The 57,011-nt window shown below is 58.5% G+C and carries 55 protein-coding genes and 1 other RNA gene (2 of these 56 only partly in view); 17 read left to right on the top strand and 39 right to left on the bottom strand.

What is annotated here, in order from left to right; all coding sequences use genetic code 11:
- The 5 genes from cyoB to hmpA all read right to left on the bottom strand — a co-directional run.
- On the bottom strand, window positions 1–1,058 hold the 5' portion of the coding sequence (gene cyoB, locus AC19YQ_RS05120) for a cytochrome o ubiquinol oxidase subunit I (RefSeq protein ID WP_019823753.1). Its footprint begins 967 nt before the window's first position; only the first 1,058 of its 2,025 coding nucleotides appear in the window; the start codon lies at window positions 1,056–1,058; the stop codon falls past the left edge of the window.
- 3 nt (window positions 1,059–1,061) lie between these two features.
- On the bottom strand, window positions 1,062–2,000 hold the full coding sequence (gene cyoA / locus AC19YQ_RS05125; protein ID WP_133078937.1) for a ubiquinol oxidase subunit II: 939 nt from the start codon (window positions 1,998–2,000) through the stop codon (window positions 1,062–1,064).
- Window positions 1,997–2,191: a hypothetical protein gene (locus AC19YQ_RS05130; RefSeq protein ID WP_019823758.1), complete on the bottom strand. Its 195-nt coding sequence runs from the start codon at window positions 2,189–2,191 to the stop codon at window positions 1,997–1,999. The genes cyoA and AC19YQ_RS05130 overlap by 4 nt, the downstream gene beginning before the upstream one ends.
- Before the next feature lie 616 nt (window positions 2,192–2,807).
- Window positions 2,808–3,317 carry a disulfide bond formation protein B gene (locus AC19YQ_RS05135; protein WP_046808694.1) on the bottom strand — a complete coding sequence of 170 codons (510 nt, stop codon included), beginning with the start codon at window positions 3,315–3,317 and terminating at the stop codon, window positions 2,808–2,810.
- Between the two features lie 117 nt (window positions 3,318–3,434).
- Window positions 3,435–4,607: an NO-inducible flavohemoprotein gene (gene hmpA, locus AC19YQ_RS05140; protein WP_500594715.1), complete on the bottom strand. Its 1,173-nt coding sequence runs from the start codon at window positions 4,605–4,607 to the stop codon at window positions 3,435–3,437.
- A 153-nt stretch (window positions 4,608–4,760) separates the two neighbouring features.
- Between hmpA and norR the strand changes: the two genes are divergently transcribed.
- The 3 genes from norR to AC19YQ_RS05155 all read left to right on the top strand — a co-directional run bounded on the left by norR (window position 4,761) and on the right by AC19YQ_RS05155 (window position 7,851).
- Entirely contained in the window at window positions 4,761–6,305 is a 1,545-nt protein-coding gene (norR, locus tag AC19YQ_RS05145) for a nitric oxide reductase transcriptional regulator NorR (RefSeq protein WP_500594716.1), read from the top strand.
- 167 nt (window positions 6,306–6,472) lie between these two features.
- Window positions 6,473–7,372, top strand: a complete 900-nt coding sequence (locus tag AC19YQ_RS05150) for a chemotaxis protein (RefSeq protein WP_133078934.1) — start codon at window positions 6,473–6,475, stop codon at window positions 7,370–7,372.
- A gap of 5 nt (window positions 7,373–7,377) precedes the next feature.
- Window positions 7,378–7,851 carry a GNAT family N-acetyltransferase gene (locus AC19YQ_RS05155; protein WP_500594717.1) on the top strand — a complete coding sequence of 158 codons (474 nt, stop codon included), beginning with the start codon at window positions 7,378–7,380 and terminating at the stop codon, window positions 7,849–7,851.
- Between the two features lies 1 nt (window position 7,852).
- On the opposite strand, the gene AC19YQ_RS05160 is transcribed toward AC19YQ_RS05155, so the two are convergent.
- Complete coding sequence (locus tag AC19YQ_RS05160; protein ID WP_219260904.1) at window positions 7,853–8,098, bottom strand: hypothetical protein; 246 nt, start codon at window positions 8,096–8,098, stop codon at window positions 7,853–7,855.
- 249 nt (window positions 8,099–8,347) lie between these two features.
- On the opposite strand from AC19YQ_RS05160, the gene AC19YQ_RS05165 reads away from it, so the two are divergent.
- The 7 genes from AC19YQ_RS05165 (at window position 8,348) to AC19YQ_RS05195 (ending at window position 18,204) form a co-directional block, all read left to right on the top strand.
- The gene (locus AC19YQ_RS05165; RefSeq protein ID WP_339473521.1) at window positions 8,348–9,493 is read left to right on the top strand and encodes an efflux RND transporter periplasmic adaptor subunit; all 1,146 of its coding nucleotides are present in this window, start codon (window positions 8,348–8,350) and stop codon (window positions 9,491–9,493) included.
- Window positions 9,490–12,594, top strand: a complete 3,105-nt coding sequence (locus tag AC19YQ_RS05170; protein ID WP_133078931.1) for a multidrug efflux RND transporter permease subunit — start codon at window positions 9,490–9,492, stop codon at window positions 12,592–12,594. The genes AC19YQ_RS05165 and AC19YQ_RS05170 overlap by 4 nt, the downstream gene beginning before the upstream one ends.
- Entirely contained in the window at window positions 12,575–13,252 is a 678-nt protein-coding gene (locus AC19YQ_RS05175) for a heavy metal response regulator transcription factor (RefSeq protein ID WP_133078930.1), read from the top strand. The genes AC19YQ_RS05170 and AC19YQ_RS05175 overlap by 20 nt, the downstream gene beginning before the upstream one ends.
- Window positions 13,227–14,624: a heavy metal sensor histidine kinase gene (locus AC19YQ_RS05180; protein ID WP_500594737.1), complete on the top strand. Its 1,398-nt coding sequence runs from the start codon at window positions 13,227–13,229 to the stop codon at window positions 14,622–14,624. The genes AC19YQ_RS05175 and AC19YQ_RS05180 overlap by 26 nt, the downstream gene beginning before the upstream one ends.
- 233 nt (window positions 14,625–14,857) lie before the next feature.
- A complete protein-coding gene (locus AC19YQ_RS05185; protein ID WP_338649192.1) occupies window positions 14,858–15,082 on the top strand; it encodes a hypothetical protein in 225 nt (74 codons plus the stop codon).
- Window positions 15,083–15,273: 191 nt separating this feature from the next.
- A complete protein-coding gene (locus tag AC19YQ_RS05190; protein WP_500594718.1) occupies window positions 15,274–16,593 on the top strand; it encodes an OprD family porin in 1,320 nt (439 codons plus the stop codon).
- A gap of 132 nt (window positions 16,594–16,725) precedes the next feature.
- Window positions 16,726–18,204, top strand: coding sequence for a sensor domain-containing diguanylate cyclase (locus AC19YQ_RS05195; RefSeq protein ID WP_339473517.1), 1,479 nt, complete (start codon window positions 16,726–16,728; stop codon window positions 18,202–18,204).
- A 79-nt stretch (window positions 18,205–18,283) separates the two neighbouring features.
- On the opposite strand, the gene lpxC is transcribed toward AC19YQ_RS05195, so the two are convergent.
- The 18 genes from lpxC to rsmI form a co-directional block, all read right to left on the bottom strand.
- Window positions 18,284–19,195: a UDP-3-O-acyl-N-acetylglucosamine deacetylase gene (gene lpxC / locus AC19YQ_RS05200; protein ID WP_019823785.1), complete on the bottom strand. Its 912-nt coding sequence runs from the start codon at window positions 19,193–19,195 to the stop codon at window positions 18,284–18,286.
- Window positions 19,196–19,307: 112 nt separating this feature from the next.
- Window positions 19,308–20,522, bottom strand: coding sequence for a cell division protein FtsZ (ftsZ, locus tag AC19YQ_RS05205; protein WP_019823786.1), 1,215 nt, complete (start codon window positions 20,520–20,522; stop codon window positions 19,308–19,310).
- A gap of 73 nt (window positions 20,523–20,595) precedes the next feature.
- Window positions 20,596–21,855: a cell division protein FtsA gene (gene ftsA, locus AC19YQ_RS05210; RefSeq protein WP_326398459.1), complete on the bottom strand. Its 1,260-nt coding sequence runs from the start codon at window positions 21,853–21,855 to the stop codon at window positions 20,596–20,598.
- Window positions 21,856–21,870: 15 nt separating this feature from the next.
- The gene (locus AC19YQ_RS05215) at window positions 21,871–22,737 is read right to left on the bottom strand and encodes a cell division protein FtsQ/DivIB (RefSeq protein WP_019823789.1); all 867 of its coding nucleotides are present in this window, start codon (window positions 22,735–22,737) and stop codon (window positions 21,871–21,873) included.
- A gap of 4 nt (window positions 22,738–22,741) precedes the next feature.
- A complete protein-coding gene (locus AC19YQ_RS05220) occupies window positions 22,742–23,698 on the bottom strand; it encodes a D-alanine--D-alanine ligase (protein WP_500594719.1) in 957 nt (318 codons plus the stop codon).
- Window positions 23,695–25,155, bottom strand: a complete 1,461-nt coding sequence (gene murC, locus AC19YQ_RS05225; protein WP_326398460.1) for a UDP-N-acetylmuramate--L-alanine ligase — start codon at window positions 25,153–25,155, stop codon at window positions 23,695–23,697. The genes AC19YQ_RS05220 and murC overlap by 4 nt, the downstream gene beginning before the upstream one ends.
- Complete coding sequence (murG, locus tag AC19YQ_RS05230) at window positions 25,148–26,218, bottom strand: undecaprenyldiphospho-muramoylpentapeptide beta-N-acetylglucosaminyltransferase (protein WP_326398461.1); 1,071 nt, start codon at window positions 26,216–26,218, stop codon at window positions 25,148–25,150. Before murG ends, murC begins: the two co-directional genes overlap by 8 nt.
- Entirely contained in the window at window positions 26,208–27,422 is a 1,215-nt protein-coding gene (gene ftsW / locus AC19YQ_RS05235; protein WP_405046739.1) for a putative lipid II flippase FtsW, read from the bottom strand. The genes murG and ftsW overlap by 11 nt, the downstream gene beginning before the upstream one ends.
- Window positions 27,419–28,765 (bottom strand): UDP-N-acetylmuramoyl-L-alanine--D-glutamate ligase, encoded by a 1,347-nt coding sequence (gene murD / locus AC19YQ_RS05240; RefSeq protein WP_339473515.1) that lies wholly within the window; start codon window positions 28,763–28,765, stop codon window positions 27,419–27,421. Before murD ends, ftsW begins: the two co-directional genes overlap by 4 nt.
- Window positions 28,766–28,770: 5 nt before the next feature.
- The gene (gene mraY, locus AC19YQ_RS05245; RefSeq protein ID WP_133078920.1) at window positions 28,771–29,853 is read right to left on the bottom strand and encodes a phospho-N-acetylmuramoyl-pentapeptide-transferase; all 1,083 of its coding nucleotides are present in this window, start codon (window positions 29,851–29,853) and stop codon (window positions 28,771–28,773) included.
- Complete coding sequence (locus AC19YQ_RS05250) at window positions 29,853–31,220, bottom strand: UDP-N-acetylmuramoyl-tripeptide--D-alanyl-D-alanine ligase (protein WP_500594720.1); 1,368 nt, start codon at window positions 31,218–31,220, stop codon at window positions 29,853–29,855. The genes mraY and AC19YQ_RS05250 overlap by 1 nt, the downstream gene beginning before the upstream one ends.
- Entirely contained in the window at window positions 31,213–32,676 is a 1,464-nt protein-coding gene (locus AC19YQ_RS05255) for a UDP-N-acetylmuramoyl-L-alanyl-D-glutamate--2,6-diaminopimelate ligase (RefSeq protein ID WP_500594721.1), read from the bottom strand. The genes AC19YQ_RS05250 and AC19YQ_RS05255 overlap by 8 nt, the downstream gene beginning before the upstream one ends.
- Window positions 32,676–34,424 (bottom strand): peptidoglycan D,D-transpeptidase FtsI family protein, encoded by a 1,749-nt coding sequence (locus AC19YQ_RS05260; RefSeq protein WP_500594722.1) that lies wholly within the window; start codon window positions 34,422–34,424, stop codon window positions 32,676–32,678. Before AC19YQ_RS05260 ends, AC19YQ_RS05255 begins: the two co-directional genes overlap by 1 nt.
- Entirely contained in the window at window positions 34,421–34,714 is a 294-nt protein-coding gene (gene ftsL, locus AC19YQ_RS05265; protein WP_133078916.1) for a cell division protein FtsL, read from the bottom strand. The genes AC19YQ_RS05260 and ftsL overlap by 4 nt, the downstream gene beginning before the upstream one ends.
- Window positions 34,711–35,658 carry a 16S rRNA (cytosine(1402)-N(4))-methyltransferase RsmH gene (gene rsmH, locus AC19YQ_RS05270; protein WP_019823810.1) on the bottom strand — a complete coding sequence of 316 codons (948 nt, stop codon included), beginning with the start codon at window positions 35,656–35,658 and terminating at the stop codon, window positions 34,711–34,713. Before rsmH ends, ftsL begins: the two co-directional genes overlap by 4 nt.
- Window positions 35,655–36,110 (bottom strand): division/cell wall cluster transcriptional repressor MraZ, encoded by a 456-nt coding sequence (gene mraZ, locus AC19YQ_RS05275; protein WP_019408593.1) that lies wholly within the window; start codon window positions 36,108–36,110, stop codon window positions 35,655–35,657. The genes rsmH and mraZ overlap by 4 nt, the downstream gene beginning before the upstream one ends.
- A gap of 356 nt (window positions 36,111–36,466) precedes the next feature.
- Window positions 36,467–36,820, bottom strand: an RNA gene (rnpB, locus tag AC19YQ_RS05280) — RNase P RNA component class A.
- A gap of 140 nt (window positions 36,821–36,960) precedes the next feature.
- Complete coding sequence (gene rsmI, locus AC19YQ_RS05285) at window positions 36,961–37,842, bottom strand: 16S rRNA (cytidine(1402)-2'-O)-methyltransferase (protein ID WP_374105684.1); 882 nt, start codon at window positions 37,840–37,842, stop codon at window positions 36,961–36,963.
- 208 nt (window positions 37,843–38,050) lie between these two features.
- Between rsmI and AC19YQ_RS05290 the strand changes: the two genes are divergently transcribed.
- The 4 genes from AC19YQ_RS05290 (at window position 38,051) to AC19YQ_RS05305 (ending at window position 41,495) form a co-directional block, all read left to right on the top strand.
- Complete coding sequence (locus AC19YQ_RS05290; RefSeq protein WP_326398464.1) at window positions 38,051–39,823, top strand: penicillin-binding protein activator; 1,773 nt, start codon at window positions 38,051–38,053, stop codon at window positions 39,821–39,823.
- Window positions 39,823–40,188, top strand: coding sequence for a YraN family protein (locus AC19YQ_RS05295; protein WP_500594723.1), 366 nt, complete (start codon window positions 39,823–39,825; stop codon window positions 40,186–40,188). The genes AC19YQ_RS05290 and AC19YQ_RS05295 overlap by 1 nt, the downstream gene beginning before the upstream one ends.
- 135 nt (window positions 40,189–40,323) lie before the next feature.
- A complete protein-coding gene (locus AC19YQ_RS05300) occupies window positions 40,324–40,917 on the top strand; it encodes a phosphoheptose isomerase (RefSeq protein ID WP_019408589.1) in 594 nt (197 codons plus the stop codon).
- The gene (locus AC19YQ_RS05305) at window positions 40,914–41,495 is read left to right on the top strand and encodes a BON domain-containing protein (protein ID WP_133078914.1); all 582 of its coding nucleotides are present in this window, start codon (window positions 40,914–40,916) and stop codon (window positions 41,493–41,495) included. The genes AC19YQ_RS05300 and AC19YQ_RS05305 overlap by 4 nt, the downstream gene beginning before the upstream one ends.
- Before the next feature lie 54 nt (window positions 41,496–41,549).
- Here the strand turns inward: AC19YQ_RS05305 and AC19YQ_RS05310 are convergent, their stop codons facing one another.
- From AC19YQ_RS05310 to rplM, 7 genes are all read right to left on the bottom strand, one after another.
- Window positions 41,550–41,963, bottom strand: a complete 414-nt coding sequence (locus AC19YQ_RS05310) for a ClpXP protease specificity-enhancing factor (protein WP_133078913.1) — start codon at window positions 41,961–41,963, stop codon at window positions 41,550–41,552.
- 17 nt (window positions 41,964–41,980) lie between these two features.
- Window positions 41,981–42,598, bottom strand: a complete 618-nt coding sequence (locus AC19YQ_RS05315) for a glutathione S-transferase N-terminal domain-containing protein (RefSeq protein ID WP_016779514.1) — start codon at window positions 42,596–42,598, stop codon at window positions 41,981–41,983.
- Between the two features lie 186 nt (window positions 42,599–42,784).
- Complete coding sequence (locus tag AC19YQ_RS05320; protein WP_019823826.1) at window positions 42,785–43,564, bottom strand: cytochrome c1; 780 nt, start codon at window positions 43,562–43,564, stop codon at window positions 42,785–42,787.
- Window positions 43,564–44,775, bottom strand: a complete 1,212-nt coding sequence (locus AC19YQ_RS05325) for a cytochrome b (protein ID WP_019823828.1) — start codon at window positions 44,773–44,775, stop codon at window positions 43,564–43,566. Before AC19YQ_RS05325 ends, AC19YQ_RS05320 begins: the two co-directional genes overlap by 1 nt.
- Window positions 44,775–45,368: a ubiquinol-cytochrome c reductase iron-sulfur subunit gene (petA, locus tag AC19YQ_RS05330; RefSeq protein ID WP_019823829.1), complete on the bottom strand. Its 594-nt coding sequence runs from the start codon at window positions 45,366–45,368 to the stop codon at window positions 44,775–44,777. The genes AC19YQ_RS05325 and petA overlap by 1 nt, the downstream gene beginning before the upstream one ends.
- A 253-nt stretch (window positions 45,369–45,621) precedes the next feature.
- Window positions 45,622–46,014, bottom strand: a complete 393-nt coding sequence (gene rpsI / locus AC19YQ_RS05335) for a 30S ribosomal protein S9 (RefSeq protein ID WP_003216038.1) — start codon at window positions 46,012–46,014, stop codon at window positions 45,622–45,624.
- A 14-nt stretch (window positions 46,015–46,028) separates the two neighbouring features.
- Window positions 46,029–46,457 (bottom strand): 50S ribosomal protein L13, encoded by a 429-nt coding sequence (gene rplM / locus AC19YQ_RS05340; protein WP_007917032.1) that lies wholly within the window; start codon window positions 46,455–46,457, stop codon window positions 46,029–46,031.
- Window positions 46,458–46,703: 246 nt separating this feature from the next.
- On the opposite strand from rplM, the gene AC19YQ_RS05345 reads away from it, so the two are divergent.
- The gene (locus AC19YQ_RS05345; RefSeq protein WP_133078912.1) at window positions 46,704–47,744 is read left to right on the top strand and encodes an NADP(H)-dependent aldo-keto reductase; all 1,041 of its coding nucleotides are present in this window, start codon (window positions 46,704–46,706) and stop codon (window positions 47,742–47,744) included.
- A 325-nt stretch (window positions 47,745–48,069) separates the two neighbouring features.
- Entirely contained in the window at window positions 48,070–49,005 is a 936-nt protein-coding gene (locus AC19YQ_RS05350; RefSeq protein ID WP_219261008.1) for a GlxA family transcriptional regulator, read from the top strand.
- 95 nt (window positions 49,006–49,100) lie between these two features.
- Here AC19YQ_RS05350 and zapE read toward each other — a convergent pair whose 3' ends face one another.
- From zapE to AC19YQ_RS05365, 3 genes are all read right to left on the bottom strand, one after another.
- A complete protein-coding gene (zapE, locus tag AC19YQ_RS05355) occupies window positions 49,101–50,195 on the bottom strand; it encodes a cell division protein ZapE (protein WP_133078910.1) in 1,095 nt (364 codons plus the stop codon).
- A gap of 91 nt (window positions 50,196–50,286) precedes the next feature.
- On the bottom strand, window positions 50,287–51,642 hold the full coding sequence (locus AC19YQ_RS05360) for a tryptophan--tRNA ligase (protein WP_133078909.1): 1,356 nt from the start codon (window positions 51,640–51,642) through the stop codon (window positions 50,287–50,289).
- A 24-nt stretch (window positions 51,643–51,666) separates the two neighbouring features.
- Window positions 51,667–52,302, bottom strand: a complete 636-nt coding sequence (locus tag AC19YQ_RS05365) for an alpha/beta hydrolase (protein WP_133078908.1) — start codon at window positions 52,300–52,302, stop codon at window positions 51,667–51,669.
- 139 nt (window positions 52,303–52,441) lie between these two features.
- Between AC19YQ_RS05365 and AC19YQ_RS05370 the strand changes: the two genes are divergently transcribed.
- Window positions 52,442–52,876, top strand: coding sequence for a Z-ring associated ZapG family protein (locus AC19YQ_RS05370; protein ID WP_133078907.1), 435 nt, complete (start codon window positions 52,442–52,444; stop codon window positions 52,874–52,876).
- A 102-nt stretch (window positions 52,877–52,978) separates the two neighbouring features.
- Here AC19YQ_RS05370 and AC19YQ_RS05375 read toward each other — a convergent pair whose 3' ends face one another.
- From AC19YQ_RS05375 to AC19YQ_RS05395, 5 genes are all read right to left on the bottom strand, one after another.
- On the bottom strand, window positions 52,979–53,701 hold the full coding sequence (locus AC19YQ_RS05375) for a YiaD family glycine zipper/OmpA-like lipoprotein (RefSeq protein WP_133078906.1): 723 nt from the start codon (window positions 53,699–53,701) through the stop codon (window positions 52,979–52,981).
- 171 nt (window positions 53,702–53,872) lie between these two features.
- Window positions 53,873–54,781: a MurR/RpiR family transcriptional regulator gene (locus AC19YQ_RS05380; RefSeq protein ID WP_133078905.1), complete on the bottom strand. Its 909-nt coding sequence runs from the start codon at window positions 54,779–54,781 to the stop codon at window positions 53,873–53,875.
- 133 nt (window positions 54,782–54,914) lie between these two features.
- A complete protein-coding gene (locus AC19YQ_RS05385) occupies window positions 54,915–55,679 on the bottom strand; it encodes an ATP-binding cassette domain-containing protein (RefSeq protein ID WP_133078904.1) in 765 nt (254 codons plus the stop codon).
- An 18-nt stretch (window positions 55,680–55,697) separates the two neighbouring features.
- The gene (locus tag AC19YQ_RS05390; protein WP_133078903.1) at window positions 55,698–56,810 is read right to left on the bottom strand and encodes a succinylglutamate desuccinylase/aspartoacylase family protein; all 1,113 of its coding nucleotides are present in this window, start codon (window positions 56,808–56,810) and stop codon (window positions 55,698–55,700) included.
- A gap of 9 nt (window positions 56,811–56,819) precedes the next feature.
- Window positions 56,820–57,011 carry the 3' portion of an ABC transporter permease gene (locus tag AC19YQ_RS05395; RefSeq protein WP_133078902.1) on the bottom strand. It continues 507 nt past the right edge of the window, so the window shows 192 of its 699 coding nt (coding positions 508–699); its start codon lies off the right edge, out of view; the stop codon is at window positions 56,820–56,822.

The following is a 57,011-nucleotide window of genomic DNA, read 5'->3' on the forward strand; positions in this document are numbered from 1 at the left end:
ATCGTCGCCAGACCGAAGAAGGCGTTGACGCTTGCACCCGAACCCATGGTGAAGAAGTGGTGCAGCCAAACCATGAAGCCCAGTACCGAGATCGCGCCGGAGGCGTAGACCATCGAGTGGTGACCGAACAGACGCTTGCCGGTGAACGTGGAGATCACTTCGGAGAAGATACCGAACGCCGGCAGAATGAGGATGTATACCTCAGGGTGACCCCACGCCCAGAACAGGTTGACGTACATCATTGGATTGCCACCAAGTTCATTGGTGAAAATGTGGAAATCCATGTAGCGGTCAAGCGTCAGCAGCGCCAGGGTAGCGGTCAGGATCGGGAACGAAGCCACGATCAGAACGTTTGCCCAGGTGCAGGTCCAGGTGAAGATCGGCATGTCCATCAGCTTCATGCCAGGAGCGCGCATTTTCAGTACGGTCGCCAGGAAGTTAACCCCGGTTAACGTCGTACCTAGCCCCGACAGCTGGAGTGCCCAGATGTAGTAGTCCATCCCCACGCCAGGGCTGTACTGCAAGCCCGACAGCGGCGGATAAGCAACCCAGCCGGTCTTGGCGAATTCGCCGACGCCCAGGGACAGGTTGACCAGCACAACGCCGGACACCAGCAGCCAGAAGCTCAGGGAGTTCAGGAACGGGTAGGCCACGTCACGGGCGCCGATCTGCAGCGGCACTGCAAGGTTCATCAGGCCGGTGAAGAATGGCATCGCCATGAAGATGATCATGATCACACCGTGAGCGGTGAAGATCTGGTCATAGTGCTCAGGTGGCAGGTAGCCAGGCGAACCCTCGGTGGCCATGGCCAGCTGGGTACGCATCATGACGGCGTCGGCGAAGCCGCGCAGCAGCATGATCATGGCAACGATGATGTACATCACGCCGATTTTCTTGTGGTCGACTGACGTTAGCCATTCGGTCCACAGGTAAGTCCACTTCTTGAAGTAGGTGATTGCCGCAAACAGCGCCAGACCACCGAGCGCGATCATGGCAATGGTGACCATGACAATCGGCTCGTGGAACGGGACCGCTTCCCAACTTAATTTACCAAACATCGTTTACTCCTCTGCCCCGGCAGCTGAATGCGAACTTGTGTCCACGCCATCGATCACGGCTACTTCTTTCTTCTCGTGCTTGACCGGCTTGCCTGGCGTCATACCTTCGTACTTGTCGACGATTTTCTGAAACAGGTTCGGTGTGTACGAGGAGAACAGCTCAACCGGGTTGTTCTGGCTTGGTTTGCTCAAGGCTTCGTATTCAGCTTGGTCAAGCTGTTTAGGTGATGCTTTGACTTCACTGACCCAGGCATCAAAGTCAGCCTGAGTAGTCGCGATCGCTTTGAATTTCATGCCGGTGAAACCAGCGCCGCTGTAGTTGGCAGAGATGCCTTCCATTTCAGCGTTGCGGTTGGCAATCAGATGCAACTTGGTCGTCATACCGGCCATGGCGTAGATCTGACCGCCCAGGCCCGGAATGAAGAACGAGTTCATGACCGTGTCAGAGGTGATACGGAAATTGACCGGGGTATTGGCCGGGAACACGATCTTGTTGACGGTGGCGATACCCTGTTCCGGGTAGATGAACATCCACTTCCAGTCCATTGCCACCACTTCGATGGTAATCGGCTTGACGTCAGATTCGAGCGGACGATACGGGTCCAGCGCGTGGGTCGATTTGTAGGTGATCACGCCCAGGGCGATGATGATCAAAATCGGCACGGTCCAGATCACAACTTCGATCTTGGTGGAGTGCGACCACTTCGGTGTGTAGGTAGCGCTGGTGTTCGACGCACGGTATTTCCATGCGAAAACCAGGGTCATAATGATGACCGGCACTACGACCAGAAGCATCAGCAATGTTGCAGTGATGATCAGATTACGCTCTTCGACCCCGACCTGCCCCACCGGATCCAGTAGTGTCCATTTGCAACCTCCCAGCAGCAACATGCCGAAAAGTGGCAAAAAGCCAAGGAGTCTGGGGTACCTTTTTTTAGTCATCTCACGACCTCTAAAACAGCTTGCACAATGCAGTTGGTTTTTTTCGCCAACACTTCGCCCTGCCAAGGGTTGGCTCTTTTCCGGAATTGAATAAAAGCCTGCTCTATCACCATCAGGCGAACGGGCAAATTCCGGGTTAGCAGTGATTTCTTATTCGATACGTGGTCAATGGCCTTGTCGACCAATTCCATTTGGTGCGGAACTTAGAAGGGTTGCCAGTACCTGGGAGTCGCATGGGACGCCTGTATTGAACAACCCAGTCGGCCTTCAACTTCCCGCTTTGGCTCAGGGATGAGCAGGCTGGACGTTCAGTGCGGGCGATTGTAGTTAGGTAGCTCTCTATAAACCATGTCTCATCCGGAAATAATTCATCTCGGCACCGGTAACAATCCCTACCTATTATTACGCCCCGCGCTTTGACACCCCCCTTACTCGTGGCTGTAGCACGCCATTACCCCTCGATTTCAACGCCCCTTTTTAGCGCACGACAACCACCCCCCTACCCCTCCTGAACGCCCAAATAAAAAGGGCTACAGCCGATTTGCGTTGAGTATCGCCACGTACTTTTCAACCCCGTCATCAGCGTCAAAACGCCTCAGAGCCGTTACACGAAGTCATACGTTTAAAAGACCGTCTGTCAGACGAAGACACGCCCTGCGACAAACTCTCCGTGACAATATGTCGCAGTGCTGCGCACCCATTTTCGACGCCCGGATAACACCCTCTTTACATTTGTGCGCGGACAAAAAAACGCCCCGCACATCCAGAGGAAGAACGAGGCGCCTCATGCCAAATTTAACGCTTTGCTTAGCTGGCTTTTTGACGGTTGCGGTAAATGCCCAGAGGCACCAGCACGGCAGTCATCACAAAGGCCACAAGTGCCCACTGCGCCAGCGACAGGCCGAGCACGGGCGGGTAAGGGGTTGAGCAAAAGCCGTCTACCTGAAACCCCAGCGGGAAGATCGCCGCCAGCGGCAAGCCATCGACAATCGGCTGCAACGCGTCAAGACCGCAGCTGACTGCCGGGTTGGCCAGGATATAGACGTGACGTCCGGCAGCGGCGATTCCACCAATGGCGCTCAGCACCACCAGCACTTCCAGCACCGTAAGGCTGCGCCGGGTAGGCATCGCGGCGCCGATAAAGGCAAAGATCGCGATCAGCAGCAGGGCATAGCGCTGCAGGATACACAGCGGGCAAGGCGCCTCGCCGAGCACGATCTGCATATAGAGGGCGCCGCCAATCAGCGCCAGGCAAATCAGCCCGAGCAGAACCAGGAAGCGCTTCTCCCGGCCCAGTTGCAACATGTCATTCGTCATCCCGCGTCCCTTAGCCTGATTGTGTGTAAGCCGCGCAGTTTACACCCAGACCTGATGCCTGGATGTATCTGAACGTTACCGGAAAGGTCGCGCAAGGGGATTAATGGGGGATTAAGGTTACTTCAGCTCTGCCGCCGGGCCGAAGAACTCGTAGCGGCTTTGCTTCTCAGGCACACCCAGTGCTTTGAGGTGACGCTTGACAGCCCCCATGAAGCCTTTGGGCCCCAGGAAATATGCATCCAGGTCGCGCTCTTGCGGTAGCCATTGCGCCAGCACTTCCTCAGTCAAAAGCCCTACATGATTTGCAGATTCGCCCTGCTCGTCGTAGCAGTAAAAACGCTGCAATTGAGGGTGCTGATCGGCCAGTTCATCTACCCAAGTGCGGAAGGCGTGCACATCGGCATTGCGGGCACAGTGGATAAAGTGAATCGCACGCTTAGTCGCCAACGCAGCCTCAAGCATCGTCAGGGTCGGCGTAATACCCACGCCACCGCTGATCAGCACCAGCGGTTTTTCGCTGTCGGTCAGGGTGAAGTCGCCCGCAGGCGGGAACAGTTCCAGGGTGTCGCCTACGTTCATCCGGTCATGCAGGAAGCTGGAGACGACCCCACCGCTCTCGCGCTTGACGCTGATGCGGTAGCGACCGACCTGGGCCAGCGCAGAAAGTGAGTAATTGCGGCGCACTTCCTGACCATCAATCATCAGCTTGAGGCCGATGTACTGACCCGGAGCAAATTCAAGGATTGGCTGCTGATCGACCGGACGGAAGTAAAACGAGGTGATCTCAGCGCTTTCCTGGATCTTGGCCGCCAGCTTGAACGCTCGCCCGCCGCGCCAGCCGCCGGGGGCAGCCGCTTTTTCGTCGTAGATGGCGGCTTCGGCACCGATCAGGATATCGGCCAGCTGGTTATAGGCCGCGCCCCAGGCACTCAATACTTGAGGGGTCGCGATATCGCTGCCCAGAACCTCCTCAATCGCCCGCAGCAAGCAGCTGCCGACAATCGGGTAATGCTCAGGAAGGATTTGCAGCGCAACATGCTTGTTGATGATCTTGGCCACCAGATCGCCCAACTGGTCGAGCTGGTCGATGTGCCGTGCATACATCAATACGCCGTTGGCCAATGCACGGGGCTGGTCGCCACTGGCCTGGTTGGCCTGGTTGAACAGCGAGCGCACCTGCGGGTACTCCGACAGCATCATGCGATAGAAATGAGTGATCAGCCCCTCACCGCCGCTTTCCAGCAATGGCACGGTGGATTTAACGATGGCACGATCCTGAGCAGTAAGCATAAGGTAACTCCTGGGCACGTAGGCTTTAACAATTACCCTTTATCTATCAGCTTTCGTGCCAACATTTAAACCGTTAAAAATCAACGACTTAAAACATATATAGTCATTTTGACTCAATCTGATTTATAGTCATAACGACTATACGAGGTCAAAATGACTGCAAAACTGCTACTCACCACCTTGCTGCCGCTTGTGGCGGACTTGTCCCGCGATCTGCCCGAAAGCGAACGCTATCGACGCCTGCTGCAAGCCTTGCGCGCCCTGCTCCCCTGCGATGCGGCGGCACTGCTGCACCTGGACGGTGAATGGCTGGTGCCGCTGGCGGTCGACGGCTTGAGCCTGGATACCCTGGGGCGACGCTTTAAAGTCAGCGAGCACCCGCGTTTTGAAGCACTGCTCGCCAGCCCCGGCCCGACACGCTTCCCCAGTAATTGCGAACTGCCAGATCCCTATGACGGGCTGGTAGACGGGTTGGCGGAGCACCTGGAGGTTCACGACTGCATGGGCTGCCCGCTATTCGTGGACGAGCGTCCCTGGGGGCTGCTGACGCTTGATGCCCTGGACCCAAAACGCTTTGAGCCGATCGAACTGGACGACCTGCAGGCCTTTGCCAGTCTGGCCGCAGCCACGGTCAACGTGGCTCAACGTATCGAGCGCCTGGCATTGCGGGTGGAAGATGAACAACAGAAAGCCGAACTCTATCGACAGGCCAACGGTTCACCCAATAAAGAACTGATCGGCCAGAGCAAGATTCACAAACGCCTGCTTGAAGAAATTGCCCTGGTGGGCGGCAGTGACCTGACGGTGCTGATCACAGGCGAAACCGGTGTCGGCAAGGAGCTGGTGGCACAGGCCATTCACGCCGCCTCGCCACGGGCGGATAAACCGCTGATCAGCCTGAACTGCGCCGCCCTGCCCGACACCCTGGTTGAAAGCGAACTGTTCGGTCATGTGCGCGGCGCCTTCACCGGGGCAACCAATGACCGGCGCGGAAAATTCGAACTGGCCAACGGTGGCACCCTGTTTCTGGATGAAGTGGGCGAGCTGTCACTGACCGTGCAGGCCAAGTTGCTGCGGGTGCTGCAAAGCGGGCAGTTGCAGCGCCTGGGCTCGGATCAGGAGCATCAGGTCGACGTGCGGCTGATCGCGGCAACCAACCGCGACCTGGCCGAAGAAGTGCGCAGCGGGCGCCTGCGGGCGGACTTTTATCACCGCCTGAGTGTTTACCCGATCAGGGTGCCGGCATTGCGTGAGCGCGGGCGGGATGTGCTGTTGTTGAGCGGTTTTTTCCTGGAACAAAACCGTTCACGCATGGGCCTTGGCAGCCTGCGCCTGAGCCCGGACGCGCAAGCTGCACTGGTGCAGTATTCCTGGCCTGGCAATGTGCGCGAACTGGAGCACTTGATTGGCCGCAGCGCCCTTAAAGCCCTGGGCAGTTGCAGCACGCGACCGCGCATTTTGACCCTGACCGCCGCCGACCTGGACTTGCCAACCACCCCGCCAAGCGCTGCGGTGATTGAGCCTCAGGGCGCACCGCAGACCATTGGCGACTTGCGCCTGGCGACAGAGAACTACCAGCGCCAGCTGATCAGCGCCTGCCTTGAACGCCATCAACACAACTGGGCCAGTGCTGCGCGGGAATTGGGCCTGGACCGGGCGAATCTGGGGCGCATGGCCAAACGACTGGGCCTCAAGTAAGCCGCTGAACCTGTAGTCGCTGACGAGGTACGAGGCTGCGATGGGCTGCGCAGCGGCCCTAAGCGGTGGTCCTGCGGCCCACATCGCAGCCTCGTACCTCGTCAGCGGCTACAGGAAACTGCGTTAAGGTCGATAACCCTGTATCGCTCCCACCACAGAAGGTTTTTATGTCATCGAACAATGCCCGCGCAGACTCACTCTCCCTTCTGCTCTTCACTCTGCGCAGCGGCAAGTTGTTGGCGATCAACCTGCTCAAGGTCAGTGAAATCATTCCCTGCCCGCCACTGACCAAAATGCCCGAGTCGCACCCTAACGTGAAAGGCATTGCGGTGTTGCGTGGCACGGCGTTGTCGGTGATTGATCTAAGCCGGGCCATCGGCGAGCAACCGCTGCTCGACCCGGATGGCGGCTGTCTGATCGTGACCGATGTCAGCCGCTCCAAGCAGGGCCTGCATGTGCAAGCCGTGAGCAAAATCGTGCATTGCCTGAGCACGGACATTCGTCCACCGCCCTACGGCTCCGGCAAACGTTCGTACATCACCGGTGTCACCCAGGTCGACGGCGTGCTGGTGCAGGTGCTAGATATCGAAAAGGTGATCCACGGCATCGCTCCGGCAAAAGTCGAAGGCGCCGACCAGGACCTCAGCAAGGAAGACTCCAGACTGCTGGCCAACGCCCGGATCCTGGTCGTCGATGACAGTCAGGTAGCCTTGCAACAATCGGTCATTACCCTGCGCAATCTTGGCCTGCATTGCCACACGGCGCGCAGCGCCAAGGAAGCCATCGAACGCCTGCTGGAACTGCAAGGCACACCGGACCAGATCAATGTGCTGGTGTCCGATATCGAGATGTCGGAAATGGACGGTTATGCCTTTACCCGCACCGTGCGCGACACTCCGGACTTTGCACACCTTTACGTGCTGCTGCACACCTCGCTCAACAGCTCGATGAACAGCGAAAAAGCCCGTCTGGCCGGGGCCAATGCAGTGCTGACCAAGTTCTCGTCACCCGAGTTGACACAGTGCCTGATCCTGGCGGCGCGCACCGTTGCCGAGCAAGGTTACTGAGGGACATGAGCGATTACTGCCTGCTGTTGCGCAAAGACCTGACCCGCCCGCTGGCAGCCGCGCCCGGACCTGAAGATGTAAGCCTGGTGCCCCTGAGCGATGACCTGTTGCAACCGGTGCATGCCTTGCTTAGCCAGGGCTACAGCGACGGCAGTGGCCATGTTGATTTGTTCGGGGAGTGGAGCCACAGCCTGCTGCACGACGCCGAATTCGACCCGCAGCTGTGCTTGATCGCACTGCGTTCAGGCGTTGTGGTGGGGGTTGCGCAAGGCTGGACCAGCGCTTATCTGAAGGATTTGGTGGTGCATGCCCGACATCAAGGGCAAGGCATTGGCCAGGCGCTGCTAGCGAAGGTGTTTGCGGTGTACGCACAACGCGGTGAGCCCTGGGTTGACCTGAAGGTCATGGAGGGCAACACCAGGGCCCGCCGTTTGTACGAACGGGCCGGGATGATTCAGGTACAGCGCATCGAGCTATAAATCAGCGCTTGCCCATGGTTTTACGGGTGCCGTGTGGCGGTGCGCCCGGGGTTGTGTCGTGGCCGCCGAGGCCGCTTTTCTGGTAGTACGCCTTGCCCTGGGACTTGGCCTTGGCAAACTCGGAAGGCTTGAACGGGAAAGTGAACGCCGGGATGACCGGTTTTTTCGGGGTCTCCACAGTGGTTTCATTCTCAACCAGTTCAGCGTCCAAGGCATCAGGAGCCGTCGATTGTGTAGGAGTAGTCATGAAAGCTCCGAAATGCGGTAAAAAGTCAGGCCAAGTGGCGCAATGCCGCGCAGTATACCTGCGCGCCCCCTGTGCGTTGCACTCACTGGTCGTAAAAATCATCAATCTGCTCCCACCAAAATGACCAGCAGGGTGTTTTACCCAGGGCTAACTGTCAGCACTGTCAGTTTGCCGTCACCGTGCTGACCGGGTCGACGCGCTATAACTGAATGATCAGCCCCCACTCCACGCACATGGCGTCTATCCGGCATGCCGACCACAACTAGAAAAATCTTGCTGGGCACCCTCGTTGTAGCCCTGATCGGTGCTTCACTCTTTTGGCTCAACCGCCCTGCACCCGGCAAGTCCGCGGGCGCAGCTCCAGTGCCGGTACGGGTTGTTCAAGTGCTGCAACAAGACGTACCGCGCTATATCAGCGGGATTGGCGCGGTGTTATCACTGCACAGCGTGATGATCCGCCCGCAAATCGACGGCATTCTCACCGAGATACGGGTCAAGGAGGGCCAGGAGGTCAAGGCTGGCGATCTTCTGGCAACCCTGGATGACCGCTCGATCAAGGCCAGCCTCGACCAGGCCAGGGCCCAACTGGGACAGAATCAGGCGCAGCTGCAAGTGGCACTGGTCGACCTCAAGCGCTACCAGTTGTTGAGCGTGGACAACGGCGTATCCAGGCAAACCCTCGATCAGCAACAAGCGCTGGTCAACCAGCTCAAGGCGTCGGCGCAAGGTAATCAGGCGGCTATTACAGCGGCGCAGGTGCAGTTGTCGTATACGCAAATTCAATCACCCGTCACCGGCCGCGTGGGGATTCGAACGGTAGACGCGGGCAACTTCCTGCGGGTCAGCGATTCTCAGGGGCTGTTTTCCGTTACCCAGATCGACCCCATCGCCGTAGAGTTTTCGCTGCCCCAACAACAGCTCCCCCTGTTGCACGACTTGCTCACGGCCAAAGACCCGGCCCGGGTCAAAGCCTTTATCGGCAACGCCGACAGCAGCGGCACACCGCTGGGTGAGGGCCGCTTGAGCCTGATCGACAATCAGGTCTCGGCAACTACAGGCACGATCAAGGTCAAGGCCCAGTTCGACAACCCCAAACAAACCCTGTGGCCCGGCCAGCTGGTCAATGTCCAGATCCAGTCAGGGCTGGCAAAGAATGCGCTGGTGGTCCCGCCTCAGGTGGTGCAGCGCGGGCTGGACAACTACTTCGTGTACAGGGTCCAGGCCGACAAGGTCGAAACGGTGCCTGTGCTGCTGGTCTATCAAGACACCGAGCAGAGCATCATCACCGGCGTCAATCCCGGGGACACACTGGTCAGCGATGGCCAGTCGCGGCTCAAGCCAGGCTCGCGGGTTGAAATATTGAGTGAGCCAACGCCCGCTCAGGTGCAGCCATGACCAACAGCCGCTCGCTGTCCGCCTGGTGCGTCGACCACCCCGTCGCCACGGTGCTGCTGACGTTTGCACTGGTGCTCGTGGGGCTGATTGCCTTTCCACGCCTGCCAATCGCGCCATTACCCGAAGCCGAGTTCCCGACCATCCAGGTGTCGGCACAGCTGCCGGGCGCCAGCCCGGACACGATGGCGTCGTCCGTGGCCACGCCGCTGGAAGTGCAGTTCAGCGCCATCCCCGGCATGACCCAGATGACCTCCAGCAGCGCGCTGGGCTCGACCACCCTGACCCTGCAATTCACCCTCGACAAAAGCATCGACACCGCCGCGCAGGAGGTTCAGGCGGCCATCAACACCGCGTCCGGCAAGTTACCCAAGGACATGCCGACCCTGCCGACCTGGAAGAAGGTCAACCCGGCCGACAGCCCGGTGCTGATACTGAGCATCAGTTCATTGCACATGCCCGGCACAGAGCTCAGCGATTACGTCGAAACCCTGCTGGCGCGCCAGATCAGCCAGATTGATGGCGTGGGCCTGATCAACATCACCGGCCAGCAACGCCCGGCGATCCGGGTCCAGGCCTCGGCCGACAAGCTGGCTGCCATTGGCCTGACCCTGGCCGATATTCGCCTGGCTATCCAGCAAACCAGCCTCAATCTGGCCAAGGGCGCGCTGTACGGCCCGTCGAGCATCTCCACCCTGTCGACCAACGATCAGTTGTTTGATGCGGACGAATACGGCCAATTGATCGTCTCGTACAAGGACGGCGCGCCCGTGCAACTGCGCGACGTGGCGCGAGTGGTCAACGGTGCAGAAAACGATTACGTACAAGCCTGGTCCGGGCACCAGCCGGGCCTGAATCTGGTGATCTCCCGCCAGCCGGGGGCGAACATCGTTGAAACCGTAGACCGCATCCAGGCCGCCCTGCCCGGCCTGCAAGCCATGCTCCCCGCCTCCGTCGAAGTGACCGTGCTGAGTGACCGCACCAAGACCATTCGCGCGTCCTTGCATGAAGTTGAAATCACCCTGCTGATTGCCGTGCTGCTGGTGGTTGCGGTGATGGCGCTGTTTTTGCGCCAGTGGTCCGCGACGCTGATTGTGTCGGCGGTACTCGGAGTTTCGCTGATCGCAAGCTTTGCCCTGATGTATGTGCTGGGCTTCAGTCTCAACAACCTGACGCTGGTGGCGATTGTGGTCGCCGTGGGGTTTGTGGTCGACGATGCGATCGTGGTGGTGGAGAACATTCACCGCCATCTGGAAGCAGGCGAAAGCATGCGCGACGCCGCGATCAAGGGCTCCAGCGAGATTGGTTTTACCGTGGTCTCCATCAGCTTTTCGCTGGTGGCCGCGTTTATTCCATTGCTGTTTATGGGCGGCGTGGTCGGGCGGCTGTTCAAGGAGTTCGCCCTGACCGCGACCTCGACCATCCTGATTTCGGTACTGGTGTCACTGACCCTCGCCCCGACGCTGGCGGCCCTGTTTATGCGCTCGCCGGTGCACAAGCCGGATGCCAGGCCAGGCTTTGGCGAACGCTTGCTGGCGGGGTACGAAAAGATCTTGAAGCGCGCCCTGGCGCACCAGCGGTTGATGCTCGGCATTTTTGGCGTGACGCTGGCCATGGCCATCGCCGGGTACGTGCTGATCCCCAAGGGTTTCTTCCCGGTACAGGACACCGGCTTCGTGCTCGGCACCAGCGAAGCGGCGTCCGATATATCGTTCCCTGACATGACACAAAAGCATCTGGCGCTGGCCAACATCATCAGCAACGACCCTGCGGTCCAGGCTTTTTCCCACTCCGTGGGCGTCACCGGCAGCAACCAGACCATCGCCAACGGCCGCTTCTGGATTGCCCTCAAGGACCGGAGCCAGCGCGATGTATCGGCCAGCGAATTTATCGACCGGATTCGCCCGCAACTGGCCAAGGTGCCGGGCATCGTGCTGTATCTGCGCGCAGGCCAGGACATCAACCTCAGTTCGGGGCCAAGCCGCAGCCAGTATCAATACGTGCTCAAAAGCAACGACGGTCCGACGCTCACCACCTGGACCCAGCGCCTGACCGAAAAACTGCGCGCCAACCCGGCCTTTCGCGACTTGTCCAACGACCTGCAACTGGGCGGCAGCATCACCCACATCAGCATCGACCGGAACGCTGCAGCCCGCTTCGGCCTGACCGCCACCGATGTCGATGAGGCGCTGTACGACGCGTTCGGCCAGCGCCAGGTCAATGAATTCCAGACCGAGACCAACCAGTACAACGTCATTCTGGAGGTGGACGCGCAGCAGCGAGGCAAAGCCGAAAGCCTGGGCTACTTCTACCTGCGCTCGCCGCTGACCGGGGACATGGTGCCCCTGTCTGCCGTGGCCAAAGTAGACGCGCCTGCGAGCGGGCCGCTTTCGATCAGTCATGACGGCATGTTCCCGGCAGCCAACTTGTCGTTCAACCTCGCGCCCGGCGTGGCCTTGGGCGATGCCGTGCTGATGCTCAATCAGGCGAAAAACGAAATCGGCATGCCGAGCACCATCAGCGGCAACTTCCAGGGCGCCGCGCAGGCGTTCCAGAGCTCGCTGGCCAGCCAGCCGTGGCTGATCCTGGCGGCGCTGGTGGCGGTGTACATCATTCTGGGGGTGCTCTATGAAAGCTTTGTACACCCGTTGACGATCATTTCGACCCTGCCATCAGCCGGGCTCGGTGCGCTGCTGATGCTGTGGATATGCGGGCAGGACTTTTCAATCATGGCGTTGATCGGGCTGGTGCTGCTGATCGGTATCGTCAAGAAAAACGGCATCCTGATGATCGACTTTGCCCTGGATGCCCAGCGCAATCGCGGCCTGAGCCCGGAAGATGCCATCTATGAAGCCTGTATCACCCGGTTCCGGCCGATCATCATGACCACCCTCGCCGCCCTCCTTGGCGCCTTGCCGCTGATGCTCGGCTATGGCACCGGCGCAGAACTGCGCCAGCCCCTGGGGATTGCCGTGGTTGGCGGGCTGCTGGTGAGCCAGGCCCTGACCCTGTTTACCACGCCGGTCATATACTTGTGGCTTGAGCGGCTGTTCCATCGTTCCAAACCGATCACTGAGGCAGGTTATGCGCGTTCTGATCGTTGAAGATGAAGAGAAAACCGCCGACTACCTGCACCGCGGGCTGACCGAGCAAGGTTATACGGTGGATGTTGCCCGCGACGGCATCGAAGGCCTGCACCTGGCGATGGAGAGCGATTACGCGGTGATCGTGCTCGATGTCATGCTGCCCGGCCTCGATGGCTTCGGGGTACTGAGGGCCCTGCGCGGGCGCAAGCAAACCCCGGTGATCATGCTGACGGCACGGGAGCGGGTCGAAGACCGGATTCGCGGATTGCGTGAAGGCGCCGACGACTATCTGGGCAAACCGTTTTCATTTCTGGAACTGGTGGCCCGCCTGCAAGCCCTGACCCGTCGCAGTGGTGGTGGTCACGAACCGGTGCAGGTCACTGTCGACGACCTGTGGATAGATCTGATCAGCCGCAAGGCCAGTCGCGCCGGAACCCGCCTGGACCTGACCGCCAAGGAGTTTTCGTTGCTTAGCGTACTGGCGCGGCGCCAGGGTGAAATCCTGTCCAAGACGGCCATTGCCGAGATGGTCTGGGACATCAATTTCGACAGCGATGCCAACGTGGTCGAAGTGGCGATCAAGCGCTTGCGCGCCAAGCTCGACGGACCGTTCGAGCACAAGTTGCTGCACACCATCCGTGGCATGGGTTATGTGCTGGAGCGGCGCGGTGATTAAGCGGATCAAGGCCCTGGACTCCATCGCCATGCGCTTGAGTGCGATGTTTGCCCTCGTCGCACTGCTGGTGTTTGTGTTGATTGGCGGAGCGCTTTACCAGCAGGTCGACAAAAGCATCGGGCGCCTGCCCGAAGCGGAACTGGATGCGCGATACAGCGTGCTGGAATCGTCCATCAATCGTTACGGCACGCCTGAACACTGGGCCAAGATCAGCGCCAAGCTCAAGCTGCTCAGCGAAGAGGACAAACGCATCCGGTTCTGGGCCATCAGCGCAGACCCGTCCTATGAATACGGCAACCCCGAGGCCACAGTGCGCGAATTCGCCCAAGGCCCGGTCGGCGTGCGGGACTTGCGGCTGCCTGGCCAGGCTGACCCGTTCAAGGTACTCATCAGCGAGATTGCAGCCAAGGAACAGCGCCCGGCACTGCGCTTTTTGATTGCCATCGATACGCACACCTTTCGCCAGACCCAGCATCACCTGCTCATCGCGCTGGTCAGCCTGGCGGCTGTTGGCGTGCTTCTGGCCTCGCTGCTCGGCTATTGGGTGGCGCGCATTGGCCTCAAACCGTTGAACGATTTATCCCAGGAAGCGCAAAAACTGGCTCCGCCGCGCTTGTCCGGGCGCTTGCACCTTGCGCCGCTGGCGCCGGAGCTGGACCAACTGGTGAGTGCCTTCAATGCCACCCTGGACCGGGTCGAGCAGGCCTACACCCGCCTGGAGTCATTCAATGCCGACGTGGCCCATGAACTGCGCTCCCCGCTGACCAACCTGATTGGCCAGACCCAGGTCGCACTGACGCGGGGACGTTCGGCCGAGCACTACTTCGAGGTGCTGCAATCCAACCTCGAGGAACTGGAGCGCCTGCGCAGCATCATCAATGACATGCTGTTTCTGGCCAGCGCCGACCAAGGGAGCAAAGCGAACAAACTGATCCACGCCTCCCTGGCAAACGAAGTGGCCACGACCCTGGATTACCTGGAGTTTATTCTTGAGGACGCACAGGTTGAGGTGAAGGTCAGCGGCGATGCCCAGGTCAATATCGAAAAAGCCCACCTGCGCCGGGCGCTGATCAACTTGCTGAACAATGCGGTGCAACATACCGAAGCCGGGCAATCGATTGACGTTCAGATCAGCCACACGGCGGATCAGGTGACCATCAGTGTCAGCAATCCTGGGGAGCCGATTGCGCCAGAACATTTACCACGGCTGTTCGAGCGTTTTTATCGGGTGGATGCGGCCCGCTATAACAGTGGTGCCAACCACGGCCTGGGGCTGGCCATCGTCAAAGCCATTGCGCAAATGCACGGTGGCGAAGTGTTTGTACGCAGCAGCGGTGGACGCAATACATTCGGGATGTATCTACCGATTTAACCTTGTGGGAGCGGGCTTGCTCGCGATGCAGACGCCTTGGTCGACAAGGTCAATCAAGGTGATGCCATCGCGAGCAAGCCCGCTCCAACAGTGGCAAAGCGTCTAGCCCGCACTCCTCACATTTGTTACCTAAAACGCAAAAGTCCTTGTCTAAAACAAGGCTTTTTCGACCCCGCCTGCCACTATAGATTTAGCCCATCACACAGCACTTGCTAAGCAAGAAGGTCTTTGAAATGTCCAGCAGTATGGGTATGGCCAGCGTTTTCGTTTTGTCGTCTTTGTTGTTGTCGCCTTTGGCCATGGCGGAAGAATCACCGGCATTCGTCGCACAAAATGCGGCACGCGCAGCTTCTTTTGAACAGAACCAGGCAGAGCTGACGGCACGTCATCAAAACGACGCCGACCACTCGCAAACACAAGCCAAAGCCAGTGTTTCGGATGAAGCCAAAGACAGCTGATTCCACCCCTCCAGACTTCCCGACCCAGTCAGTCATTTGCCAAGCATGTGACTGATTGTTTCAAAAGCCGCTACCATAGCGGCTTTTTTTTGTTTTAAAAAAAAGCACTGCCTCTCTGGAGTGCGATCAGGGACAACCTGTTTTTTTGATCAAAATAACAACTGCCGCCACTTTCAAGGAGCAACTCACTGGTGAAGTACTCACTCAAACTCAGTCCGTTATTCATTGCCCTGGCTGCAACGATCCCCCCTTTCGCCCATGCAGGTGACGACGCCGCAAAAGAAGGTTTTATCGAAGGCTCAAGCCTGAAAATCAACACTCGCAACTACTACATGAACCACGATATCCGCAGCCCCCATGCTGAAGACAGCAAGGAATGGGGCCAGGGTTTTATTGGCAAATTTGAGTCAGGCTTCACCCAGGGCACGGTCGGTTTCGGCCTGGATGCCTACGCCCTGCTTGGGCTCAAGCTCGATGGCGGTGGCGGAACGGATGGCAGCAGCATCCTGCCGGTCAGTGATGGCAACGGCAAAGCGCCCACCTCTTTCTCGTCTGCCGGAGCGGCACTGAAAATTCGTGCCTTTGATACCGAGCTCAAGGCAGGCGATCTGTTTTTGACCAACCCGGTGATTGCTGGCGGCGAAACCCGCATGCTGCCCCAGACCTTTCGCGGTGTCAGCCTGACCAACAACAGTATCGATGGCTGGATGTTCGAAGGCGGCCAGGTCAGTTTTGAAAAGCCCTACAACCAGAGCGGCATGCGCCGCCTGACTACCACCTACGGCAACCTTGGCGATCAGAGCAGCAAGCACATCACCTGGGCCGGTACTTCCTGGAGCGGCGTGCCCGGCGTTACCAGCAATTTATATGCGGCGCAGTTGCAGGACATCTGGAACCAGTACTACTACGACCTGGATTACACCTATGCACTGACCGAGAGCATCAGCCTCAATCCCGGCCTGCACTTCTATCACACCCAGGACACCGGCAAGGCGCTGCTGGGTGATATCGACAACAACACCTTCAGCCTGCACTTTGCGGTCGCAGTAGACGGACACAAGGTGACGGCGGTCTACCAGCGGGTCAACGGCAACACACCTTTTGACTATCTCTATCAAGGTGACAGCGTTTACCTCGACAACTCGCAGCAGTACTCGGACTTCAACGGCCCGAACGAGCGCTCCTGGAAGCTGCAATACGAATATGACTTCGCCGGGCTTGGCCTTGCCGGGCTGACGGCCAGCGCCTCGTACTCTCGCGGCGAACTGGATTTGACCAAGGCTGACGCCAACAGCATCGGCTACAGCAACTGGTACAACCCCGAAGGCAAGAATGCCCACCACTGGGAGCGTGACCTGGGGCTCAAGTATGTGATTCAGGAAGGCAAGGCCAAGGATCTGGCAGTGAGCCTGCGCTGGGCAACCAACCGCGGCAACACGGCTTACCAGAGCGTCGACAATGATGTCGATGAGTACCGGGTAATCATCGACTATCCTATTGATGTGTTTTAATCCTTGACCATAAGGCCAGCTTTTTAGCTGGCCTTATCTCTGTAAGGCATCCCCTTACGGCAGGGCAAAAATCGTATCTGTGAGGGTAAGCCCATTCCATTTTCCCCGCGTTCACACATCATCACCCGACGCATGCTGGTCGGGGCCAGCGCCCTCTCGGTGCTGGCCATCCTCAGCATTGTTGGCTATTTGCTGGTCAGGGAGTACCGCAACACCGAGCAAGACGCTGCACGCGCTGCGCTGAACATTGTGCAACTGATCAGCCGGGATATTCGCAACACGCTCTCGATCTACGACACCTCCCTGAGCAACCTGATCAACTTGATGCAAAGCCAGGCATTGGCCCCGCTTTCGCCACAGACTCAAAAGTCGGTGCTCTTCGACAGGGCTATTGAGGCGCCCTCCAACGCCGGGTTCTTTGTACTCGATGCCGAAGGCAAACTGATTGCCAGCTCTCGCCCTCCGGTGGCCTCGCTGGACGACGCCCGCCAGCAGCCCTGGTTCAAGGTCCACCTCACTGCAAAAAATGATGAGCTCTACATCAGCCGCCCCCTGCTTGTCAGCGAGAGCCCCAATGACTGGAACCTGATTTTGAGCCGCAGAATTACAGCCCCCGACGGGCGTTTTGGCGGTGTTGCCGTCGCCCAGATGAAAATAAGCTACTTTCAGAATCTGTTTCGCGGGCTGGACCTTGGACCGACAGGAAACATCAGCCTGATCAGCACGGACGGCATCCTGCTGAGCCAGTCTCCGGCGACAACCAAGTTTTACACCGGCCAGGACCTGAGCCAGTCGCCAACCTTTCTGCGCTTTCTCACCGAACGCTACGGCAGCTTTACCGCCATGTCCGGTGCCTACAACCTGAAACGCCTGTACAACTTCGCGCAGGTCAACGAACTGCCCATGGTGGTCGTGGTTGCCTTGTCGACCGAGCACATTTTCAGTAACTGGCAGCACACGGCCCTGTTGATCGGCAGCGCAACCCTGCTGCTCTGCATGGGCCTGCTATGGCTCACCTGGCTCCTGGTCCGCGAACTGCGCCTGCGCCAACGCGCCGAGCTGGAGCTTGCAACCCTGGCCTCCACCGACCCGCTTACCGGGCTGGCCAATCGGCGCATGCTGGATAAAACACTGGATATGGAATGGCGACGGGCGCAACGCACGGGCGCGCCGCTGTCACTGATCATGATTGATATCGATCATTTCAAGGCCTTCAACGACAGCTATGGTCATCAGGCCGGTGATGAGGCCCTGCGCCAGGTCGCACAGGCAATCAAGGCCCACGTGCGCCGCCCCGCCGATCTGGCTGCCCGCTATGGCGGCGAGGAATTTGCCGTTGTCCTGACCGAGACCGACGCCGCGGGTACTCGCCTGCTGGCTGAAAAGATTCGCAGCGCGGTGGAACACATGGAGCCTGCCAACCTGGCAACCCACACGCTCACTGTCAGCCTGGGTGCCTGCACCCGCTACGCAAAACCGGGTGACGCTCAGGACCAACTGATCAGCACTGCCGATAAAGCCCTCTATCAAGCCAAGAAGCGCGGCAGAAACCGGGTCATGGATATCAATGAAACCGGGCTCAATGCCCTGAAGCCTAAAACCACGGAATAACACCGGTACACGACGTAATCGCAACCAAAAAAAAGGCCACCCGAGGGTGGCCTTCAAAAACTAGAGAAAGAAGTTTTACTTAAACTGCCGCAACCGGACGCATGTACGAGATCGGTGCAGTGCTGGCATCTTCAAAGGTCACGACTTCCCACGCATCGGTCTGCTCAAGCAGCTTGCGAATCAGCTGGTTGTTCAGTGCATGGCCAGACTTGAAGCCCTTGAATTCACCGATCAGGCTGTTGCCCAACAGGTAAAGGTCGCCAATGGCGTCGAGGATCTTGTGCTTCACGAATTCGTCTTCATAGCGAAGGCCGTCTTCGTTCAGTACACCATCCGCGTCGACCACGATCGCGTTTTCTACGCTACCGCCGAGTGCGAGGTTGTGCTTGCGCAGGTACTCGATGTCACTCATGAAACCAAAGGTACGTGCGCGGCTGACTTCTTTTACGAACGAAGTACTTGAGAAATCCACGGTTGCACTTTGGGTGCGGTTACGGAAAACCGGGTGATCGAAATCGATCTCGAAGCTCACCTTGAACCCTTCGAAAGGGACGAAAGTGGCGCGCTTGTCGCCATCTTCCACTGTCACTTCACGCAGGATACGGATGAACTTCTTCGGCGCGTCCTGTTCTTCCAGGCCGGCAGATTGAATCAGAAACACGAAAGGCCCGGCGCTACCGTCCATAATCGGGACTTCAGACGCGGAGAGTTCGACGTAGGCGTTATCGATCCCCAGGCCAGCCATGGCCGAGAGCAAGTGCTCTACCGTGTCTACTTTTACATCGCCGTTGACCAACGTGGTCGACATCGTCGTCTCGCCGACGTTTTCCGCGCGCGCAGGGATCTGCACAACAGGGTCAAGGTCTGCACGACAAAACACGATGCCGGTATCCACAGGCGCAGGCTTGAGGGTCAGGTAGACCTTCTCACCGGAGTGCAGGCCGACACCTGTGGCACGGATAATATTTTTCAGGGTGCGTTGTTTAATCATGGCATTGGCCGCTTCAGCGCAAATTGCGAACTGGTATCAACAAAGGCTGGCGATAATAGCAGACCGAGCCTTTGCTGAACACCAATCACCTTAATAGCCCTGATTGATTTCATTAATCAGCCTGTCGACGCAGGAAAGCCGGGATGTCCAGGTAATCTAGATCGTCTTGAGGATTGAGCTTGGCAGCGGTCGTCGCGCCTTGCTGTGCCTGGTTACGCATCACGGTCGGACGGTCCAGGTCACGGTAGTTGACTACCGGCTGTTCCTGACGCTCGGTACGCGCTTCCTGACGAGCAGGTGCGTTGTGTGCCGCAGAAGCTGCGTACGAGGCTTGAACGCTGTTGTCGATGACCTTGACCGGCTTCTCGATTTTTGCGCCCAGACCGGTAGCAACCACGGTCACATGCAGTTCGTCGCGCATGTCCGGATCGATAACGGTACCGACCTTCACCATCGCGTGCTCGGAAGCAAAGGCTTCGATGATGCTACCCACGTCGGAGTACTCACCCAGGGACAGGTCAGGACCGGCGGTGATGTTGACCAGGATGCCGCGAGCGCCTTCCAGGTTTACGTCTTCAAGCAACGGGTTGCGGATAGCCGCTTCGGTCGCTTCACGTGCACGGTTCGGACCGCTGGCGCAGCCAGTGCCCATCATTGCCATGCCCATTTCGCTCATCACGGTACGCACGTCGGCAAAGTCGACGTTGATCATGCCCGGACGCTTGATGATGTCGGAGATACCGCGCACGGCACCGGCCAACACGTCATCGGCCTTGGCGAAAGCCGACAGCAGGCTTGCGTCCTTGCCCAGGATGGTGAGCAGTTTTTCGTTCGGAATCGTGATCAACGAATCGACGCTTTCGGACAGTAGACGAATACCTTCGTCAGCGATCTGCATGCGCTTGCGACCTTCGAACGGGAACGGACGAGTCACCACCGCAACGGTGAGAATGCCCATTTCCTTGGCCACTTCGGCAATGATCGGCGCAGCACCGGTACCGGTACCACCGCCCATGCCCGTGGTGATGAACACCATGTTGGTGCCCTGCAACACTTCAGCGATGCGCTCACGGTCTTCCAGAGCGGCCTGACGACCGACCTCCGGATTCGCGCCGGCACCCAGGCCCTTGGTCACGCCAGTGCCCAGTTGCAGGATGGTACGAGCGCCAATGCTTTTCAGCGCTTGCGCGTCAGTGTTGGCGCAGATGAATTCCACGCCTTCGATGTTGCTCTTAACCATATGGTTAACAGCATTGCCACCGCCACCACCAACACCGATAACCTTGATTACCGGGCTTTGCGGGATGTTGTCTACGAGTTCGAACATGGTCCCTCTCCTTTCAGTTCTCTAGTTTTTTTCGCCTACTTCTACCGCTTTGAATCTTTTTACAGCTCAAGCTTTAAAAGTTGCCCTGCACCCAGCGCTTCAGGCGCTCAAGCACAGGGGCTTTTTGTTCGTCACTGCTGTAGTTGTCGCGGTTGCTGATACCCGATATGGAAATACCGTCTGACTGCTTTTGCAGTCCGTACAGCAACAAGCCCACAGCGGTGGAGTAAATCGGATTGCGCACAACGTCGGTCAAGCCCTTGAAGCTGTGCGGCACGCCCAGGCGAACCGGCATGTGGAAGATCTCTTCGGCCAGTTCGACCGCGCCTTCCATCTTTGAAGTACCACCGGTCAAAACGATGCCTGCAGGGATCAGGTCTTCGTAGCCGCTGCGACGCAGCTCCGCCTGGATCAGGGTGAACAGTTCGTCGTAACGCGGTTCGACCACCTCGGCCAACGCCTGACGCGACAGCTCGCGCGGTGGACGATCGCCTACGCTCGGCACCTTGATGGTTTCGCCGGCGCCAGCCAGCTTGGCCAGTGCACAGGCGTAACGAATCTTGATTTCTTCGGCATATTGGGTCGGTGTACGCAGCGCCATCGCGATGTCGTTGGTCACCTGATCACCCGCAATCGGGATCACTGCCGTGTGGCGAATCGCGCCTTCGGTGAAGATCGCGATGTCGGTAGTACCGCCACCGATATCGACCAGGCAAACGCCCAGTTCTTTTTCGTCATCGGTCAGCACTGAGTAAGCCGACGCCAGTTGCTCGAGGATGATGTCGTCCACCTCAAGGCCACAGCGGCGCACGCACTTCTCGATGTTCTGTGCGGCATTCACGGCGCACGTCACTACGTGAACCTTGGCTTCCAGACGTACGCCCGACATGCCCAGTGGCTCACGAACGCCTTCCTGGTTGTCGATCACGTAGTCCTGCGCCAGGGTATGCAGCACGCGCTGGTCAGCCGGGATCGCGACGGCCTGGGCAGCGTCGAGCACGCGTTCAAGGTCGGCCGAGCTGACTTCGCGATCCCGAATCGCCACGATGCCGTGGGAGTTCAGGCTGCGGATGTGGTTGCCGGCAACGCCGACAAACGCCGAGTGAATCCGGCAACCGGCCATCAGCTGCGCTTCTTCGATGGCGCGCTGGATCGATTGCACGGTGGACTCGATGTTCACCACCACGCCTTTCTTCAGGCCCCGGGACGGATGCGTGCCAATACCGACGATTTCGATCGTGCCGTCTTCACCGACCTCGCCCACCAGCGCCACCACCTTGGAGGTGCCGATATCGAGACCGACGATCATTTTTCCGCTTTGCACGTTTGCCATGGGTCCTGCCTCTTCTTAATTCTTCGCGACAGCGGGTTGGGCTATCGTGGGTGCCACAGGTTCCCGCCAGCCGACGGCCAATCCGTTGGCATAACGCAAATCGATGCGCGCTATGTTTGTAATCTGTTCTTTCAGCGTTTTTTCATAGATGGCTATGAAGCGACGCATTTTTTCTACCAGATGATCGCGCCCCAACAGCAACTCGATCCCTGGCCCTGCACTGCCGGCTCCGGTGGTCAGGAACCAGCTACCGCGCTCACGCAATTCCAGCCGGGCAATTGAAAAACCCATCGGACGCAGCATCTGGCTCAACACCTGATACTGCTGCATCACTTGCTGCTGAGCCCGTTGTGGACCAAACAGCTGCGGCAAATGCTCATAGTTGGCCAGCTCACGCGGAGTGAACGCCTGGCCCTGGTTGTTGAGCAGTGCTTCATCACCCCAGCGGGCGACCGGCAGTTGCTCTTCAAGGCGAATCACCACCTGGTCGGGCCATACACGACGAACTTCGGCGTGGGCGATCCAGGGCATTTGCTCAAGCTCGGTGCGCATGCCTGCCAGGTCTACTGTGAAGAAGCTCGCCGCCACATACGGAGCGATACGCTGCTGCACGGCTTGCTGGCTGATGTAAGTCAAATCACCCTGCACGTTGACATTGGTGATCGGCCGATCTGCATACGGCATCAAACGCTGTGCACCTTCGTAGGTGCCATAACCCAGCGCCACCAGCAGTACCGGCCAGAACAAGGCTTTCAAAAAGCCAAAATTGGCTTTTGGCAAACGCACCGACATCGGCTCTTTCGCCACCATCCGGCTGGCGCCACGCGGCACCGGCTTGCGGCCGGGAGCAGGTGGTTGATGACGAAGCGATGCACCTTGCATGGACTTAACCCCGCGCCTCTAAGCTTGCCGCCAGAATCGACAGCACCAACTGTTGAAAATCCAGACCCGCCGCCTTGGCCGCCATAGGCACCAGGCTGTGATCGGTCATGCCCGGCGCGGTGTTGACTTCCAGCAGCCAGAACTGGCCTGCGGTGTCCTGCATCACGTCCAGGCGGCCCCAACCGGCAATACCGATCGCCTCGCAGGCTTTCGCCGTGAGGTCCATGAGCTCTTGTTCCTTGGCACTGTCGAGGCCGCACGGGATTCGATACTGGGTATCGTTGGCCACGTACTTGGCGTCGTAGTCGTAAAAGGTGTGGGGCGTACCCAGGGCAATAGGAGGCAACACCTGGTCACGCAGGGTGGCGATGGTGAACTCAGGACCCGAGATCCATTGTTCAACCAACACTTGCGAGTCGTACTTGCTGGCATCAACCCAGGCGACGATCAACTCGTCAACATTATTCACCTTGGCCATACCGATACTTGAACCTTCATGTGCCGGTTTGACGATCAAAGGGAAGCTCAGTTCCTTGGCTGCACAAATACAGTCGGCTTCGCTGCTCAACACAGCGTGACGCGGCGTTGGAATACCCAGGCTGTGCCACACCTGCTTGGTACGCAGCTTGTCCATGGCCAGGGCCGACGCGAGGATGCCACTGCCGGTGTAGGGGATGCCCAGGCACTCCAGCAGGCCTTGCATGCTGCCGTCTTCACCGCCACGGCCGTGAAGGATGATGAACGCACGGTCGATCTTTTCGTGGGTGATGCGGGTGATGAAGTCATCGCCCACATCGATACCGAAGGCATCCACACCGGCGCTTTGCAGCGCACCCAGTACGGCATTGCCCGATTTCAACGAGACTTCACGCTCAGCGCTTTTGCCGCCGAACAACACCGCCACACGGCCAAAATCGGCAGGGGCAATGGTCGAGAACAGGTTGGCGTAGGCAGCAGTCATTTCAACTTTCCTTCACTGGTAGCAACAACAGCACCTGCGAACAGCGGGCTCTTGATAAGTTGCGGTGCCAGACGGCCGATATCGCCCGCCCCTTGGCACAACAGGATGTCGCCGGCGCGCAGCAGCGGCTTGACGATCGGCGCCAGCTCAACGCCGCGCTCGATGTAGATCGGGTCCAGCTGACCGCGCTGGCGGATGCTGTGGCACAGCTGGCGGCTGTCAGCGCCCGGAATCGGCTCTTCACCGGCCGGGTAGACTTCCATCAACAGCAATACGTTGGCATCGGCCAGCACCTGGACGAAATCGTCGTACAGGTCACGGGTACGGCTGAAACGGTGCGGCTGGTAAACCATCACCAGACGGCGCTCCGGCCAGCCACCGCGTACGGCCTTGATGACCGCTGCGACTTCCGTCGGGTGATGACCGTAATCATCGACCAGCATCACGCTGCCGCCTTCAACAGGCAGCTCGCCGTACACCTGGAAGCGACGACCCACACCCTCAAAACCCGACAAGCCCTGAACGATGGCTTCATCGCTGATGCCTTCATCGCTGGCAATGCAGATGGTTGCCAGGGCATTGAGTACGTTGTGGTTACCCGGCATGTTCACCGACACGTCCAGCGGCTCGCGGTCCGGGCGCAGCACAGTGAAGAACGTCTGCATGCCTTGCTGGCGAACATTGATCGCGCGCACGTCAGCCGCTTCACTGAAGCCGTAGGTGACGGTCGGACGCTTGACCAGCGGCAGGATTTCACGCACCACCGGATCGTCCAGGCACAGCACGGCCAAACCGTAGAACGGCAGGTTGTGCAGGAACTCTACGAAGGTCTTCTTCAGCTTGTTGAAGTCACCTTCATAGGTCGCCATGTGGTCGGCGTCGATGTTGGTGACCACTGCAACCATTGGCTGCAGGTGCAGGAAGCTGGCATCGCTCTCGTCAGCTTCGGCAATCAGGTAACGGCTGGTGCCCAGCTGTGCATTGGTGCCAGCTGCATTCAGGCGACCACCGATCACGAACGTCGGGTCCAGGCCACCGGCCGCGAACACCGAAGCCAGCAGGCTGGTCGTGGTGGTTTTACCGTGTGTACCGGCAACGGCGATGCCGTGGCGATAGCGCATCAGCTCAGCCAGCATCTCGGCCCGAGGCACTACCGGAATACGGCGCTCCAGGGCAGTCGCGACCTCAGGGTTGGAGGTATTAACAGCACTCGACACCACCAGCACATCGGCGTTGGCGGCGTTTTCGGCGCGGTGCCCGATAAAGATGTGCGCGCCGAACGACTCAAGACGCTCGGTCACAGGTGATGCATTCAAGTCCGAACCCGACACGTCATAACCCAGGTTCAGCAACACCTCGGCAATGCCGCACATGCCCACACCGCCGATACCGACAAAGTGGATACGACGGATGCGACGCATCTCGGGTTGTGGCATAGCTTTTTGATTCTCAACCATTGGCCACCTCCAGGCAGATATCTACTACGTTGCGGGTCGCATCAGGTTTGGCCAGGCGGCGGGCATTGGCCGCCATGCTGTTCAGTCGTTCCGGTTGCATCAAAACCTCTGTCAGGCGTGCAGCCAGTTCGGCTGCGCCAGTTGTCGCTTGCGGCATCAGGAAGGCTGCGCCCTCGCGTGCCAAAAAGTCGGCATTACGGCTCTGATGGTCGTCAATCGCGTGGGGCAAAGGCACCAGCAGCGAAGGCAGACCGGCCGCAGCCAGTTCACTGACGGTCAGCGCGCCTGCGCGACAAACCACCAGGTCGGCCCAGCCATAGGCATGGGCCATGTCTTTGATAAAAGGCTGCACGTCAGCCTCGACACCGACCGCGGTGTAGCGCTCGGCTGTAATCTGGTCATGCTGTTTGCCTGCCTGATGAAACACGTCAGGACGAACGTCAGCCGGCACCTTGGCCAAGGCTTCAGGCAACAATTTGTTCAGCGGTTCAGCGCCCAGGCTGCCACCCAGCACCAGCAGGCGCGCCTTGCGCCCTTCCAGTGCGGCCCGTGGCGCAAGGGTGAACAGTTCAGGGCGTACCGGGTTGCCGGTGGTACGCAGTTTGTCGCAGGCCGCGAAGGTTTCAGGGAAGGCTTCGCACACGCGACGGGTCATGGGCACAAGCAGACGATTGGCCGTGCCGGCTACCGCGTTCTGCTCGTGAATGATCACCGGCACACCGCAGATTTTGGCTGCCAGACCGCCAGGTCCGGTCACGTAGCCACCAAATCCCAGCACACACACCGGCTTGAGCTGGCGAATGATCTTGCGCGCCTGAAACAGCGCATTGAGCAGCACAAAGGGCGCTTTGATCAGCGACAGTTTGCTCTTGCCCCGCAAGCCCGCGACATTGATCAGGTGCAGTTTGAAACCAGCAGGTTCAACCAGTTCGTTCTCGATACCACGGGGAGTACCGAGCCAGTGCACGGTGTAGCCCCGAGCTTCGAACTCGCGTGCGCAGGCCAGCGCCGGGAACACGTGGCCGCCGGTGCCGCCCGCCATGATCAGCACATTAGCGCCCATGGGTCGGCTCCTCATCGAAGTCGCTTTCTTTGAAATCGGTCTCTTCGCTGCCCAGGTGGGTTCGACTCTCCCACTCGATGCGCAGCAACAAGCCCATGCACACACAGCAAATCACCAGCGAGCTGCCGCCATAACTGAGGAATGGCAGGGTCAGGCCCTTGGTGGGCAGCAAACCGACGTTTACCCCGATATTGATCAGGAACTGGCCGATCCACAGGAACGACAAGCCATACGCCATATAGGCCGCGAAATACTGTTTGGCGCGCTCGGCCCACAAGCCGATGTACATGCCGCGAACACAGACGAATACAAACAGGCCCACGGTCAGCAACGAGCCGACTACGCCCAGTTCTTCAGCCAGCACCGAGAACACGAAGTCGGTGTGCGCTTCAGGCAGGTAGAACTGTTTTTGCACGCTGTTACCCAAACCGACGCCAAGCCACTCCCCGCGACCGAACGCGATCAGGGCTTGGGTCAGTTGGTAGCCGGAACCGAACTGGTCGGACCACGGGTCGGTGAACGTGATCAAGCGCGCCATCCGGTAAGGCTGCGCCTGGACCAGAACAAACACCGCACCCACCGCCAGCGCCACCATCAGGGCGAAGCGGAACAGGCCGACACCACCCAGGAACAACATGGCAGCCGCCGCGCCCATCATTACAACGGTGGCACCGAAGTCCGGCTCCATGAGCAGCAGGCCAGCCATAGGCAGTAAAACAATGAAAGGCTTGAAGAAGCCCATCCAGCTCTCGCGAACTTCCTTCTGCTGGCGCACCAGGTAGCCCGCGAGGTAGATCACCACGAACACCTTGGCGATTTCGGAAGGCTGCACGTTAAAGAAGCTGAACCCGATCCAGCGCATGGAGCCGTTCACTTCACGCCCGATACCTGGAATCAGCACCATCACCAGCAAGCCAAACGCACCGATCAGCAACAACCAACCCAGGCGTTGCCAGGTCGCAATCGGCACCATCATGGTCATGATGCACGCGCCCAGACCGAGGACGATGTAAAACAGGTGGCGGATCATGTGGTACAGCGTGTTGCCCGACTGCAAAGCGGCAACTTCGGACGATGCCGAAGTAATCATCACCAGCCCAAGGCCCAGCAGTGCCAGGCAACCGGCCAGCAACGGGAAGTCGAGATCGATGCCACGGCCCGTGATCAGCGGCGAAGGATAAGGCTTGAGGATGCCGAAAATCATGCCAGCACCTCCACGGCACGGGCAAACAACTGGCCGCGCTCTTCATAGTTCTTGAACATGTCAAAACTGGCGCAGGCAGGCGACAGCAGTACCGCATCGCCAGGCTGAGCCAGCGCACGGCTTTGCTCGATCGCTTCGTCAAGCGAACTGACCCGCACTTGTGGCACCGAGTCGCCCACCGCCTCTGCGATCAAGTCGGCATCCCGGCCCATCAGCACGACGGCACGGCAGTATTTGGCGACCGAATCACGCAGGCCGCTGAAGTCGGCACCCTTGCCGTCACCGCCAGCGATCAGGATCAGCTTGCCGTCCATGTCCATGCCCAAGCCATCGATGGCAGCCAGTGCTGCACCGACGTTGGTGGCTTTGGAGTCGTTGTAGTAGCTCACGCCATCGAGCTCGCGGATCCACTGGCAGCGGTGTTCAAGGCCGGTGAAATTGCGCAGGCTTTCCAGCATGGCATCGAACGGCAAGCCCACGGCATGACCCAGTGCCAATGCCGCGAGTGCATTGGCCTGGTTGTGAGCGCCACGCACCTTCAGTTCGCGAACTGGCATCAGGTTCTGAAATTCAAAGGCGAGGTATTTTTCGCCGTTTTCTTCACGCAGGCCAAAAGCCTTGAAATCCGGCGCACTGAGGCCGAAGGTCCAGCACGGCTGACCTTCACTCATCAGTGGGCGCGTCAACGCGTCCTGACGATTGACCACCACTTGCCTGGCACCACGGAAAATCCGGTGCTTGGCCAGGTGATAGGCAGGCAGGCCGCTGTAACGGTCCATGTGGTCTTCGCTGACGTTGAGCACGGTGGCCACTTCAGCGCCCAGCTGGTTGGTGGTTTCCAGCTGGAAGCTCGACAGCTCCATCACGTACAGCTCGATGTCATCGCTCAGAAGATCCAGGGCCGGCGTGCCGAGGTTGCCACCGACCGCCACGCGCTTGCCGGCTGCCGCAGCCATTTCGCCAACCAGCGTGGTCACAGTGCTTTTGGCGTTGGAACCGCTTATTGCAACGATCGGCGCCTTTGCGTTACGCGCGAACAGGTCGATGTCACCCGACAGTTTCACGCCACGGGCCGCCGCTGCCTGCAGGGCCGGGGTCGCCAGTGCCAGGCCGGGGCTCACGTAAAGCTCGTCGGCACGGCACAGGAATTCGACATCCAGTTCGCCACAACGCACTTCCACTTGCGGGTAGTCACGGCGCAGCGTGGCCAGCTCCGGTGGATTTTCCCGCGTGTCTGACACGGCAAACGACACGCCCCGCTGCGCTAGAAAGCGCACCAGGGACATGCCGCTCTTGCCGAGGCCGACAACGATGCGGAAGTGGTCAGAAGCGATCAGAGACACAGGTTCTACCTCAGCTTCAACGTGGCAAGACCGATCAACACGAGGATCACGGTGATAATCCAGAAGCGGACGATCACGCGAGGCTCGGGCCAGCCCTTGAGTTCAAAGTGGTGATGAATCGGCGCCATGCGGAACACCCGCTTGCCGGTCAACTTGAAGGACGCTACCTGGATCACCACGGACAGGGTTTCCATCACGAACACACCGCCCATGATGAACAGCACGATTTCCTGACGCACGATCACCGCGATGGTGCCCAGGGCCGCGCCCAGCGCCAGTGCGCCGACGTCACCCATGAACACTTGTGCCGGGTAGGTGTTGAACCACAGAAATCCGAGACCGGCGCCAATCAGCGCACCGCAGAATACGATCAACTCACCGGCGCCCGGGACATACGGGATCAGCAGGTAGTCGGCAAATTTCACGTTGCCCGACAGGTAGCAGAAGATACCCAGCGCACCGCCCACCATCACGGTCGGCATGATCGCCAGGCCATCCAGGCCGTCAGTCAGGTTGACCGCGTTGCTGGACCCCACGATCACGAAATAGGTCAGTACAACAAAGCCGATACCCAGCGGGATACTGGCGTCCTTGAGGATAGGCAGGATCAGGGTGGTTTCGACTGCGCTTGGTGCCGTCACGTACAAGAAGATCGCTGCACCCAGGCCAAACACCGACTGCCAGAAATACTTCCAGCGGCTCGGAAGGCCCCGGGAGTTTTTCTCGATGACCTTGCGATAGTCATCGACCCAGCCAATGGCGCCGAACAGCAGGGTCACGATCATCACGACCCACACATAACGGTTGCTCAGGTCAGCCCACAGCAGGGTACTGACAGTGATTGCAGACAGAATCAACGCGCCACCCATGGTCGGGGTGCCGGATTTGGACAAATGGGATTGCGGACCGTCGTTACGGACCGATTGGCCGATCTGACGGTTTTGCAGGGTGCGGATCATCCACGGCCCCAGGCACAGCGACAAGGTCAGCGCGGTCAGCACCCCGAAAATCCCCCGCAGGGACAGGTACTGGAAGACCGCGAAGCCTTTGTAGAACTGTTGCAGATACTCCGCTAGCAGCAGCAGCATTAATGTTTCTCCCCGCTGGAACCGCACAAAGCCGCAACGACGTTTTCCATCGCAGCGCTGCGCGAGCCCTTGATCAAAATAGTGGTGTTTGTTTCGTGCTCAGCGCGAAGCGCCTTGATCAGGTCAGCCTGATTGGCGAAGTGACGAGCCTGGTGTCCAAATGCTGTGACGGCATGAGCCATCATGGGTCCCACCGCATAGAGCGCTGAAACTTTGTCGGCGGCATAAGCGCCTACTTCACGATGTCCTTGCTCCGCCCACTCACCCAGTTCGCCAATATCTCCGAGCACCAGGACGGTGCGGCCGGAAAAGGCGGCGAGTATATCAACGGCAGCGCACATTGAGGTGGGGTTTGCGTTGTAAGTGTCATCAATAATTCGCAGGCCATCAGCGGTCAGTTGCGCAACCGCGCGACCTTTGACCGGCAACACGGCTTCAAGGCCGGTTTTGATGCCAAACAACGAGACACCCAGGGCATGGGCTGCCGCTGCGGCCGCCAATGCGTTGGCCACGTTATGGTTGCCCAGCAGGTTGAGTTGAACCGGTTCGACACCCAGCGGACTGTGCAACTTGAAGCCCGGGCACCCCCGTGGGTCACGGGTCAGATCGCTGGCATGGAAGTCGGCCTGGGGGTTTTCCAGGGCAAAGCTCAGCACTTTGCGCCCCGCGGCACGGTTCTTCCAGATGGCGAATGCCTTGTCATCCAGGTTCAGAACAGCGATACCGTCAGCATCCAGGCCTTCAATGATCTCGCCCTTGGCTTCAACGATTTTTTCCGGACCGCCAAACTCGCCCACATGGGCTGTGCCGGCATTGTTGAGCACGGCGACATGAGGTTTGGTCAAGGCCACGCTGTAGGCGATTTCGCCAACACGCGAAGCGCCCAGTTCAATGACTGCAGCCGTATGTTCGGTGCTCAGTTCAAGCAGCGTCAGCGGCACGCCCAGATCGTTGTTCAGGTTACCTTTGGTCGCCAGTACCGGACCACGGGTACGCAGAATGCAGGCGAGCATTTCCTTGACGGTGGTCTTGCCACTGGAGCCGGTAATGGCCGCAACCGGTTTGTCAAAGCCGGTACGATTGAGCGCGCCCAACTGACCCAGCGCTTCTCGCGTGTCTTTGACCACCAGCTGAGGCAGTGCCGACTCAGGCACTTCGCGCTCGACCAGGGCGGCAACGGCGCCCTTGGCAGCCACTTCATTCAAATAATCGTGACCATCAAAGCGTGGACCGGTCAGGGCAATAAACAGCTGCCCCTTGGTAATTGCACGACTGTCGATGCTGACGCCATTGAAGCGGCAGTCCGCTTCAACCAGTCGCCCCTGCAGGGCAGCAGCCACTTCACTCAGCAACAGAGGCTTAAGCATGGGCAGCCTCCCAGGTATTCAGGGCTTTCTCGGCTTCTACCAGGTCAGAAAAATCATGGCGTTCGCCGTTGATTTCCTGATAGTCCTCATGGCCTTTACCGGCCAGCACGATCACGTCTTCGGCGCTGGCAGCGGCGATCAATTGAGCAATGGCATCACCGCGGCCAGCGACAAAGGTGACGCTTTGTGGCGCGGTAAAACCAACACGAATGTCATCAAAGATCTGCGCGGGCGCTTCTGTGCGCGGGTTGTCGTCTGTGACCAACACACCGTCAGCCAGACGCTCAACCACTTGCGCCATCAATGGACGCTTGCCGCGATCGCGATCGCCGCCGCAGCCGAACAGGCACAGCAATTTGCCTTTGGCGTGTGGGCGCAGAGCCAGCAGTACTTTTTCCAGAGCGTCCGGGGTATGGGCGTAGTCGACCACCACCAGCGGTTTGGTGCCGCCGCCCAGGCGCTGCATGCGCCCGACCGGACCTTCAAGTTTCGGCAGCACGGCCAGAATTTCATCCAGCGCGTAATCCAGACCCAGCAAGGCACCTACAGCGGCCAGTACGTTGCTCAGGTTGAAGCGCCCGAGCAAGGAACTGCGCAGAAGGTGCTCGCCTTGGGCCGTCACCACGGTGGCGCGAACGCCGTCGTCATCGAAGGTCGCATCGCGGCAATACAGCGTGGCACTGCTGTCTTCAAGGCTATAAGTGATCAGGCGCGAACCGTGCTTTTCAGCGGCCAGCTGGCGACCGAACTCATCATCCAGGTTCAGTACGCGGCAACGCAGGTCCGACCAGGCAAACAGCTTGGCCTTGGCAGCGGCATAAGCCTCCATCGTGCCGTGGTAATCCAGGTGATCACGGGACAGGTTGGTCAGCACGGCAACGTCGAACGCCAATGCGCTGACACGCCCCTGATCCAGGCCATGGGAGGAAACTTCCATCGCGACAGCCTTGGCACCGGCCTTTTTCAGGTCGGCCAACATGGCCTGAACGGCAATAGGGTCTGGCGTGGTGTGGCGACCGCTTTGCAGCGCGCCATAAAAGCCCGTGCCCAGCGTACCAACGATGCCGCAGTGCTGGCCCAGCAGGTCCAGTGCTTGCGCGACCAACTGGGTGACGCTGGTTTTACCGTTGGTGCCGGTCACGCCAACCAGATTGAGGTGACGGCTCGGCTCACCATAAAAACGCCCGGCGATATCAGATAGCTGAGCCGCCAGACCCTTGACCGGAATCAGTGGAACCGAAGTGATTGGCAGTACATCTGCCCCCTCTACTTCATAGGCAACGGCAGCTGCGCCGCGTTTCAACGCGTCAGCGATATGCTCACGACCATCGAGCTTGCCGCCGGGTACCGCAAGGAACAGATCACCTGCGCGTACATTGCGACTGTCGAGAGTCAGTTCACGAATCAGCAGATCGTGGCCGGCGTGAGGAAAAATCTTGTTCAGGCTCAGGGACATTAGCCGCGCCCTCCTTTGGCTGCTGCCGCAGTAGCGGCTGCTTGTTGCTCCGCTGCCGTCGGCAGGTTATCCGGGGTCACGTTCATCAGACGCAGCGTGCCGGACATGACTTTGCTGAATACCGGAGCGGAAACCAGACCACCGAAGTAGCCCGCCTTGCTCGGTTCATCGATCACTACAACGATCGCGTAACGCGGGTCGCTCATGGGGCCGAAGCCGGCGAACAGGGAACGATAAGAGTTCACTGCGTAGCCTTTGACGCCGCCGGAAGATGTTTTACGCGCTGTACCCGACTTGCCGCCAACGTGATACGCCGGCACCTTGGCACGCCATACACCGCGAGGGTTTTCGATCACTTCCTGGAGCATGCCCTGCACCGTTTTGGCGACTTGTTCGGGCATGACTTGAGTCGCATCTACAGGCTTGTCCTTGTCAGTCTTGAGCAGGGTCAGCGGGGCAAGCTTGCCGTTGTTGGCCAGTGCCGAAAACGCGTGAACCAGCTGGATAGCGGTGACGGACACGCCGTAGCCGTAAGACAGGGTCGCGGTTTCAGCCTTGCGCCACTCGCGGTAGTTGGGCAGGTTGCCGACACGCTCACCCGGGAAACCCAGGCCGGTGTCTTGCCCCAGGCCCATCTTGGCCATCTGGCGGAAGATCGCTTCACCACCGATATCGAAGGCAACCTTGCTCATGCCCACGTTACTGGAGTTGATCAGGATGCCGGTCAGGTCGAGGACCGGACCTTCGGAACGGGATACGTCACGAATGGTGTACTTGCCCAACTGCAGGGTGCCCGGATAAACCTCTACCTTGTCGGTAGGCTTCCAGCGCCCGGTTTCCAGCGCCGCACTCATGGAGATCGGCTTGACCGTCGAGCCCGGCTCGAACACGTCGATCATGGCGCGGTTACGCATCATCGCCGGTTGCAGGTTGCGACGGTTGTTGGGGTTGTAGGTGGGCTGGTTGACCATCGCCAGAATCTCGCCGGTCTTCACATCCATGATCACCAGGCTGCCAGCCTTGGCGCCGTTCTCGACCAGCGCATTGCGCAGTTCGCGGTTGGCCAGATACTGCAGGCGCAGGTCAATCGACAACGCCAAGGTCTTACCTGCCTTGGCGTTTTTAGTCACTTGCACGTCTTTGATCAGACGCCCGCGCCTGTCCTTGATCACTTGCCGCTTGCCCGGAACCCCGGCCAGCCACTCGTCATAGGCCAGTTCGACGCCTTCACGACCTTTATCGTCGATATCGGTAAAGCCGACCATGTGCGCCGTCACTTCACCGGCAGGGTAAAAGCGGCGGAACTCTTCAATGCCATAAACACCCGGCACCTTGAGGTCGAGCACAACCTGGCCCTGCTCTGGGGTCAGGCCCCGAACCAGATAGATAAATTCTTTATTGGCTTGCTGCTCCAGGCGGGCCGTCAGCACTTTGGGGTCTTGCCCAAGCGCGTGTGCCAAGGCTGGCCAACGGTCTTTGGCAACCTGCATTTCCTTGGCGTTGGCCCACAGGGTCGTCACCGGCGTACTCACGGCCAGCGGCTCACCATTGCGGTCGGTAATCAGGCCACGGTGTGCAGGAATCGGGATATGCCGCAGGCTGCGTGCATCGCCCTGCCCCTTGAGGAAGTCATGGTCGATCACTTGCAGGTAAACGATCTGGCACGCGATCGCGCCTACCAGCAGTGCCAGCAATGCCAGCACCACACGAAAACGCCACGGGTAGAGCGCGCCTTCGAGTTTGATCATGGCGCCACCATTCGAACTTCTGCTGCGCCTGGAATGCGCATCTTCAGTTGTTCGCTGGCCAATGACTCGATACGGCTATGGGCGGTCCAGGTGCTTTGTTCGAGAATCAAACGCCCCCATTCTGCCTGCGCCTTGTCCCGCACACTCAGCTCCCCGTACAGGGTGTTGAGCAACTGACGGTTCCAGTGGGCACTGTAAGAAACGCCCACAGCCGAAACCAGCACGCCAAGAAATAGCAGCAGCATGAAAAAACTTCCGCCGGGAAGTGGTTTGGCGAAGAGCTTGTTCAACGAAGCTTCTCCGCGACGCGCATTACAGCGCTGCGCGAACGTGGATTGGCTTTGAGTTCGGCATCGGACGCGGTCTGGGCCTTGCCGTGAATTTTGATTTTCGGAACAAAAGCGACGTGCTGAACGGGCAAGCCGCGCGGCAGGTTGTCAGGCTCACCCTTGACCAGTTTGCGCATGAACAATTTGACGATACGGTCTTCCAGGGAGTGAAAGCTGATCACCACCAGACGGCCGCCGATTGCCAGGGACTCCAATGCAGCCTCAAGGCCAGCCTCAAGGTCACCCAGTTCGTTGTTCACGTGAATACGCAAACCCTGGAAGGTACGGGTTGCAGGGTGTTTGCCCTTTTCCCAGGCCGGATTGGCCACTTTCAAGACTTCAGCCAGATCACCGGTGCGCTCAAACGGCTTGATGTCTCGACGCTCTACCACCGCGCGAGCCATACGACCGGAAAAGCGCTCTTCGCCATATTCCTTAAATACGCGGGCAATTTCTTCCTGGGATGCCGTGTTGACGAACTCGGCAGCGCTGATGCCGCGGTCCGGGTCCATACGCATGTCCAGCGGGCCGTCATTCATGAAGCTGAAACCGCGCTCCGGATCATCAAGCTGAGGCGAAGACACGCCCAGGTCGAGCAGTACACCGTCGACCTTGCCGGCCAGACCGCGATCGGCGATTTCGGATCCCATTTCAGCAAAACTACGCTGCACAATAACAAAGCGGCCGTCTTCGGCCGCTAGCGCTTGCCCTGTGGCAATCGCCTGTGGATCTTTATCGAACCCGAGCAATTGCCCCTCGGGGCCCAGCTTCTGGAGTATCAGGCGGCTATGTCCGCCGCGACCGAAGGTGCCATCCAGATAGCATCCATCAGGACGTACGGCGAGAGCCTCTACGGCTTCGTCAAGCAGTACGGTGATGTGGTTGAAGCCGCTATCTATAGTCACAGGATTAAATCACGCAGTTCGTCAGGCATCGCGCCCGGTTGTTGAATGGCTGCAAGGTCAGCGGCAGAAACAGCTTCCCAGGCATCCTCGTCCCACAGTTGAAACTTGTTTAGCTGGCCTACCAACATCGCGCGCTTATCCAACTTGGCATATTCACGCAAACGTGGCGGCACCAGAAAACGACCACTGCCATCGAGCTCAAGATCGACGGCATTACCAATCAACAGACGTTGCAAACGGCGGTTTTCTTCACGCAACGAAGGCAGCGCCCGAAGCTTGGTTTCAATCAATTCCCACTCATCAAGCGGGTACACACATAAGCAGGGATCTACCGCATCAATGGTCACGATCAGTTGCCCGGAACTTCGCGAAATCAGCTCGTCACGGTACCGGCTCGGCATTGCGAGACGGCCCTTTGCATCGAGACTGATTGCGTTGGCTCCGCGAAACACTGATCGCATCTCCAAATATTAGCGTTTTACGTCTAGAAAACCCACTTTATGCCACTTTCCACCACTTATGCACACTATAGGAATGCGCCCACCACACCGTCAAGGAGCGGCCCACAGGAAAAGCCTTACATAACTGAGATTTAGGAGGGTAAATAGACGTAGAACAGTAAGCGGAGAGGTATTTTGACTAGCGACGCGCTGCAAATTCAAAGCCCTGGACTTCAAACTTAAAGTAGTTTGTTAAGAGCGAGAACTTTTCTGCATTACGTCGGAAAATTGTCTTACGAAAAATAGCGGGGGATAAACCGATTGCGAGTGTAGCAATCTGCTTGCAGGGCAAGCAGAAGAGAAAAAAGGTGGAGAGTCGATCTGTAAGCCGGGTTCTGTCGTGAACAGTCATTCGTCTACGATGGCCATCACTGGACATCTTTAGCAACCTACCCGGTCCCAGCGCGGGCCACGCCTTGGGACCCTATTTGGTCTTGCTCCAAGTGGGGTTTACCTAGCCACGAACTGTTGCCAGTCGTGCGGTGCGCTCTTACCGCACCTTTTCACCCTTACCGGCGCCGAAGCGCTTAGGCGGTTATTTTCTGTGGCACTTTCCGTAGGCTCACGCCTCCCAGGCATTACCTGGCACTTCGCCCTATGGAGCCCGGACTTTCCTCCCCCCCCTAATTTTCATAGAGGGCAGCGACTGTCCAATCGACTCTCCGGCGCGAAGATTAACTGTACAGAGCGTATAGAACAAGCGTTAAACGCCGCAAGGCAGGTTGAATTGCCTGAGTTGCGGCCTTTAGTCACGGGGCAATACATACAAAGACATCAAAACGCCATCATTCGATATCAATTGTTACTCCGCCTTCTGCTTTTCAAGTGCAACTTGGTACAAGACGTTTTTGCGTTCACCGGTTATTTCAGCGGCAAGTGCAGCCGCACGCTTGAGTGGCATTTCTTTAAGCAGCAAGTCGAGAATACGCATCGCCTCGCTACTGACCACTTCATCTGTTTCTGGCGCAGTCCAGCCGGCAACCAGAACTACGCACTCGCCGCGCTGCTGATTAGTGTCGCCTTCAACAAATGCACGCAACTCGGACAGGGGCAAACCCTTGAGTGTTTCGAACGTTTTAGTCAACTCGCGCGCCAGCAATGCCGGGCGCTCTGGCCCGAATACCAGCTCAAGATCTTGCAGGCACTCAAGAATGCGGTGCGGCGCTTCGTAAAAGATCAGCGTGCGGGGTTCTTCCTTGAGCAGCTCCAGACGCGAACGACGTCCGACAGCCTTGGCAGGAAGGAACCCTTCGAAAATAAAGCGATCTGAGGGCAGCCCCGCCGCAGACAGGGCCGCGATCAAGGCGCAGGCACCCGGTACAGGCACAACCTTGACCCCCGCCGCTCGCGCCTGACGCACCAGGTGATAACCCGGGTCGGAGATCAGCGGCGTACCCGCATCAGAAATCAGTGCAACATCTTCACCGGCCAGCAAACGCTGGATAAAGCGGCTGCCCTCATCACGTTCGTTGTGCTCGTGACAGGCGCCCAGCGGCGTTGAAATACCAAAATGCTGCAGCAGGCGCAGGGAGTGGCGCGTGTCTTCGGCCGCAATCAATGACACGTCACGCAATACCTTGAGCGCACGCGCACTGATGTCGTCCAGGTTACCGATGGGCGTGGCCACCACATAAAGTGAGCCAAGAACGGAATTCAAATCACCTGGAGCAGTCAAAACGCACACCTCATAAGAGTTAAAGGCGCCATTGTAGCGCGTAGAGCCCTCTTGAACGCACCCACCCTGCAGGCCGCAGAACGCCATGCAGGCAAACTTTCACCTGCACAACGTACAGATCACATCTAAATTCAGGCTTTATTGCCTCTAACATCGCGCCCCGGCCAGTGCTTGGGTACACTTCCCCACTCATTTGATCGAGTATCAGGAACACTACATGATCGCTTGCCTGCGGCTGTTCACTGCCCTCTGCCTCGCTGCCCTGTTGGCGGCTTGCGCCAGCTCGCCCTCGTCCAGCCTTGGCGAACTTCCACGGACCCCGGACGCCAGTCTCGAGCAGTTGCTCCAGCAGGCATCCGAAACCACCAATCCGGAAAAGGCCGCCCTGTTGCGCCTTTCGGCAGCCGACCTCGCCCAGCGCCAGCAGAATACTGCGCGTGCAGCGCAAATTTTGGCTCTGGTGCCAATGGATCAACTCAAGCCTGCCCAGCAAGTGTTTGCCAGCACGCTGGCAGCCGAGCTGGCGATGAGCCGCAATGACCACAAGTCCGCGCTGGCCGCCTTGAACCACCCAAGCCTGTCGATCCTGGGCCAGCTACCAGCCGACCTGCAGGTGCGCACGCATACCGTCCATGCCCTTGCCCTCGAAGCTGACGGCCAAACGCTGGCGGCCGCACGCGAACGTACAGCAATGAGCCCGAACCTGACCGGCGACGCTGCCAATAGCAACAATGAAGCCATTTGGGCACTGGTGGCCGCCTTGCCGGTCGATCAGTTGCACGCACAAAACAACGACGTGCTGGGTGGCTGGATGTCCCTGGCCCTGGCCGTCAAGAGCGCGGGCACCCTGCAGGATCAGCAGAACGCCATTGATCAGTGGCGCGCGCAGAACCCAGCTCACCCTGCCGCCATCCAGTTGCCAGCACCCCTGATCAAGCTCAAGGAACTGGCCAGCCAACCCCTGACCAAAATTGCCTTGCTACTGCCGCAGGACGGCCAGTTGGCCTCCGTGAGCAAAGCACTGCGCGACGGCTTTATGGCTGCGCACTATCAGGCCCAGCAAGCAGGGCAAAACCCGCCAAGCATTCAGTTCTACAACAGCTCGCGCCTGACGTCCCTGGACGAGTTCTATCGCCAGGCACAAGCCGACGGCGTGCAACTGGTCGTTGGACCACTGGAAAAAAACCTGGTCAAACAACTCAGTGCTCGCCCGCAATTACCGATCACGACGCTGGCCCTGAACTATAACGAGGGCGCTCAAGGCCCGGCGCAACTGTTCCAGTTTGGTCTGGCAGCGGAAGATGAAGCCCGCGAAGTGGCACGACGCGCACGCGCCGACGGCCTGACCCGTGCTGGCGCCATGGTGCCAGTCGGCGAATGGGGCGACCGGGTGCTCAAGGCATTCCGCCAGGAGTGGGAAGCACACGGCGGCACCATTGTCGGCACGGAACACATCGACAAGCCCGTAGCACTGGCCCAGCAAGTCGCAGACCTGGTTCAATTGCGCAAAGGCGGCGGCTCTGCACAACCGACGCGCCGCCAGGACATGGAGTTCATCTTCCTGGCCGCGACCCCTCAGCAGGCACAGCAGATCAAACCGACCCTGAACTACCAGTACGCCGGTGATCTCCCGGTTTACGCGACTTCCCACGTATTCAGCGCCAGTGGCGACCAGAATCAGTACAACGACATGAACGGCATCCGTTTTTGTGAAACACCCTGGTTGCTCGATACAACCAACCCGCTGCGCCAACAAGTCACCGCACAATGGCCACAAGCGGGTGGCAGCCTGGGGCGCCTGTACGCGATGGGCATCGACGCCTATCGCCTGGCACCGAGCCTGGGTCAGTTGAAAGCACTGCCCGACACCCGGATTGACGGCTTGTCCGGCAGCCTGAGCATGAGCCCGGCACAGCGTGTCGAGCGTCAGCTGCCGTGGGCCGAGTTCGTCAATGGCCAGCCTCAACGCCTGCCTGCTACCCCCAACTGATGCCCGAGCGCTCAAGCCAAGACATTGGCAAGGATGCCGAGCGCATGGCGCTACGGCATCTTGAGCAACAGGGTTTGCGCCTGCTGGCGCAAAACTGGTCATGCAAGCGCGGCGAGCTGGATCTGGTCATGCTTGACGGCGATACAGTAGTATTCGTCGAAGTTCGTTACCGACAACACGCGCAATGGGGTGGCGCACTGGCCAGCATTGACGCACGCAAGCGTCAAAAGCTGATACTTGCCGCCCAGCATTTTTTGCAGCGCCAGGCACGCTGGGCCGAGCACCCGTGCCGGTTTGACGTGGTGACAATGGACAGCGCAACACCCCAATTGAACTGGCTACGGAATGCCTTTGACAGCCAATAACGCTGCCAGACCGATTCCAGCACCCTTTTTTAAACGATTTTGCTTTGCTTTGCTGGCTGCACATTCTTGTGCCGGGAAGTCACTCAGGAACACCTGGATCACGCCCGACCAGCCGCCCTACTTAAGGTCACATAGATGGACATGCAATCCCGTATTCGCCAGCTTTTCCAAGCCAGCATCGACACCAAGCAGCAGGCGATGGAAGTGCTTGCCCCTCACATCGAGCAAGCCAGCCAGGTCATGGTCAATGCCCTGCTCAATGAGGGCAAAATGCTTTCGTGCGGCAATGGCGGGTCGGCAGGTGACGCCCAGCACTTTTCGTCCGAACTGCTCAACCGCTTCGAGCGAGAGCGCCCGAGCCTGCCGGCCATTGCACTGACCACCGACTCGTCAACGATCACCTCGATCGCCAACGATTACAGCTTCAACGAGATTTTCTCCAAGCAGATCCGCGCACTCGGCCAACCTGGCGATGTGCTGCTGGCTATTTCCACCAGCGGCAACTCGGCCAATATCATCCAGGCCATTCAAGCCGCCCACGATCGCGAGATGATCGTCGTCGCAATGACTGGCCGTGATGGCGGCGGCATGGCCTCACTGCTGCTGCCCGAGGACGTGGAAATTCGCGTACCTTCCAATGTCACAGCACGAATTCAAGAAGTCCACCTGCTGGCGATCCACTGCTTGTGCGATCTGATCGACAGCCAACTGTTCGGGAGTGAAGAATGACTTTTAATCGCCTTGGCCTGATAGCCCTGACCCTGTGTCTTGGTCTGACTGCCGGTTGCAGTTCGGTACTGACCGCCACCCGCGACAAGCCCATTGAGGATGATCGCGGCACCCGCACCTTCGGCAGCAAAATCGATGACTCCCTGATTGAAACCAAAGTCGCCGTGAACGTGGCCAAGGCCAACCCGGACCTGGACACCGGCTCGCATATCGTTGTCACCAGCTACAACGGCATCGTGCTGCTGGCCGGCCAGACCCCGCGCGCAGACCTCAAGGCCCAGGCCGAACAAGCTGCCGCCGCCGTTCAACGCGTGAAGAAGGTCAACAACGAACTGCAAGTCATGGCACCGTCATCGATCCTTGCGCGCAACAACGACGCTTGGCTGACCACCAAGATCAAGACCCAGATGCTGACCGACAACGCGATTCCTGGCTCACGGATCAAAATCGTCACGGAAAACGGCATCGTCTACATGCTCGGCCTCGTGACCAAGCAGGAAGCCGCCCGCGCCACCAGCCTGGTGCAAGGGGTTTCCGGGGTGCAGAAAATCGTCAAACTGTTCGAGTACATCGACTGACAGCTCCCAACTGCCAGACACAAAAAAGGCGACCTTCTCAGGTCGCCTTTTTTATCACTTCACCACTTTCAGGCTTGGCCGGCCCGTAGGACGCGGCGGCTCGGTGCCTGGCGGTGGCCCATCGTCATCCGGCTCAACCTCGTCATCAGCCTCAAGAGACTCTTCCAGGTCGAACACCATGCCCTGGCCGTTCTCGCGGGCGTAAACGCCCAGGATTGCTGCAATAGGCACGTACAACGTGTGAGGTACACCACCAAAACGCCCTTCAAAGCTTACTGCTTCGTTGTCCATGTGCAATTGACGCACGGCGGTTGGCGAAACATTCAGGACAATCTGCCCGTCACTGGCAAAACCCGCAGGCACTTGCACCTTCGGGTAGTCAGAGTTAACCAGCATGTGCGGAGTGCAGTCGTTATCAACGATCCACTCATAGAGCGCACGCACCAGATAAGGTCGACTTGAATTCATCGAGGGCTCCTAAAGCCTTAGCGCATGTCGCGTTCGACACCAGACAAACTCGCCTGGAAAGCCTCACGCGCAAATTGGCGCTCCATATAGTCGAGCAGCGGCTTGGCTGGCCGCGGCAATTCAATACCCAAAACAGGCAAGCGCCAGAGTATCGGCAATAGGCAGCAGTCGACCAGACTTTGCTCATCACTGAGGAAAAAAGGTTTGTCGGCAAACAATGCAGAAACACCCGTCAAGCTCTCGCGCAATTCCTTGCGGGCCTGTACACGCGCAGGCTCCTTGGTCCGTGAATCAAGGATCAAATCAACCAACGCACACCAGTCACGCTGAATACGATGAATCAGCAGACGGCTATTGGCCCGCGCCACCGGATAAACCGGCAACAGCGGCGGATGCGGGTAACGCTCATCCAGATATTCCATCACCACAGTCGACTCCCACAACGCCAGGTCACGATCGACCAGGGTTGGCAGGCTGCCGTAAGGGTTCACTTCGATCAGCTTCGGCGGCTGACGGCCCGCCTCCACACTGATGATCTCGGCGCTGACACCTTTCTCTGCGAGCACAATGCGTACTCGATGGGAATAGTGGTCGGCGGGGTCGGAGTAACAGGCCAACCGATTGGTCACGCCCATGGCGGTCCTCCTCGCTTGTTGAAATTATCGGGAGCGGAAAAACGAACGCGCCCAAGGAACGCCTCTGATAACCGCAGAACCTGGGCAAGCCGGGTCGTTGGACCCCGCTTGCCACCCGTCCTGCACTGTTACCTTTTCAGAGACACCCTCGGGCGCGCACGATTAACAGCATTGCGTGTAACTATATCAGTGCACATCCTTCCAGTATTCGCGCTTGAGCAGATAAGCGAATACAAAGAGGAAGGCCAGGTAGATCAGCACGTAAGTACCGATGCGCTGATGCTCCAGCTTCACCGGGTTGGCCGAGTAGGCCAGGAAGGTCACAAGGTTCTTGATCTTCTCATCGAACTGCTCTTCAGTCAGTGCGCCGGTTTTTGGCAGCACTGTCAGTTGGTCGCACGCTTCATGCGTCAAAGGCGTGCCGGTGAGCGGATCATACTGCTTCTTGCCGTCTTCGACGATCTGTACTTGCTTGCAACCCACAACCTGACGGCCTTGCAGCGGCGCCAGAACGTTAGGCATACCCACGTTCGGGAAGACCTTGTTGTTCACACCCCAAGGGCGAGACGGGTCTTCGTAGAAGGCGCGCAGGTAGCTGTACAGCCAGTCAGTACCACGGACACGGGCTACCAGCGTCAGGTCTGGCGGTGCAGCACCGAACCATGCCTTGGCATCAGCAGGCTGCATGCCGATGTTCATGTGGTCGCCAATCTTGGCTCCGGTGAACACCAGATTGTCGAGCATGACGTCATGGGGAATCCCCAGATCGTCCGCCACGCGCTCGTAACGCTGGAACTTGGCACTGTGACAGCCCATACAGTAGTTGGCGAACGTGCGCGCGCCATCCTGCATGGCAGCCTTGTCAGAAACATCGATGTCGACCTTGTCGAGCTGCACACCTTGTTCAGCCGCAAAGGAAAACACAGGCATAACTGCGAGCATCAATACAGCAAATAGCTTTTTCATCAGCCAGTCACCCTTTCCGGAACCGGTTTGGTCTTCTCAAGCCTGGTGTAGAACGGCATCAGAATGAAGTAGGCGAAGTACAGGAACGTACACACCTGCGACAGCAGCGTGCGGCCCGGGGTCGGTGCCAATACACCCAGCACACCCAGAATCACGAAGGAGATGCAGAACACCCACAGCCACACCTTGCTCATCCAGCCCTTGTAGCGCATGGATTTAACAGGGCTGCGGTCAAGCCACGGCAGCACGAACAGCATTGCAATCGCGGCACCCATGGCAATCACGCCAAGCAGCTTGTCCGGAATTGCACGCAAGATCGCGTAGAACGGTGTGAAGTACCAGACAGGGGCAATGTGCTCCGGCGTTTTAAAGGCGTTAGCCTGTTCAAAGTTCGGTTTTTCCAGGAAGTAACCACCCATTTCCGGGAAGAAGAAGACAATCGAGCAGAAGATGAACAGGAACACCACGACGCCGACGATATCTTTCACGGTGTAATACGGATGGAAGGGAATGCCGTCCAGCGGTATGCCGTTTTCGTCTTTGTGCTTCTTGATGTCCACACCGTCCGGGTTGTTGGACCCGACTTCGTGCAACGCCAGAATGTGCAGCACCACCAGACCCAGAATCACGATCGGCAAGGCCACTACGTGCAAGGCGAAGAAGCGGTTCAGGGTAATCCCGGAGATCAGGTAGTCACCACGAATCCACTGGGTCAGGTCGTTACCGATAACCGGAATCGCACCAAACAGCGAAATGATCACCTGGGCGCCCCAATAGGACATTTGACCCCAAGGCAACAAATAACCCATGAAGGCTTCTGCCATCAGGGCCAGGTAAATCATCATGCCGAACAGCCACACCAGCTCACGGGGCTTCTGATACGAGCCGTAGAGCAAGCCGCGGAACATGTGCAGATAGACGACAACAAAGAACGCCGATGCACCTGTTGAGTGCAAATAACGCAAGATGGAGCCGTATTCGACGTCACGCATGATGTATTCGACAGAAGCAAAGGCTTCTTCTGCCGATGGCGTGTAACTCATGGTCAGCCACACGCCGGTCACGATCTGGTTAACCAGAACGAGCAATGCGAGGGAGCCAAAGAAATAGAAGAAGTTGAAGTTCTTCGGGGCGTAATACTTGCTGAGGTGGTCTTCCCACATCTTGGTGGCAGGGAAGCGGGCATCTACCCAATCCATGAACTTGCTCATTACGCGTTCTCCCCATCGAGGCCAACGACAACAATGTTGTCCGACTCATAATAGTAGGGCGGTACTGGCAGGTTCAGCGGGGCTGGCTGCGACTTGTAAACGCGGCCGGCCAGATCATAGTGCGAACCATGACAAGGGCAGAAATATCCACCTACCCAATCCTTGCCAAGATCAACAGGCGCGACCTCAGGACGGAACGTAGGCGAGCAACCCAAGTGGGTGCAAATACCGATCAACAACAGAATTTCTGGTTTGATCGACCGCAACTCCGGATTCACATAAGCAGGCTGATCAGATTGCTTGGAATCAGGGTCAGCAAGCTGCCCTTCAATCTTCTTCAGATTTGCCAGGATTTCCTCGGTGCGACGTACGATGAATACTGGCTGACCACGCCATTCAGCAATCATTTGCTGACCTGGCTCGACCTTTGCAATATTCACTTTCACCGGTGCGCCAGCGGCTTTCGCCTTGGCACTGGGAAACCACGACCCCACGAACGGGACCGCCGCCCCCACCGCTCCTGCAGCACCCACCACGGATGTGGCTGCTACGAGGAAGCGACGCCGGCCGACATTTACGCCGTCATTGCTCATTCAGTCCTCTCCCATCAGCTTTGTGGCCTGTTAAATCAGGCATCTACTAAATTTGCATCTGAACTTATAAAAATTTTGCAGAATGGTAATGAAAAGCCCCTACTCTGACAAGGTAATTACCGCTCTCGGGCGGCTACAAGCCTTGTAGTATAGGCGTTTGCTGGATGTGGCAAGTTGTCACACCAATAATTCATCACCCATAAAAAAAGCCCAGCTCCGAAGGAGACTGGGCTTTTTTGAACGAAGCTGCGAATTAACGCTTCGAGTACTGCGGACGCTTACGCGCTTTACGCAGACCGACTTTCTTACGTTCAACTTCACGAGCATCGCGAGTTACGAAGCCAGCTTTGCGCAGAGCGCCACGCAGGGTTTCGTCGTACTGCATCAGTGCGCGAGTGATACCGTGGCGGATTGCGCCAGCTTGACCACTTACACCACCACCGATCACGGTGACGTAGATGTCGAATTTCTCGACAGTCTCAGTCAGTTCCAACGGCTGACGAACTACCATGCGGGCAGTTTCGCGACCGAAGAAATTCTCCAGAGTGCGGTTGTTGATCGAGATGTTACCGGTACCTGGACGCAGGAAAACGCGTGCAGTTGCGGTTTTACGACGGCCAGTGCCGTAGTTTTGAGTCGCCGACATAATGAACTATTCCGTTAAAACTTCAGTTCTTGGGGCTGCTGAGCAGTATGAGGGTGAGCAGCGCCCGCATAGACTTTCAGCTTACGGTACATGTCGCGACCCAGTGGGTTTTTAGGCAGCATGCCTTTAACCGCGGTCTCGATCACGCGCTCAGGAGCTTTGGCGATCAGCTTTTCGAAGTTGATCGACTTAATCCCGCCCGGGAAACCGGAGTGAGAGTAGTACATTTTGTCAGTGGTTTTAGCACCAGTGACACGGATCTGCTCAGCATTGATAACAACGATGTAGTCACCGGTGTCAACGTGCGGAGTGTATTCCGGCTTGTGCTTGCCACGCAGACGGCTCGCGATCTCGGTGGCCAGACGACCCAGGGTCTGACCAGCAGCGTCGACGACAAACCAGTCGCGCTTTACTGTTTCTGGTTTAGCAGTAAAAGTTTTCATTCTTTATAGCCTCAGGGGCCGCCCTGTAAATTAGACGGCAGATCTTACTGAATAGTGCGTACTTTGACAAGTCAAAGGCAGCCGGATACAGACGCTATCGGGGGCTCGGGTCAGCGCGTCCGTTCAACGGCAAGATTCTTCGGCAGGCGGCGCATCACTTCCACTGCAGAAAGAGGTCGGCAATTATCCAGATTGCGCAAAAAATTACAACCTGCTTTTATGTTTGTTTACCCGAAGGAGCACCCGATGGACTACCGCAAGCTAGGCCGAACCGATCTGAAAGTAAGCGAAATCGCCCTCGGAACCATGACCTGGGGCGAGCAGAACACCCAGGCTGAAGCCTTCGAGCAAATCGAATACGCAAAAAATGCCGGCATCAATTTCATCGACACCGCCGAGATGTATCCGGTGCCGCCAAAGGCCGAAACCTACGCCAGCACCGAGCGCTACATCGGCAACTGGTTCAAGGAACGCGGGGATCGCGCCGACTGGGTGCTGGCGAGCAAGATCGCCGGTCCCGGCAACGGTATCGACTACATCCGCGACGGCAACCTCAAGCACAACCGCACCCACATCGTGCAAGCCCTGGACGCCAGCCTCAAACGCCTGCAAACCGACTGGATCGACCTCTACCAGCTGCACTGGCCCGAGCGCAGCACCAACTTTTTCGGCCAGCTTGGCTACAAGCACAACGCCGACGAGGATTTCACGCCACTGGAGGACACCCTCCAGGCGCTGGACGAGCAGGTCAAGGCCGGCAAGATCCGCCACATAGGCCTGTCCAACGAAACGCCGTGGGCCACCATGAAGTTCCTGCAACTGGCCGAGAGCCGTGGCTGGCCACGTGCGGTATCGATCCAGAACCCCTACAACCTGCTCAACCGCAGCTTTGAAGTGGGCCTGGCGGAAATTGCCATTCGCGAACAGTGCGGCCTGCTTGCCTACTCGCCCCTGGCGTTCGGCATGCTGTCGGGCAAGTACAGTGGCGGCGCCCAACCGCCAAAAGGTCGCCTGAGCCTCTACAGCCGCTTCTCGCGCTATTCAAACCCGCAAGCGGTGGCTGTCAGTGAGCGCTACGTGGCTCTGGCCCGCGAACACGGCCTGGATCCGGCACAAATGGCACTGGCCTACGTTACCCAACAACCGTTCGTTACCAGCAACATCATTGGGGCGACGACGATGGAGCAGTTGCGAAGCAACATCGCCAGCCACGACCTGAAATTGTCGGATGAGGTGCTGGCGGGCATCGAAGCGATTCACAAGGACCAGCCAAACCCGGCGCCTTGATCCTGCTGTAAACCGTTTTCGTAGCAGTTGCCGAAGGCGACGTCCGATTGCGAAGCAATCGTAAACCTGAGAGCGCCGACTAACTGTCAGTGCGCAACCTCCGACCTTACGACGGCTACGCTGCCGGACGCAGCCTGCGGCAGCTGCTACAGGGGCGGCGCAACCTCCCCCTAGACACACAGGAAAAAAAATAAGACGATCCAGCCGTAAGTTGACCAATTTCACCTATAAGAATAATCAAAATATGTCTATGTCTAATCAACTCTCAACGCCCTTGCGGCGCGTCAGCATCCTGGCCATCGATCGGGTATTCGCCTCGACCCTGATGCATGCCAAGGACTTTTTTCACCTCGCCAGCCTGCGTCATGGCAAGCAATTGGGCCGCGGCCTTACCCCCACCTTCGAGACACGCCTGGTGAGCCCCGACGGCAAACCCGCAGTCAGCTTCAGCAATGTAGTGCTCCCCGTCGATGGCGGCCTGGAGGACTCCGACATCATCATCCTCCCGGCTTTCGGGGAAGACTTCGACACAATCTGCCAGCGCTACCCGCAAGTCCTGCCGTGGCTGCGCGAGCAGCATGCTCGCGGTGCAGTCTTGTGCGCGGAGGCCACCGGGGTATTCTGGCTCGCAGAAGCCGGGCTGCTGGATGGCAAGGAAGCCACCACGTACTGGCGCTTTTTCGACACGTTTGCCCAGCGCTATCCTGAGGTTCACCTCAATCAGGACAAGCACCTCACTGACGCAGACAATCTCTACTGCGCCGGCGGGCCGACCTCTGCCTGCGACCTCTACATCTACATGATCGAACGTTTCTGCGGTGCCAACATTGCCCAGGCCGTGGCCCGCGACATTCTTTACGAGGTGCAGCGCAACTACACCCCCGGACGCATTGGCTTTGGCGGCCAGAAGCTGCACCAGGACGTGATCATTCTGCAAATCCAGCAATGGCTCGAAGACCACTTTGCCGACAAGTTTCGCTTTGAAGACGTCGCTCGCGATCATGGCATGAGCATCCGCAACTTCATGCGTCGCTTTCAGTTGGCCACGGGTGACAAACCCCTGCACTACCTGCAACGCCTGCGCATAGAAACGGCCAAGGGACTGCTTTCGGCCTCGCGCAAAAGCATCAAGACCATCAGCTACGACGTGGGCTATGACGACGCGAGTTTCTTTGCGCGACTGTTTCGCCAGCACACTGAGTTGTCACCGAACCAATATCGGCAGCAGTTCTTGCAGGCGGGCGTAAAACAGGTGGCTTGAATTCCAGGTGACGGGCTTGATAGCCCGATGCTGAAGACGCCTTCCGGGTTCTGGAGAGCAAAAAAAAGGCCTGCAATGCAGGCCTTTTTTTTCGACTAGGGTTTGTGCGCCCTGGTCAGGTATTCGTGAGACTGCATTTCCAGCAAACGGCTGAGGGTACGCTGGAACTCGAAGTTCAGGCGCCCGCCGGTGTACAAGTCCTTGAGTTCGACTTCAGCCGAGATGATCAGCTTGACGTTGCGGTCATAGAACTCGTCGACCATGTTGATAAAGCGTCGGGCGATGTCGTCGGTTTTAACGTCCATCTGCTCCACACCGCTGATGATCACAGCGTTGAAGATTTTACCCAGCTCGATGTAGTCATTCTGGCTACGCGGGCCGTCGCACAACTCGCGAAAATCGAACCAGGCCACGTCATCGCAAGTGCGAAGGGCGCGAATGGTGCGGTTTTCGATGATCAGGTCATCGCCTTCAATCGCCCGGGTAGAGTTGTGCGTCAGCGCCTTGAAGCTCTCGCGCAAACTTTTCTCGGAAGCCTCGTCCAGCGGGAAGTGGAACAGTTCGGCCTGCTCCAGATGACGCAGACGGTAGTCGACGCCGCTGTCGACGTTGACGATCTCGGTGTTTTGCTTGATCAGAGCAATGGCAGGCAAGAAGCGCGCGCGCTGCAAGCCGTCCTTGTACAAACCGTCCGGCACGATGTTCGACGTCGCAACCAGGGTAACGCCGTTTTTGAACAGCTCTTCCATCAAGGTGCCCAGAATCATTGCATCGGTAATGTCCGACACAAAGAATTCGTCAAAGCAGATCACCCGTGCTTCATCCGAGAAGCGCTTGGCAATGATGGTCAACGGGTTCTTTTCGCCATTGAGGGTACGCATCTCTTCGTGCACGCGCTTCATGAAGCGGTGGAAGTGAGTACGCATCTTCTGCTTGAACGGCAACGCGTCGAAGAACGTGTCGACCAGATACGTCTTGCCCCGGCCTACGCCACCCCAGAAGTAGATGCCCTTGACCGGCGTCAGCTCTTTTTTGCCGAACAGCTTGCCGAACAGGCCCGGCTTGCTTTGGGAAGCCGCCACCAGGTCGTCGTACAGGCGCTGCAGATGGCGCACGGCGTTTTCCTGCGCGGCATCGTGAAAGAAGTCCGGGCGTTTCAGATCAACTTGATATCGTTCTAGAGGCGTCATAATTCGTTAGCAAGGCAACAAAAACGGGCCGACACTGTAGCGACGGCCCTTGGGAATGGCAATCAAACCTGAGACGAAACGTCGCACTTTCTCAGTCTTGCGCGGGCAGCAGTGCCACTCGCAGTGCTTCGATTGCCCCATCACGTGACGAACTGTCGGCAAACGCCGGGCTGTCGGCCACACAGGCGTCGTCCAGCCAGACGCTGAAGCTCAGTTCATCAGTGCGCACATCCAGCGGCTCACCGGATTGCAACTGCTTGGTCACCTGACCTGCGGCTTTACCATCGGCAAAACTGCGTGACAGCAACAATTGCTCGCCATCTGCGGCCAGCAAGCGGAAACGGAAACTGCCGTCTTCGTCGCGAAAGCTGACAAAGCGCGGGCCCTTGACGGCTTTCTTTTTGCTGGCGGTGGCGGTCTGAGCCACGCTGACAAATGAACGCAGACCCACCGCCTCACGCAGTTGCTCAAGGAATGGACTCGCGGTTTTACGGGCTTTTTGCGCGCCAGCCAGAAGAATGTCTTCCATATCGGCAGGTCGCGACATCAAGTCATGATAACGCTCGCGGGACTCACCCAGTTCGGCGTCCAGCTGCTTGAACAGGCGCTCTTTCGCCTCGCCCCAGCCCAGGCCCTGCAACAGCTCGCTGCGCAACTCTGCCGCCTGCTCAGGCGTGGAGAATGCCTGGTACAGGGTGAACAGGTGCGAGTTGTCCGGATCTTTCGGCTCGCCCGGCGCACGGGAGTCGGTAACGATGCGCGAGATAGCGCTTTTCATGTCTTTGGCGCTGCTGAACAACGGAATGGTGTTGTCGTAGCTTTTGGACATCTTGCGACCATCAAGGCCCGGCAAGGTGGCCACGCTTTCTTCGATCAGCGCTTCAGGCATGGCGAAAAACTCTTTGCCATTGCCGAACAGATGGTTAAAGCGCTGGCCAATGTCACGGGCCATTTCAACGTGCTGGATCTGATCACGACCGACCGGCACCTTGTTGGCGTTGAACATCAGGATGTCCGCCGCCATCAACACCGGATAGCTGTACAGCCCCATGGTGATGCCCGCATCCGGGTCTTCGCCATTTTCCAGGTTCTTGTCGACCGAAGCCTTGTAGGCATGGGCACGGTTGAGCAGGCCTTTGGCAGCGACGCAGGTCAGCAGCCAGGTCAGTTCCGGGATTTCCGGGATATCTGACTGGCGATAGAACGTCACACGATCAACATCAAGACCGGCGGCCAGCCAGGTCGCAGCGATTTCCTGACGCGAGCGCTGGATGCGCAGCGGGTCATCGCATTTGATCAGGGCGTGATAGTCGGCCAGAAAGTAGAACGAGTCGGCATTGAGGTCGCGGCTGGCCACGATCGCAGGGCGAATGGCCCCGGCGTAGTTGCCCAGGTGCGGCGTACCGGTGGTGGTGATACCGGTGAGGATACGAGTACGAGAGGTCATGGGTAATCGCTTATCAGGCTGCAATCAATTCGAAAGGCGTGGCGCTACCAACTCTTTGAGCTCGGGCAGCTTGCCGTGAAAAAAGTGTCCGCATTCTGCCACTTTCAGCAGCTCATGGGGGCGCGACAGGTGGTTTGACCAGTTATAGACCAACTGCGGATCAATCACTTCGTCGGCTTCAGGCTGGATAACCGTCAAGGGGCACCCTTGCGGCAAGGGGTAGTCGTCACGCAAACGCGAGACCGCTGTAGCGATCATGAACAGATGCGACAGCTTTTCGCCCTCGGCCTCAAGTCGCCCGCCCAGGCTGGCCGCGACAAAGCCGCCAAACGAAAAACCGATCAGAGTGATGGGCAATTCAGGGTGTTTGGCGCGCAACCAATGAGCCGCCGCCAGTGCGTCGTCGATTTCGCCAGTGCCCATATCGTGACTGCCAGCGCTCGCGCCGACACCACGGTAATTAAATCGCAAGGTAATCAGGCCAGCATCACGGGCAGTGCGTTGCAGGGTCGAAACCACTTTATTCATCATCGTTCCGCCCTGCACCGGATTAGGGTGGCACAGCAGCGCAAGGCCCCGTGGCTCAGCAGAATCAAGGTACAAGGCTTCCAGTTGGCCGACCGGGCCATCAATTACTACGGGGGTTTCGCGGGTAAGCAAGAAGGAACTCCGTGACCTCAAATTGGGTCGACTCGTCTAGCTGATAGATTCTGTCTGACATATTTGCGAGTGCATCGCGGTATACAGCGCAGGTCCGAGCCGTTAACGTAAAGCAAAGCCGTTTATAGAGGAAGGACTCGTGGAACACTCGCTCTTGATTTGGTTGTTGCCGACTCTAGCCCTGGTTGCCGGTGTCGCCATTGGTTTTCTGGTTGCCCGTCTGTTGCCAAATGCCGTGCCTAACCGCACGCAGCGTCAGCTGGACGACATCCAGGAACGTTTTGACAGTTACCAAAGTGAAGTGGTTACCCACTTCAACACCACCGCCAATCTGGTGAAAAAGCTCACCCAGAGCTATCAGGAAGTGCAAGAACACCTCGCCGAGGGCGCCAACCGTCTGGCCCTGGACGAGCAAACTCGCCAACGCCTGCTGGCTGCCTTGCACTCCGATGTGCCACAACCGCATCGCGAGCGCATCACCCCGCCGCACAGCACCGAGCCGCCATTGGATTACGCCCCAAAAAGCCCCAACGGCCCGGGCATGCTCGATGAGCATTACGGTCTGAAAAAGTAAACAGTGCGCTCAATAAAAAGCCCCGCGATCTGCAAGGATCACGGGGCTTTTTTTGTACGGCTTGCGACTAACCCGTAGCAGCTGCTACGAAGTGCCTTGTCTTTACGGGTACTGCTGCACCTGGCCTGGCTGCTGGTATTGCATGCCCGGGATCGGCGCCAGGGTGACTTGAACACGGCGGTTTTGCGCACGGCCGTCAGCCGTTGCGTTGCTGGCAATCGGGTCGGCAGGGCCTGCGCCACGTACCGACAGGTACTGGCCGCTGACACCCTGGGACGTCAGGTAGCTCGCCACGCTTTGCGCACGCTGCTGCGAAAGCTGCATGTTGTAGTTGTAGTTACCGGTGCTGTCGGTATAGCCCACGATCTGAATCTGGTTCTGGTTGTTGAACTGCTTCAACGAGTTCGCCAGGTTGTTCAGCGGCTGATAGAAGCTTGGGGCGATGTTGGCGGAGTTGGTGGCGAAGGTAATGTTGCCCGGCATCACCAGTGTGATGTTGTCACCCTGACGCTGAACTTCTACGCCCGTATTGGCCATGCTTGCACGCAGTGCCGCTTCTTGCTTGTCAGCGTAATAGCCATAACCCGCAGCACCCAGACCCGCCACGGCGGCGCCGATCAGCGCACCCTTGCCACGGTTGTTGTGGTCGATGGCAGCACCTGCCACAGCACCGGCCAAGGCCCCCAGGCCGCCGTAGGTGGCCGTTTTGCTCAAGCCCGTCCCCGAAGAGGCCTGGCCCTGATTGTCATACGGGTTAGGCGTAGCGCAGCCGGCCAGCAAGGCAACAGCGCTTGCTGCAACAATCAAACGACGCGAGATGAACATGGTGACGCTCCTGATCAAACTTTCTGAGGGGGCAAAGGCCATTGGCGTTAGACCTTTATAAGCCTTGGAACACGACCAACGGTAAAAATTCCTTTGGCCGCAAACATTCGCACTCAACGAACAATAGCCGCCCGAACGCCACCTCACAAATCCATGTACCCGCACTTGCAGTTACTTTTTCGACGCTTTGCTGCTCACCGGAATATGCAGGTAAGACATCACGCTTTCGGTCAGTTCGGTTGCCAGTTTGACGGCTTCTTTATTACGCGCCATCACCCCTGCAACCAGCCCTTCGATCAAAGCGAGCACCGCAATGCTGGAGCTGGTCATTACCGGATGATCGGCAGGCGCAAACAGTACGTGCTCGGCAATACTGGCCAGCGGCGAGGCCGGTGAGTCGGTGATCGCCAGCACACAGGCGCCCCGCTCCCTGGCAAAGCGTGAAAGCTGCAGGGTGTCGATGGAGTAGCGCGGCAAGGAAATAGCCAGCATGACGTCCTGATCGGTGATCGCAGCCAGGCGATACGCGGCGTTTTCATTACCGCCCTCCATGCTGATGGCCGTCGCATCGGCACAGAACGGCATCAGGGTCGAAGCTGCCAGGCCCGCGAAGTAGACGCTATTGCCAAAGCCCAGGATGTAGATCTTGCGCGCCTTGATCAGGCTCGTGACAAAGGCTTCAAACGTATCCGGATGATTGTTGGTCGCCGCGGTGGCGAGGTTGCTGCTGGCGCTCTGGATTTGCTCATGCAGGCCAAATGCGCCGTCAGGACGATGGGCCAGCTCGTTGCGAAGCTTGTCTACCGGCGACACCACTTGCTGCAACGTCGCCACCAGCTCGGCCTTCATGCCGGTGTACCCCCCCAGGTTCATGGCCTTGGCCAACCGGTTGACCGCGGCCGGGGATGTGGCCGTTTCCTGGGCCATTTCCTCAATCGTCAACGTTGCGGCCCGCAGCGGGTGACGCAGGATAAAGTCCGCGACCTTGCGCAATGAAGGCTGCAAGTGGGGCGCGACCTCTGCCAGCTTGCGCATGACCGGAGCCGCATAAATAGTGGTGTTTTTTGATGGGCTTGGCATGTCCGGCTCAACATTTCCTGTGGATAAAAGAAGGGGCTGTGCCCAATCAATGGTGCGAGCGGGCTTGCGTGGGCCGACCGAGTGTATCCCAAGCCCACCCCGGGTGCGCAGACCGCAAGCCGGGGCCTGAAACCTATTTCAGACTGCCCGAAAGAAACTGCTGCAGCCGCAGGGACTGAGGGTCAAGCAGCACTTTTCGCGGGTCGCCACGCTCCTCAACAACACCCTGGTGCAAGAACACCAGTTGGTTCGAAACTTCGCGGGCAAACCCCATTTCATGGGTGACAACCACCATGGTGCGCCCTTCCTGCGCCAGGTCCTGCATGACCTTGAGCACGTCGCCCACCAACTCGGGGTCGAGCGCGGAAGTCGGTTCATCAAACAGCATCACTTCCGGCTCCATTGCCAGCGCCCGGGCAATGGCCACACGCTGTTGTTCGCCGCCGGACATGTGCGCCGGCCAGGCGCTCATGCGGTGCGCCACCCCGACTTTGTTCAAGTAGTGCTCGGCCTTTTCCCGCGCCTCGCGCTTGCCCATGCCCAGCACATGCACCGGAGCCTCCATCACATTTTCAAGGGCCGTCATGTGCGACCACAGGTTGAAATGCTGAAACACCATCGACAGCCTTGAACGCAAACGCTGCAACTGCTTGGGATCGGCAGCCTTCAGCCCTGCGCTCTTGCTGGCTACCAGTTTCAGCGCTTCGCCATTGAGCACGATGCTGCCCGAGTCGGGTTGTTCCAGCAGGTTGATGCAGCGCAAAAAAGTACTCTTGCCCGAGCCGCTGGAGCCAATGATGCTGATCACATCCCCCGCCTTTGCCTCCAGAGACACGCCCTTGAGCACTTCATGGGAACCGTAGCTTTTGTGCAAATCGCGCACTTCAAGTTTGTACATGATGTCCACTCTCCAGGATCAGTCGCTCAGCAGGCGGCCTTGGCGAATAAGGGTGCTGCCAGCGACCTTGGCCAGCCACAACCCGGGCTGGGCAAAGCGCAGGCGCTCGCGGGCATAGAGGATGCCGTCAGTGTCGGCACGCACCACGCTGTGACGGTCAGTGATCGGGTCGATCACTTCAAACAGTGGATCGCCCACCGTGACCCGAGCCCCCAGTGGCTGAATAAAACTCACCACCCCGGGATGGGGTGCATAGGCGTACTGCGCGCCTGCAAACGGCGTCGCCTCGCAACAGTCGGTCGGAGCCGTCGACCAATCGCCATTGATCAAACCCTGATCAGCGAGATACCCCAAAATTGCCTCGGCGCTCTGTGCACACGGCTCGGCCTCGGTATCCGCCATGCCACGCAACTCAATGGTTGCAGCCACACACGCCAACGGAATATCCGCCTCGGGAAAGCGCCCGGCGAGCTGCAGCCAGGGGATCGCACACGCCTCATCAAACGCGCTGCCGCCTGCATCTTCCGCCAGTAATGCGGCACCGGCCTGCAGCCGGGCAGCCAGTGACTGCAGGCGCGGCCAGTTTTGCGGCATGGCGTACAGCAGCATGATCGACTCGAAGTCACAGTGCAGGTCCAGCACCACATCAGCGTCACAGGCATGGCGCATCAGCAGGCAACGCAAGGCATCCAGCTCAGAAGCCGGAGCCGGCAACTCATCCAGGACAGCGAGCATGGCGCTGCGCACCCGCGCGATATTGGTGCCAGCATCCGCACCTAACTGCCCCTCCAGCCTGTCTGCCACGGCGTCGGCCAGGGCCGGAAAGTCACGATTGAAATTCTTGCCACTGGAAAACTCGAAACGCCCCTGATGGGTGGCCTGGAACATCTGGCCAATACCGATGGGATTGGCCATGGGCACCAATTCGACCACCCCATTCAGACGGCCCTGCTCTTCAAGCTCTAGCAGACGGCGCTTGAGCTCAACGGCAACCCGCATCCCCGGCAACTCGTCGGCATGCAAAGAGGCCTGGATATAAGCCTTGCGCTGCCCCTGACCAAAACGAAACAGGGACAAATGGCGTTCTGTGCCCGAAGCAGTCCACGGCAAAAGGTACTTGATGTGTTCCATGAATATTCCTTAGTGCTTGCGCGGTGCCAGATACGCCAACCAGCGGCGCTCGGCGAGCTTGAACAGACGAACCAGAATGAAGGTCAGGACCAGATAAAAAATGGCCGCGGTCACAAAGGCCTCAAACGGCAGGTAGTAGCGCGCACTGACCGTACGCGCGGCGCCAGTGATGTCGACCAGGGTGACAATCGACGCCAGGCT

The organism is Pseudomonas sp. MF06569 (assembly GCF_059862735.1).

Excerpts from the sequence above, each read along its gene's own strand:
- lpxC (WP_019823785.1), bottom strand. The coding sequence starts at position 19,195 with ATGATTAAACAACGCACCCTGAAAAATATTATCCGTGCCACAGGTGTC.
- AC19YQ_RS05185 (WP_338649192.1), top strand. The coding sequence starts at position 14,858 with ATGTCCAGCAGTATGGGTATGGCCAGCGTTTTCGTTTTGTCGTCTTTG.
- mraY (WP_133078920.1), bottom strand. The coding sequence starts at position 29,853 with ATGCTGCTGCTGCTAGCGGAGTATCTGCAACAGTTCTACAAAGGCTTC.
- petA (WP_019823829.1), bottom strand. The coding sequence starts at position 45,368 with ATGAGCAATGACGGCGTAAATGTCGGCCGGCGTCGCTTCCTCGTAGCA.
- AC19YQ_RS05385 (WP_133078904.1), bottom strand. The coding sequence starts at position 55,679 with ATGTACAAACTTGAAGTGCGCGATTTGCACAAAAGCTACGGTTCCCAT.
- AC19YQ_RS05390 (WP_133078903.1), bottom strand. The coding sequence starts at position 56,810 with ATGGAACACATCAAGTACCTTTTGCCGTGGACTGCTTCGGGCACAGAA.
- AC19YQ_RS05345 (WP_133078912.1), top strand. The coding sequence starts at position 46,704 with ATGGACTACCGCAAGCTAGGCCGAACCGATCTGAAAGTAAGCGAAATC.
- hmpA (WP_500594715.1), bottom strand. The coding sequence starts at position 4,607 with ATGCTTACTGCTCAGGATCGTGCCATCGTTAAATCCACCGTGCCATTG.
- AC19YQ_RS05375 (WP_133078906.1), bottom strand. The coding sequence starts at position 53,701 with ATGTTCATCTCGCGTCGTTTGATTGTTGCAGCAAGCGCTGTTGCCTTG.
- AC19YQ_RS05195 (WP_339473517.1), top strand. The coding sequence starts at position 16,726 with ATGCTGGTCGGGGCCAGCGCCCTCTCGGTGCTGGCCATCCTCAGCATT.
- AC19YQ_RS05325 (WP_019823828.1), bottom strand. The coding sequence starts at position 44,775 with ATGAGCAAGTTCATGGATTGGGTAGATGCCCGCTTCCCTGCCACCAAG.
- AC19YQ_RS05135 (WP_046808694.1), bottom strand. The coding sequence starts at position 3,317 with ATGACGAATGACATGTTGCAACTGGGCCGGGAGAAGCGCTTCCTGGTT.
- ftsZ (WP_019823786.1), bottom strand. The coding sequence starts at position 20,522 with ATGTTCGAACTCGTAGACAACATCCCGCAAAGCCCGGTAATCAAGGTT.
- AC19YQ_RS05180 (WP_500594737.1), top strand. The coding sequence starts at position 13,227 with ATGTGCTGGAGCGGCGCGGTGATTAAGCGGATCAAGGCCCTGGACTCC.
- AC19YQ_RS05160 (WP_219260904.1), bottom strand. The coding sequence starts at position 8,098 with ATGACTACTCCTACACAATCGACGGCTCCTGATGCCTTGGACGCTGAA.
- murC (WP_326398460.1), bottom strand. The coding sequence starts at position 25,155 with ATGGTTGAGAATCAAAAAGCTATGCCACAACCCGAGATGCGTCGCATC.
- AC19YQ_RS05295 (WP_500594723.1), top strand. The coding sequence starts at position 39,823 with ATGCCCGAGCGCTCAAGCCAAGACATTGGCAAGGATGCCGAGCGCATG.
- AC19YQ_RS05300 (WP_019408589.1), top strand. The coding sequence starts at position 40,324 with ATGGACATGCAATCCCGTATTCGCCAGCTTTTCCAAGCCAGCATCGAC.
- zapE (WP_133078910.1), bottom strand. The coding sequence starts at position 50,195 with ATGACGCCTCTAGAACGATATCAAGTTGATCTGAAACGCCCGGACTTC.
- AC19YQ_RS05175 (WP_133078930.1), top strand. The coding sequence starts at position 12,575 with ATGCGCGTTCTGATCGTTGAAGATGAAGAGAAAACCGCCGACTACCTG.
- AC19YQ_RS05255 (WP_500594721.1), bottom strand. The coding sequence starts at position 32,676 with ATGTCCCTGAGCCTGAACAAGATTTTTCCTCACGCCGGCCACGATCTG.
- AC19YQ_RS05250 (WP_500594720.1), bottom strand. The coding sequence starts at position 31,220 with ATGCTTAAGCCTCTGTTGCTGAGTGAAGTGGCTGCTGCCCTGCAGGGG.
- cyoA (WP_133078937.1), bottom strand. The coding sequence starts at position 2,000 with ATGACTAAAAAAAGGTACCCCAGACTCCTTGGCTTTTTGCCACTTTTC.
- AC19YQ_RS05260 (WP_500594722.1), bottom strand. The coding sequence starts at position 34,424 with ATGATCAAACTCGAAGGCGCGCTCTACCCGTGGCGTTTTCGTGTGGTG.
- AC19YQ_RS05290 (WP_326398464.1), top strand. The coding sequence starts at position 38,051 with ATGATCGCTTGCCTGCGGCTGTTCACTGCCCTCTGCCTCGCTGCCCTG.
- AC19YQ_RS05170 (WP_133078931.1), top strand. The coding sequence starts at position 9,490 with ATGACCAACAGCCGCTCGCTGTCCGCCTGGTGCGTCGACCACCCCGTC.
- AC19YQ_RS05165 (WP_339473521.1), top strand. The coding sequence starts at position 8,348 with ATGCCGACCACAACTAGAAAAATCTTGCTGGGCACCCTCGTTGTAGCC.
- norR (WP_500594716.1), top strand. The coding sequence starts at position 4,761 with ATGACTGCAAAACTGCTACTCACCACCTTGCTGCCGCTTGTGGCGGAC.
- AC19YQ_RS05150 (WP_133078934.1), top strand. The coding sequence starts at position 6,473 with ATGTCATCGAACAATGCCCGCGCAGACTCACTCTCCCTTCTGCTCTTC.
- rpsI (WP_003216038.1), bottom strand. The coding sequence starts at position 46,014 with ATGTCGGCGACTCAAAACTACGGCACTGGCCGTCGTAAAACCGCAACT.
- murG (WP_326398461.1), bottom strand. The coding sequence starts at position 26,218 with ATGGGCGCTAATGTGCTGATCATGGCGGGCGGCACCGGCGGCCACGTG.
- AC19YQ_RS05315 (WP_016779514.1), bottom strand. The coding sequence starts at position 42,598 with ATGGGCGTGACCAATCGGTTGGCCTGTTACTCCGACCCCGCCGACCAC.
- rplM (WP_007917032.1), bottom strand. The coding sequence starts at position 46,457 with ATGAAAACTTTTACTGCTAAACCAGAAACAGTAAAGCGCGACTGGTTT.
- AC19YQ_RS05155 (WP_500594717.1), top strand. The coding sequence starts at position 7,378 with ATGAGCGATTACTGCCTGCTGTTGCGCAAAGACCTGACCCGCCCGCTG.
- AC19YQ_RS05360 (WP_133078909.1), bottom strand. The coding sequence starts at position 51,642 with ATGACCTCTCGTACTCGTATCCTCACCGGTATCACCACCACCGGTACG.
- AC19YQ_RS05130 (WP_019823758.1), bottom strand. The coding sequence starts at position 2,191 with ATGGAATTGGTCGACAAGGCCATTGACCACGTATCGAATAAGAAATCA.
- ftsW (WP_405046739.1), bottom strand. The coding sequence starts at position 27,422 with ATGATTTTCGGCATCCTCAAGCCTTATCCTTCGCCGCTGATCACGGGC.
- AC19YQ_RS05350 (WP_219261008.1), top strand. The coding sequence starts at position 48,070 with ATGCATGCCAAGGACTTTTTTCACCTCGCCAGCCTGCGTCATGGCAAG.
- ftsA (WP_326398459.1), bottom strand. The coding sequence starts at position 21,855 with ATGGCAAACGTGCAAAGCGGAAAAATGATCGTCGGTCTCGATATCGGC.
- AC19YQ_RS05320 (WP_019823826.1), bottom strand. The coding sequence starts at position 43,564 with ATGAAAAAGCTATTTGCTGTATTGATGCTCGCAGTTATGCCTGTGTTT.
- AC19YQ_RS05215 (WP_019823789.1), bottom strand. The coding sequence starts at position 22,737 with ATGCAAGGTGCATCGCTTCGTCATCAACCACCTGCTCCCGGCCGCAAG.
- AC19YQ_RS05380 (WP_133078905.1), bottom strand. The coding sequence starts at position 54,781 with ATGCCAAGCCCATCAAAAAACACCACTATTTATGCGGCTCCGGTCATG.
- AC19YQ_RS05305 (WP_133078914.1), top strand. The coding sequence starts at position 40,914 with ATGACTTTTAATCGCCTTGGCCTGATAGCCCTGACCCTGTGTCTTGGT.
- AC19YQ_RS05220 (WP_500594719.1), bottom strand. The coding sequence starts at position 23,698 with ATGACTGCTGCCTACGCCAACCTGTTCTCGACCATTGCCCCTGCCGAT.
- AC19YQ_RS05310 (WP_133078913.1), bottom strand. The coding sequence starts at position 41,963 with ATGAATTCAAGTCGACCTTATCTGGTGCGTGCGCTCTATGAGTGGATC.